The organism is Rhodoferax sp. LS1R11, assembly GCF_056521395.1.
On the sequence record NZ_JBWMAW010000004.1, the window covers coordinates 170,296 to 227,966 of the forward strand.

General features: G+C 59.2%; 51 protein-coding genes and 1 tRNA gene (2 of these 52 only partly in view). 15 read left to right on the forward strand and 37 right to left on the reverse strand.

The features are described 5' to 3' along the window. A protein-coding gene (locus AC097N_RS07435; RefSeq protein WP_479580258.1) for a response regulator crosses the window boundary here: on the reverse strand, positions 1–109 show its start. 533 nt of this gene lie to the left of the window's left edge; the window shows 109 of its 642 coding nt (coding positions 1–109); the start codon lies at positions 107–109; its stop codon lies beyond the left edge, outside the window. After that, entirely contained in the window at positions 106–1,917 is a 1,812-nt protein-coding gene (locus AC097N_RS07440; RefSeq protein WP_479580259.1) for a PAS domain-containing sensor histidine kinase, read from the reverse strand. Before AC097N_RS07440 ends, AC097N_RS07435 begins: the two co-directional genes overlap by 4 nt. Before the next feature lie 199 nt (positions 1,918–2,116). Between AC097N_RS07440 and AC097N_RS07445 the strand changes: the two genes are divergently transcribed. From AC097N_RS07445 to AC097N_RS07455, 3 genes are read left to right on the forward strand one after another with little or no spacing between them, the layout of a single operon-like run. Further along, complete coding sequence (locus AC097N_RS07445) at positions 2,117–3,307, forward strand: multidrug effflux MFS transporter (protein WP_479580260.1); 1,191 nt, start codon at positions 2,117–2,119, stop codon at positions 3,305–3,307. Continuing rightward, positions 3,297–4,313, forward strand: coding sequence for a tRNA (adenosine(37)-N6)-dimethylallyltransferase MiaA (miaA, locus tag AC097N_RS07450; RefSeq protein WP_479580261.1), 1,017 nt, complete (start codon positions 3,297–3,299; stop codon positions 4,311–4,313). The genes AC097N_RS07445 and miaA overlap by 11 nt, the downstream gene beginning before the upstream one ends. Then, positions 4,310–4,960: an ABC transporter ATP-binding protein gene (locus AC097N_RS07455; protein WP_479580262.1), complete on the forward strand. Its 651-nt coding sequence runs from the start codon at positions 4,310–4,312 to the stop codon at positions 4,958–4,960. Before miaA ends, AC097N_RS07455 begins: the two co-directional genes overlap by 4 nt. 14 nt (positions 4,961–4,974) lie before the next feature. Here the strand turns inward: AC097N_RS07455 and AC097N_RS07460 are convergent, their stop codons facing one another. From AC097N_RS07460 to AC097N_RS07470, 3 genes are read right to left on the reverse strand one after another with little or no spacing between them, the layout of a single operon-like run. Further along, complete coding sequence (locus tag AC097N_RS07460; RefSeq protein ID WP_479580263.1) at positions 4,975–5,637, reverse strand: transaldolase family protein; 663 nt, start codon at positions 5,635–5,637, stop codon at positions 4,975–4,977. Continuing rightward, positions 5,634–6,857 (reverse strand): ROK family transcriptional regulator, encoded by a 1,224-nt coding sequence (locus AC097N_RS07465; RefSeq protein ID WP_479580264.1) that lies wholly within the window; start codon positions 6,855–6,857, stop codon positions 5,634–5,636. Before AC097N_RS07465 ends, AC097N_RS07460 begins: the two co-directional genes overlap by 4 nt. Positions 6,858–6,872: 15 nt before the next feature. Next, positions 6,873–7,313, reverse strand: a complete 441-nt coding sequence (locus AC097N_RS07470; RefSeq protein WP_479580265.1) for an RbsD/FucU family protein — start codon at positions 7,311–7,313, stop codon at positions 6,873–6,875. 354 nt (positions 7,314–7,667) lie between these two features. On the opposite strand from AC097N_RS07470, the gene AC097N_RS07475 reads away from it, so the two are divergent. Next, the gene (locus AC097N_RS07475; RefSeq protein WP_479580266.1) at positions 7,668–8,588 is read left to right on the forward strand and encodes a PfkB family carbohydrate kinase; all 921 of its coding nucleotides are present in this window, start codon (positions 7,668–7,670) and stop codon (positions 8,586–8,588) included. 62 nt (positions 8,589–8,650) lie between these two features. Continuing rightward, positions 8,651–11,209 carry an ABC transporter permease gene (locus tag AC097N_RS07480; RefSeq protein ID WP_479580267.1) on the forward strand — a complete coding sequence of 853 codons (2,559 nt, stop codon included), beginning with the start codon at positions 8,651–8,653 and terminating at the stop codon, positions 11,207–11,209. 15 nt (positions 11,210–11,224) lie between these two features. Here the strand turns inward: AC097N_RS07480 and AC097N_RS07485 are convergent, their stop codons facing one another. Further along, on the reverse strand, positions 11,225–15,631 hold the full coding sequence (locus tag AC097N_RS07485; protein ID WP_479580268.1) for an EAL domain-containing protein: 4,407 nt from the start codon (positions 15,629–15,631) through the stop codon (positions 11,225–11,227). A gap of 293 nt (positions 15,632–15,924) precedes the next feature. On the opposite strand from AC097N_RS07485, the gene AC097N_RS07490 reads away from it, so the two are divergent. Both AC097N_RS07490 and AC097N_RS07495 read left to right on the forward strand, forming a co-directional pair. After that, on the forward strand, positions 15,925–16,983 hold the full coding sequence (locus tag AC097N_RS07490; RefSeq protein ID WP_479580269.1) for a PLP-dependent cysteine synthase family protein: 1,059 nt from the start codon (positions 15,925–15,927) through the stop codon (positions 16,981–16,983). Between the two features lie 7 nt (positions 16,984–16,990). Next, on the forward strand, positions 16,991–18,091 hold the full coding sequence (locus AC097N_RS07495; protein ID WP_479580270.1) for a lipocalin-like domain-containing protein: 1,101 nt from the start codon (positions 16,991–16,993) through the stop codon (positions 18,089–18,091). A gap of 19 nt (positions 18,092–18,110) precedes the next feature. On the opposite strand, the gene AC097N_RS07500 is transcribed toward AC097N_RS07495, so the two are convergent. Genes AC097N_RS07500 through AC097N_RS07515 form a run of 4 tightly spaced genes read right to left on the reverse strand, consistent with a single transcriptional unit; the run spans position 18,111 to position 22,939 of the window. Continuing rightward, positions 18,111–19,673 carry a DHA2 family efflux MFS transporter permease subunit gene (locus AC097N_RS07500; RefSeq protein WP_479580271.1) on the reverse strand — a complete coding sequence of 521 codons (1,563 nt, stop codon included), beginning with the start codon at positions 19,671–19,673 and terminating at the stop codon, positions 18,111–18,113. 11 nt (positions 19,674–19,684) lie between these two features. After that, a complete protein-coding gene (locus AC097N_RS07505) occupies positions 19,685–20,902 on the reverse strand; it encodes an EmrA/EmrK family multidrug efflux transporter periplasmic adaptor subunit (RefSeq protein WP_479580272.1) in 1,218 nt (405 codons plus the stop codon). A 29-nt stretch (positions 20,903–20,931) separates the two neighbouring features. Continuing rightward, positions 20,932–22,392 carry an efflux transporter outer membrane subunit gene (locus AC097N_RS07510; protein ID WP_479580273.1) on the reverse strand — a complete coding sequence of 487 codons (1,461 nt, stop codon included), beginning with the start codon at positions 22,390–22,392 and terminating at the stop codon, positions 20,932–20,934. After that, a complete protein-coding gene (locus AC097N_RS07515; protein ID WP_479580274.1) occupies positions 22,382–22,939 on the reverse strand; it encodes a MarR family winged helix-turn-helix transcriptional regulator in 558 nt (185 codons plus the stop codon). Before AC097N_RS07515 ends, AC097N_RS07510 begins: the two co-directional genes overlap by 11 nt. 90 nt (positions 22,940–23,029) lie before the next feature. On the opposite strand from AC097N_RS07515, the gene AC097N_RS07520 reads away from it, so the two are divergent. Together AC097N_RS07520 and AC097N_RS07525 are read left to right on the forward strand one after the other, a co-directional pair. Beyond that, positions 23,030–24,808, forward strand: coding sequence for an ABC transporter transmembrane domain-containing protein (locus AC097N_RS07520; protein ID WP_479580275.1), 1,779 nt, complete (start codon positions 23,030–23,032; stop codon positions 24,806–24,808). A 135-nt stretch (positions 24,809–24,943) separates the two neighbouring features. Then, positions 24,944–26,239, forward strand: coding sequence for a Glu/Leu/Phe/Val family dehydrogenase (locus tag AC097N_RS07525; RefSeq protein WP_479580276.1), 1,296 nt, complete (start codon positions 24,944–24,946; stop codon positions 26,237–26,239). Between the two features lie 20 nt (positions 26,240–26,259). On the opposite strand, the gene AC097N_RS07530 is transcribed toward AC097N_RS07525, so the two are convergent. The 25 genes from AC097N_RS07530 to AC097N_RS07650 form a co-directional block, all read right to left on the reverse strand. Further along, on the reverse strand, positions 26,260–26,709 hold the full coding sequence (locus AC097N_RS07530) for a DUF1178 family protein (RefSeq protein ID WP_479580277.1): 450 nt from the start codon (positions 26,707–26,709) through the stop codon (positions 26,260–26,262). A 7-nt stretch (positions 26,710–26,716) separates the two neighbouring features. Beyond that, positions 26,717–27,322: an NUDIX domain-containing protein gene (locus AC097N_RS07535; protein WP_479580278.1), complete on the reverse strand. Its 606-nt coding sequence runs from the start codon at positions 27,320–27,322 to the stop codon at positions 26,717–26,719. Between the two features lie 15 nt (positions 27,323–27,337). Further along, on the reverse strand, positions 27,338–27,640 hold the full coding sequence (locus AC097N_RS07540) for a DUF2818 family protein (protein ID WP_479580279.1): 303 nt from the start codon (positions 27,638–27,640) through the stop codon (positions 27,338–27,340). Between the two features lie 25 nt (positions 27,641–27,665). Beyond that, positions 27,666–29,153 carry an NADH-quinone oxidoreductase subunit NuoN gene (gene nuoN / locus AC097N_RS07545; protein ID WP_479580280.1) on the reverse strand — a complete coding sequence of 496 codons (1,488 nt, stop codon included), beginning with the start codon at positions 29,151–29,153 and terminating at the stop codon, positions 27,666–27,668. A gap of 38 nt (positions 29,154–29,191) precedes the next feature. Then, complete coding sequence (locus AC097N_RS07550) at positions 29,192–30,667, reverse strand: NADH-quinone oxidoreductase subunit M (protein ID WP_479580281.1); 1,476 nt, start codon at positions 30,665–30,667, stop codon at positions 29,192–29,194. A 13-nt stretch (positions 30,668–30,680) separates the two neighbouring features. Next, positions 30,681–32,696, reverse strand: a complete 2,016-nt coding sequence (gene nuoL / locus AC097N_RS07555) for an NADH-quinone oxidoreductase subunit L (RefSeq protein ID WP_479580282.1) — start codon at positions 32,694–32,696, stop codon at positions 30,681–30,683. A 5-nt stretch (positions 32,697–32,701) separates the two neighbouring features. After that, entirely contained in the window at positions 32,702–33,010 is a 309-nt protein-coding gene (gene nuoK, locus AC097N_RS07560) for an NADH-quinone oxidoreductase subunit NuoK (protein ID WP_479580283.1), read from the reverse strand. Then, positions 33,007–33,666: an NADH-quinone oxidoreductase subunit J gene (locus AC097N_RS07565; RefSeq protein ID WP_479580284.1), complete on the reverse strand. Its 660-nt coding sequence runs from the start codon at positions 33,664–33,666 to the stop codon at positions 33,007–33,009. Before AC097N_RS07565 ends, nuoK begins: the two co-directional genes overlap by 4 nt. A gap of 26 nt (positions 33,667–33,692) precedes the next feature. After that, positions 33,693–34,214, reverse strand: coding sequence for an NADH-quinone oxidoreductase subunit NuoI (nuoI, locus tag AC097N_RS07570; RefSeq protein ID WP_479580285.1), 522 nt, complete (start codon positions 34,212–34,214; stop codon positions 33,693–33,695). Between the two features lie 12 nt (positions 34,215–34,226). After that, positions 34,227–35,309 (reverse strand): NADH-quinone oxidoreductase subunit NuoH, encoded by a 1,083-nt coding sequence (nuoH, locus tag AC097N_RS07575; protein WP_479580286.1) that lies wholly within the window; start codon positions 35,307–35,309, stop codon positions 34,227–34,229. Beyond that, positions 35,306–37,441, reverse strand: coding sequence for an NADH-quinone oxidoreductase subunit NuoG (nuoG, locus tag AC097N_RS07580; protein ID WP_479580287.1), 2,136 nt, complete (start codon positions 37,439–37,441; stop codon positions 35,306–35,308). Before nuoG ends, nuoH begins: the two co-directional genes overlap by 4 nt. A gap of 12 nt (positions 37,442–37,453) precedes the next feature. After that, complete coding sequence (nuoF, locus tag AC097N_RS07585) at positions 37,454–38,806, reverse strand: NADH-quinone oxidoreductase subunit NuoF (protein ID WP_479580288.1); 1,353 nt, start codon at positions 38,804–38,806, stop codon at positions 37,454–37,456. Continuing rightward, a complete protein-coding gene (nuoE, locus tag AC097N_RS07590; RefSeq protein WP_479580289.1) occupies positions 38,803–39,306 on the reverse strand; it encodes an NADH-quinone oxidoreductase subunit NuoE in 504 nt (167 codons plus the stop codon). Before nuoE ends, nuoF begins: the two co-directional genes overlap by 4 nt. Beyond that, the gene (locus AC097N_RS07595) at positions 39,303–40,556 is read right to left on the reverse strand and encodes an NADH-quinone oxidoreductase subunit D (RefSeq protein WP_479580290.1); all 1,254 of its coding nucleotides are present in this window, start codon (positions 40,554–40,556) and stop codon (positions 39,303–39,305) included. The genes nuoE and AC097N_RS07595 overlap by 4 nt, the downstream gene beginning before the upstream one ends. A gap of 12 nt (positions 40,557–40,568) precedes the next feature. Further along, a complete protein-coding gene (locus AC097N_RS07600) occupies positions 40,569–41,177 on the reverse strand; it encodes an NADH-quinone oxidoreductase subunit C (RefSeq protein ID WP_479580291.1) in 609 nt (202 codons plus the stop codon). Positions 41,178–41,187: 10 nt separating this feature from the next. Continuing rightward, on the reverse strand, positions 41,188–41,667 hold the full coding sequence (locus AC097N_RS07605; RefSeq protein ID WP_296699902.1) for a NuoB/complex I 20 kDa subunit family protein: 480 nt from the start codon (positions 41,665–41,667) through the stop codon (positions 41,188–41,190). Positions 41,668–41,671: 4 nt separating this feature from the next. After that, positions 41,672–42,031 (reverse strand): NADH-quinone oxidoreductase subunit A, encoded by a 360-nt coding sequence (locus tag AC097N_RS07610; protein WP_479580292.1) that lies wholly within the window; start codon positions 42,029–42,031, stop codon positions 41,672–41,674. A gap of 59 nt (positions 42,032–42,090) precedes the next feature. Continuing rightward, positions 42,091–42,175 (reverse strand) — tRNA-Leu (locus AC097N_RS07615). Positions 42,176–42,304: 129 nt separating this feature from the next. Next, entirely contained in the window at positions 42,305–42,658 is a 354-nt protein-coding gene (secG, locus tag AC097N_RS07620) for a preprotein translocase subunit SecG (RefSeq protein ID WP_479580293.1), read from the reverse strand. Positions 42,659–42,695: 37 nt separating this feature from the next. Next, positions 42,696–43,439 carry a triose-phosphate isomerase gene (gene tpiA, locus AC097N_RS07625; protein WP_479580294.1) on the reverse strand — a complete coding sequence of 248 codons (744 nt, stop codon included), beginning with the start codon at positions 43,437–43,439 and terminating at the stop codon, positions 42,696–42,698. Next, positions 43,436–44,431, reverse strand: coding sequence for an NAD(P)H-quinone oxidoreductase (locus tag AC097N_RS07630; protein ID WP_479580295.1), 996 nt, complete (start codon positions 44,429–44,431; stop codon positions 43,436–43,438). The genes tpiA and AC097N_RS07630 overlap by 4 nt, the downstream gene beginning before the upstream one ends. A 70-nt stretch (positions 44,432–44,501) precedes the next feature. Beyond that, the gene (pnp, locus tag AC097N_RS07635; protein ID WP_479580296.1) at positions 44,502–46,625 is read right to left on the reverse strand and encodes a polyribonucleotide nucleotidyltransferase; all 2,124 of its coding nucleotides are present in this window, start codon (positions 46,623–46,625) and stop codon (positions 44,502–44,504) included. Positions 46,626–46,826: 201 nt separating this feature from the next. Next, on the reverse strand, positions 46,827–47,093 hold the full coding sequence (gene rpsO / locus AC097N_RS07640) for a 30S ribosomal protein S15 (protein WP_479580297.1): 267 nt from the start codon (positions 47,091–47,093) through the stop codon (positions 46,827–46,829). Between the two features lie 145 nt (positions 47,094–47,238). Continuing rightward, entirely contained in the window at positions 47,239–48,411 is a 1,173-nt protein-coding gene (locus AC097N_RS07645) for a pyridoxal phosphate-dependent aminotransferase (protein ID WP_479580298.1), read from the reverse strand. A 27-nt stretch (positions 48,412–48,438) separates the two neighbouring features. Beyond that, on the reverse strand, positions 48,439–49,743 hold the full coding sequence (locus AC097N_RS07650; protein ID WP_479580299.1) for a branched-chain amino acid ABC transporter substrate-binding protein: 1,305 nt from the start codon (positions 49,741–49,743) through the stop codon (positions 48,439–48,441). Between the two features lie 95 nt (positions 49,744–49,838). On the opposite strand from AC097N_RS07650, the gene AC097N_RS07655 reads away from it, so the two are divergent. Further along, positions 49,839–50,216 carry an Hsp20/alpha crystallin family protein gene (locus tag AC097N_RS07655; RefSeq protein WP_479580300.1) on the forward strand — a complete coding sequence of 126 codons (378 nt, stop codon included), beginning with the start codon at positions 49,839–49,841 and terminating at the stop codon, positions 50,214–50,216. Between the two features lie 55 nt (positions 50,217–50,271). Here AC097N_RS07655 and tsaD read toward each other — a convergent pair whose 3' ends face one another. Next, a complete protein-coding gene (gene tsaD / locus AC097N_RS07660) occupies positions 50,272–51,336 on the reverse strand; it encodes a tRNA (adenosine(37)-N6)-threonylcarbamoyltransferase complex transferase subunit TsaD (RefSeq protein WP_479580383.1) in 1,065 nt (354 codons plus the stop codon). A 46-nt stretch (positions 51,337–51,382) separates the two neighbouring features. Between tsaD and AC097N_RS07665 the strand changes: the two genes are divergently transcribed. The 5 genes from AC097N_RS07665 (at position 51,383) to AC097N_RS07685 (ending at position 56,789) form a co-directional block, all read left to right on the forward strand. Beyond that, positions 51,383–52,030 (forward strand): ANTAR domain-containing response regulator, encoded by a 648-nt coding sequence (locus AC097N_RS07665; RefSeq protein WP_479580301.1) that lies wholly within the window; start codon positions 51,383–51,385, stop codon positions 52,028–52,030. A 353-nt stretch (positions 52,031–52,383) separates the two neighbouring features. Next, positions 52,384–53,628 carry a CmpA/NrtA family ABC transporter substrate-binding protein gene (locus tag AC097N_RS07670; protein WP_479580302.1) on the forward strand — a complete coding sequence of 415 codons (1,245 nt, stop codon included), beginning with the start codon at positions 52,384–52,386 and terminating at the stop codon, positions 53,626–53,628. Positions 53,629–53,638: 10 nt separating this feature from the next. Then, a complete protein-coding gene (gene ntrB, locus AC097N_RS07675) occupies positions 53,639–54,583 on the forward strand; it encodes a nitrate ABC transporter permease (protein WP_479580303.1) in 945 nt (314 codons plus the stop codon). Further along, positions 54,580–55,416, forward strand: coding sequence for an ABC transporter ATP-binding protein (locus tag AC097N_RS07680; protein ID WP_479580304.1), 837 nt, complete (start codon positions 54,580–54,582; stop codon positions 55,414–55,416). The genes ntrB and AC097N_RS07680 overlap by 4 nt, the downstream gene beginning before the upstream one ends. A gap of 158 nt (positions 55,417–55,574) precedes the next feature. After that, positions 55,575–56,789: an MFS transporter gene (locus tag AC097N_RS07685; RefSeq protein WP_479580305.1), complete on the forward strand. Its 1,215-nt coding sequence runs from the start codon at positions 55,575–55,577 to the stop codon at positions 56,787–56,789. 25 nt (positions 56,790–56,814) lie between these two features. Here AC097N_RS07685 and AC097N_RS07690 read toward each other — a convergent pair whose 3' ends face one another. After that, positions 56,815–57,671 carry the 3' portion of a beta-ketoacyl-[acyl-carrier-protein] synthase family protein gene (locus tag AC097N_RS07690; protein ID WP_479580306.1) on the reverse strand. 376 nt of this gene lie beyond the right edge of the window, so 857 of the gene's 1,233 nt are visible here — the last part of the coding sequence; its start codon lies beyond the right edge, outside the window; it ends in the stop codon at positions 56,815–56,817.

The following is a 57,671-nucleotide window of genomic DNA, read 5'->3' on the forward strand; positions in this document are numbered from 1 at the left end:
GCATAGGGTCGGCTGACTCGCCAACCACCTGGTGACCTTTGGCTTCAAGCAACGCACGCAAGCCCTCGCGCATGAGCTGGTGGTCATCCACCAGGTACAAGCGGGTCATGGCGAGGACTTCCAGCGAAAGCTCACGCGGGTGCCTTTGGCATCACCGGGACTGACTGTCACAGTCGCGCCAATGGCCTGCGCCCGCTCATGCATACCGAGGATGCCCAGATGACCGGTATGAATCGGCTTGTCGGTTGCCATGCCGGCACCATCATCCGCAACGTCCAGTTGCAAGGACGATGCGTTGCCGCCCAACCGGACCGAGACCATCGCGGCGCCCGAGTGGCGAAACGTGTTTTCCACAGCCTCGCGGGCCACCATGAAGGCAGCGTATTCAACCTCCGTTGGCCAGCGCAGCAAGGCCACCGCTGGCAGCACATGAATGGAAATATCAATCCCCGGCTGCGCCAGGGAGCGGTTGCGAAGCTCGTTATCAAGCGCAGCGGCCAGGCCCTGTTCTTCCAGCAAGGGCGGGCGCAAATCCATCAGGACCTGGCGAACCTGGCGTATGGCTTGACCAATAAGCGTGCCTATTTGCCCTTGCAAACGGTCATAGACTGACGATGTTTCCTTGGGTTGCAAGTCAGCCAGTGTTTCATGGGCCATGCGAATGGCCGCGAGGGTCTGGCCCAGCTGGTCATGCAGCGACTGGGCCAGCCGCTTCACCAGTATCCGCTCCTGTGTCATCAGCCTTTGCGTCAGGTCAGACAGCCGCGCTCGCGACTCCTGAAAGGCAGCGTCGGCCCGCACTCGCGCAGAAACATCGCGTAAATTGGCAATCATCAGCTTTTTTTGACGAATCGTGACCTGAGAAATCGTGACCTCCAGATCGACCTCCAAACCATCCGACCGCAGGCCCTTGACCATACCCAGCCCCATCATCCGGCGGGAAACACCGGTTTGCGCAAACACATGGCGCTGACCCTGATGAACGGCGCGAAAGCGCTCGGGCAGCAGCAACTCCACGCTCTGGCCCAGCATGCTCTCGCGGCTGCGGCGAAAAATTCGTTCAGCCCCCGGGTTGAACATCTTGATCCGGCCGTCATGATCAACGCTGATGACGGCATCGGTGGTGGTGTTGACCACGGCGGACAGAGTCTCCTGCTCCTCCAGCAGGCGCTGATTGGCCTCATGCCGTTCGGTCACATCACGAAAATAGACCGCAAGACCCTGCACCGATGGATAGACGTCTACGGCCAGCCAGCTGCCAAAAGGCGCGTAAAACCCCTCAAAACTGGCCGTGTGCTCCTGCGTCATCGCACGCTCAGCTTCCGTCTGAAAGGCTGTTCCCAGCGCCTGCGGAAAAACCTCCCAGATATTGCACCCCAACAGGGCCTCTCTTGGATGGCGCAAGAGCTCTTCAGCGCGGGTGTTGACGTAAGTAAAACGGTAGTCCAGGTCGAGCGTGAAGAAGGCATCGCTGATGCTCTCCAGTGTGGTCGTGAGGCGAAGGGTCAGGTCACACAAGGACTGCTCGGCCCGATGCTGCTCGGTTCTGTCCGTCACGCGCACCAGGCGGGCGTGAACCCCTTCGAAGCGGATGTCCTGCGTCACCGTCTCGACTTCAATGGGCACCCCCTCGCGGTTCATATGCTGCCAAAGGCTGAGTTCAGGTTGTACCCCCAAAGGCTGCTTGACATGCGCCTGAACCTGCTCGACGTGGTCTTCATGGTAGAGGTCCAACAGGGTCAGGCCAACAAACTCATTCTTGTCATACCCGTACAGCGCCAATGCCGCCTCGTTGACGGCCAGCATGCTCAGGGTCTGAACGTCATAAACCCACATCGGCAATGGATTTTTCTCAAAAAGCAGTTGGTAACTGATCTGTAGCTTTTTTTGCGATGATGCCTCGGTGGAGTTATCCATGCGCTTGGGCTCAGCAACGACGGACGCAGAGATAGATCATCATGAACCTGATTAAATGACAAATGTACGAAGAAAATCTTACAGGAGACTACGCGCCCCGTATAGATCAAACCCCTCTTGCGACTTGTCAACTCCCGGGGGTTCGTCGGTGTTGATCTGATAACCTCGGACGGATGTCCTTTCTCCCCCCATCCGCACCATGCAGCCCGGCCTGACTGTCCTGATCCTGTCCCTGCTGCTTGGCTTGCAGCCCATCACCACCGACCTGTACCTGCCCGCCCTGCCCGCGTTGACCGAAGGCTTTGGCGCGCCCATGGCACAAGCCCAGCTGACGCTGACCGCCTTGCTCCTGGCCTTTGGCCTGTCGCAGCTCATCTGGGGACCGCTGTCAGACCGCTTTGGCCGACGCCCCATCCTGCTGGTGGGCATGTCGGCCTATGTGCTCGCGTCGGTGGCAAGCACACTGGCCCCCACCATGGACACGCTGATTTTCTGGCGCGCTGTGCAAGGTGCCGCCATGGGCGCAGGCGTCATGTGCGCGCGGGCCGTCGTGCGTGACCTGTACACCCCGGTGCAGGGGGCACGCGTCATGTCCAAGGGCTTAAGCGGTTTGGGCGTGATTGCCTGCATCAGTGCGCCACTGGGCGGGCTGCTGTCGGACCTGTACAGCTGGCGCGCCGCCCTGATGGCACCGGCCGTCTTCGGTGCGGTGAGCCTGGTGATGGTGGCACTGCGCTTTGTCGAGACCGTGCCTCAAAAGAACCTGCGGGCGCTTGAACCTGCGACGCTGGTCGGCACCTGGTGGCGCATCTTGAGCAACCCCACTTTTCTGGCGTTTTCCGCCCTGTCGGCAGCATCCTACGGCGGCCTGTTCACTTTTCTGGCCACATCCTCCTTTGTATTTATCAAGGTGCTCGGCCTGAGCAAAACACAGTATGGCCTGGTGATGCTGGCGAACTCGTTTTTCTATATTTTGGGCACTTTTTTGTGCCGGCGCCTGCTGCCGCGCTTCGGCGTTCGCCGCGCCGTGGCACTGGCGGGTGGGCTGTCGCTGGCGGGTGGCACAGCCATGGGAGTTCTGGCGCTGGCGGGGCTGCACAGCCCCTGGGCCATCATGCTGCCGCAATCGCTGTACATGCTGGCGCATGGCATTCACCAGCCGTGCGGGCAAAGCGGATCCGTCGGCCCCTTCCCCCAATCAGCAGGTGCCGCCTCGGCCTTGAACGGTTTTTTGATGATGGTCACCGCCTTCGCGATGGGCGGCTGGCTGGGTAACAACATGGACGGCACGGTGCTTCCCCTGGTGCTTGGCATCTGGTTCTGGAGCGCACTGCTTGCCCTGTCGGCCTGGACACTGGTTCAAAAGTTTGGCGCCAGCAGTGAACACTGAGAACCACGCCGCCGTGGGGCACAACACCTTTCGCTACCTGTCACTGGCCGGACCGACAGCCTCGGGCAAAACAGCCGCCGCGCTGGCCATTGCGCAGCGCTTTCCGGTGGAAATCATCAGTGTGGACTCCGCATTGGTGTACCGCGGCATGGACATTGGCACGGCCAAACCCACCGCAGCTGAACTGTCCTCGGTGCCGCACCACCTGATTGACATCCGCGACCCCTTGCAGGCCTACAGCGCCGCCGAGTTTGTGGCCGATGCCCGCGCCCTCATGGCGGACATCACCACCCGCGGCAAGCTACCCTTGCTGGTGGGCGGCACCATGTTGTATTTCAAGGCGCTGGCCAGTGGGCTGGACGCCATGCCCAAGGCCGACCCCGCCGTTCGCGCCGTGCTGGAGGAAGAAGCGCGCCACTTGGGCTGGCCGGCCATGCACGCCGCGCTGGCGCTGGTTGACCCGGTCACCGCCGCCCGCCTGAACCCGGCGGATTCGCAGCGGGTTCAGCGTGCGCTGGAAGTTTTCAGGATTTCAGGGCAGCCGCTGTCTTCTTTTCACACTACAAAAATGATAGCTACTCCCGCACAGAGTACGGGGGCTACAGGCCAAAAAGACCAAAAAACAAGTGGCGATGACACCCTGTTGATTTCCCTGGAACCGCAGGACCGGGCCTGGCTGCATGAACGCATTGCCCAGCGCTTTGACACCATGCTGGCCAGCGGCTTTCTGGATGAGGTCAAAACGCTGCGCGCACGCGGCGACCTGCATGCCGATTTGCCCGCCATGCGCTGCGTCGGCTACCGCCAGGCTTGGGAAGCGCTTGACGGGCAGTGGCCCATGAACGAACTGCGCGACAAAGGCATATTTGCCACGCGCCAGCTGGCCAAACGCCAGATCACCTGGCTGCGCTCCATGCCCCAGCGCCAGGTGGTGGCCAGCGATGACCCCAACGCGCTGGCGCAGGTCTTAACCGCCGCCCAGGCTTTTCTCGAAAGCAGCCCGTGAGCCTGGTCGTCACTGATTTGAGCAAACACTACGGCGAGGTGCCGGTGTTCAACCATGTGTCACTGACCGTGGCGCCGGGTGAGTTTGTGGCCATCGTGGGCGAATCTGGCGTGGGCAAGTCCACGTTACTCAACTGCATGGCCGGACTCGACGCTTGGGACAGCGGCACGGTTGTGCTGGACGGGTTGGACCTGGGGCAACTCAATGACGACAGCCTGGCCCGCATGCGCCGCGAAAAAACGGGCTTTGTGTTCCAGGCCTTTCACGTGCTGCCGCACCTGGACGTGGCACAAAACATAGCCCTGCCCCTGATGCTGCTGGGCCAGCACGATGATGCCCGTGTGCAAACCATGCTGGAAGCGGTGGGGCTGGCGGGCCTGGGCCAGCGCCTGCCGCAGCAACTGAGCGGCGGGCAACTCCAGCGCGTGGCGATTGCGCGTGCGCTCATTCACCGTCCCACCCTGCTGCTGGCCGACGAGCCCACTGGCAACCTCGACCCGACGACCTCGGCCAAGGTCATGGATGCGCTGATTGCGCAAACCCGCGACCATGGGGCCTCCATGGTGCTCGTCACCCACTCACAAGCCGCAGCCTCCCGGGCCGACCGCATCTTGAAGTTGTCCGCAGACGGGCTTGGCCCGGTCTGAACCCGCCAGCCTGGTCAGGCCAGGCTGGATGCGACATCCCGGTCGAACTGGGCCATGGCGGTCTGGGTCAAGGCATCTCCCGACCAGGCGATCAGGCTGGCAGGGGGCAGTGTCACCGCCGCCGCACCACAGCCGATCAGCTTGGCCAGCACATCCGGCGACTTGATGCTGGCGGCCAACAAGGCGGGGCCGTTGGCCTGCACAGCCACACAGGCGTCCATCAAGGCCCAGACATCACGGCCATCAGCCGCCAGGCGACCGACATAAGGCGCGACATAGGCGGCCTTTAGCGATTGAGCCCACAGCAGCTGCACAGGATTGGACAAGCCGGTCAACAGAATGGCCTGCCCTGCTTGCTGCACGGCCTCAATACACGGCAGCCAATCGGGATGGCAGGGCAGCTTGATGGTCAGGCGCACCTGCATGCGCTGAGCAGCCGCACGCAGGCGCTCCAGCCATTGCAGGGCTTGCACGGGGTCGCTGGATGGGAGTTGCAGCATGAGTTCGGCCAGGCCGTGGTCGCCAGCGGCCTGAATCAATCGCTCATAAGTGGCCAGGGTGACGGGCAAGCCGGCCTGAAAGACCAGACTGGGGTTGGTGGTCACGCCCTGCACGGCGGGGCAGCCAGCGGGCAATGCCCAGGTATCGACCTGGGCGGTATCGAGGTAAATTTTCACACGAGGTCCTGCTTGAGGAAGATGTCTTTGACGGGGAAAAATTGGGTATGCAGCGGCAGGAGTGAGCCGCCCATCGCCCGGGCGTGAGGACCAATCTGGCCCGCCATCACGGTGGGGGCGTTCAAACCCTCCAGGTTGTAGCAGGTGAGGTAGTCCCGCGTCGACTTGATCAGGGCTTCAATCAATGAACGGCCCAGCGAGCCATCAATCACCACCGCGTCCAGATCGACCAGGGCCGTGGCACTGATGACGGTCATGGCCAGCGCACGGCTGGCCTGCGCCAGCCAGGGAGCGGTGAAGGCCTCGTAGGCCAGGTCCATGATGCTGTCCTGGTGCACCAGCTGCGGATCGAAACCAGCTTTTTCCAGCGCCTGCTCCAGCTGCCAGCCCGAGGCCAGTTGCAGGAGCTGGGGTGGTTTGTAGCCCTTGTCGCCCAGACCGGTCGGCATGGAGCCAATGGCCCCGGCATTGCCGCGCGGCCCGGCCATGATGTGCCCGGCCAGCACCAGCCCGCCGCCCACAAAAGTGCCCACGAAGACGTAGAGAAAACTCTCCACATCGCGCCCATGCCCTTGCAGCATTTCAGCCATGCAGGCGGCCGTGGTGTCCTTGGCGAACTCAACGGGCAAATCGGTCAGCGCCTGCACGGCGCCCAGCATGTCGATATTTTCCCAGCGCAACAGCGCCTGCCCGGCCGCACCGCCCAGCAGATCGGACCACTTGTCCAAAAACAGGGGCGACGTCAGACCGATACCCACGGTACGCGCCCAGTCATCCCCCATCGTGGCCTGCATGTCGGCCAGGCCTTTTTTGATGTTGGGCAGCACCACATCCGGGTCAGGAAAGGGGTAGTGAAACTGCAGGCGGTGGCGTGGCTGGCCCAAAAAGTCAGACACCAGCACCTCCAGGCTGCGCCGCCCGACCTGCAGCCCCAGGCTGAAGGCGCCATCGGGGTTGAGCGACATGGGCACGGAGGGCTGGCCAATCTTGCCGCGGATGCGCGCCTGTTTGATCAACAGTCCGTCTTCAAACAGGCGGTTCACGATGATGGACACCGTTTGCGTGGACAGCTGGGTCAGGCGGGCCAGGTCGGCTTTGGCGATGGCGCCATGGTGGCGGATAGCCTGCAGCACGATGCGCTCGTTGAACTGGCGCATCCCGGTGTGGTTGGAGCCGCGCATCTGGCGCGGGTCACGGACGAAAGCAGGCGTGGCGTTCAAAGAAAAATCCGGGTATCAGTTAAAAATGACGCCCTTGCAAAACATGGCATTGCCAAAGGCGGTCGCTTCGCCACTCTGAATAATCAGGCTGGCACCCTTGATCTTGTCATAAAAAGCAAACCTTTCAACCGGTTCGACACCCTGTTCAGGGGTCCCCTCGGCCACAACGAGGTCCACCACGGCCTGCTGGGCGGGGGTTCGGTGGCTTTGCGGCTCGTTGCTGACGCGCATGTACGCAGCGGGCTGGGCCACGTCGACGGCCAGCGGAATCACGGACAAGACCGCCTGGCTCACCCTGGCCAGGCTATTGCCGGGCAGGCGAACGACGGGTTTGCCGTGGCTCAAAAAGTCGGCGGTGAAGTTGGCATCGACCACGGCCACCCATTCGCCATGGCCCATGGCGGACAGGTGCATCAGCAGCTCGGGCGTCAACAGGGGGTCAATACCTTTCAGCATACGGTGGTCTCTTGGTGAAAGGATCAATGAGGCCGGAGAAAGCTTTGACGCAAGCACCGTGTTGGGTCAGACCGCTGATTTGCGGCACAGAATTTGAAGTGGTCATAGCATGCCCAATGAGGAACTTGATGCGAAGCATGCCAGAAATCGATTCAAATTGCATTAGTAAAACCCCTAGGTTTATTTAATCGAGGAGTCTGCTCTAATCTGAACGAATTTGGCGCCAAAGCCTTTCTTGATGGCTCAGCCCTCAAACCGCAATAAGGAGACGACCCATAGCGCATGTTCGGCAGGTTGGCAGTCGTCTTCGCTGTGATCTGTCGTCAACGTTTACCAACAATGGGCACTTTAAATATGAGCCAATCAATCTGGGTTCTGGGTGAAGCGCTGATGGACTGCGTGGCGCAGGCCGATGGCACGCTGCGTCCCTTCATGGGCGGCAGCCCCTTCAACATGGCCCGTGCGGCTGCCCTGCGTGGCGCGCCGGTGGGGTACTTGAACCCACTGTCCACCGACAACTTTGGTGCGCAAATGCGTGAGCAACTCACCCGTGACCAGGTGGAGCTGCTCCTGCCCCCCAGCCGCTTGCCCACCTCGCTGGCCGTGGTGCAACTCACCAACGGCCAACCCAGCTACGGCTTTTACCGCGAAGGCATTGCCGACCGGGACTACACCGTTGACCAGACTCTGACCACGCTGGCCGGGGTGACGCCGGGTGTGTTGCACACCGGCTCGCTCCTGCTGGTGCCGCCGGAGCATGAAAAAGTCATTGCCGTCCTGCGCGGTGCCAAGGCGCTGGGCTGGACCATCAGTGTGGATGTGAATCTGCGTCCCAAACTGGCGGCCAACCTGCCGGAGTACATCAAGGCGGTTCAGGCGGTGGTGCCGCTGGCGGACTGGCTCAAAGCCAGTGACGAAGACCTGGAACTGCTGGGCTTTGCCGCACCGTCGCGTGCCAGGGCCCCCGAGATCGCACGCCAACTCACGGCACAAGGCGTCAACCGCGTGGCGTTGACGTTTGGCGGTGATGGCGCCTGGCTGCAGGTGGATGGCGCGCAGGCCGAACAAGACGTGCCCAAGATTACCGTGGTGGACACCGTGGGCGCGGGTGATACCTTCTGGGGCAATTGCCTGGGTGACTGGGTGTTGAATCCGGAACATGCCGCCCAGCGCGTGAGCACCACGCTGACGGAGGCCATGTTGGCCGCCGCCATCAACTGCACCCGCTCGGGCTGCCAGCCCCCGGCTTACGCGGAAGTGCAGGCCGCGCGCTAAAAACGCGCAGCGGGGTGCTCACACCCGCCCTACACTGGGCGCACACCCCCTACCGTGCGCTCATGATCGACCTGCTCAAAACCTTTTCCTGGCAAGAACTCCACCACCACCCCTGGCGCAACGCCGCCGCCGTGGTGGCCGTCATGCTCGGCGTCGCCCTGGCGTTTTCGGTGCATTTGATCAACGCCTCGGCGCTGGACGAATTCTCCAGCGCCGTGCGCTCCGTCAACGGCCAGCCGGACCTGGAGTTGCGAGGCATGCAGGGCAGTTTTGACGAAGCCCTGTTTGCCCGCGTGGCCAGACAAGCGCAAGTCGCTGTGGCCTCGCCCGTGCTGGAGGTCAGCACCTATGCCGTGACGGCCAGCGCAGAGCGGGTGCTGCTGCGTGTGGTGGGGGTTGATGCACTGGTGGTCGCCGCGGCCGCCCCGGCGCTCATGCCCCTGCCGGCCAAAGGGGCGGACCGGCTGGCGCTCTTTGCACCCAACACCGTCTTCTTGAATGCCGCGGCCCGCAAGCGGCTGGACGGTGACCGCCTGCAACTGCAAAGCGGCCAGCGACTCCAAACCGTGACCGTTGCGGGCAGCGTCAGCACTGGTGGCGCGCTCCTGGCCGTGATGGACATTGGGGCGGCCCAGGATTTGTTTGGCAAGGTGGGGCAACTCAGCCGCATCGACGTGCGCCTGCAGCCGGGCACGGACCGGGCCGCCTTCGTGCGGACCTTGCTGGGCGCGGCTGACTGGCCCGCGGGCGTGACGGCCACCGAGCCGGGTGATGCGCAGTCGCAGATCAACAACCTGTCGCGCGCCTACCGCGTGAACCTGACTGTGCTGGCGCTCATGGCCTTGTTCACCGGCGCGTTTCTGGTGTTCTCGGTGTTGTCGCTGAGTGTGGCCAAGCGGGCGCAGCAGTTTGCCCTGCTGGGCGTGCTGGGCCTGAGCGGCAGCCAACGCCTGCGACTGGTGTTGTGGGAGTCGCTGGCGCTGGGTGTGCTGGGCAGCGCGGCCGGCATTGCGCTGGGCACTGCGCTGGCGGCACTGGCCCTGCGCCTGCTGGGGGGCGACTTGGGGGGGGGCTACTTTGCGGGCGTGGCGCCCACGCTGCAATGGAACGGGCTGGCCGCCCTGGTTTACGGCCTGCTGGGCGTGGCGGCGGCTCTGGTGGGAGGCTGGTGGCCCGCGCGGCAGGCACAAAAACTGCCTCCGGCTCAAACCCTCAAAGGGCTGGGCGTGACCACCACGGGTCACACCCATCACTGGATCAGTCTCATTTTGATAGCGGTAGGTGCCCTGTTGACAAGGGCTCCAGCCCTATTTGATATTCCTCTGGCGGCCTATGCCTCGGTCGCGCTGCTGCTGGTGGGCGGCATCACCGCCCTGCCCTGGCTGATTGCCCTGCTGCTGGACCGGCTGGCTCCGCGGATATCGCGGCGCATGCTGGCGCTGCTGGCCATTGAACGGGCACGGCGCCAGCGCGACACGGCCGCGGTCGCGGTCAGTGGGGTGGTGGCCTCGCTCAGCCTGGCTGTGGCCCTGACCGTGATGGTGGCCAGCTTTCGGGATTCCGTGACGCAGTGGCTGGACCGCGTGCTGCCCGCCGACCTGTATGTGCGCAGTGCGGGCAACCTGGGCGCCAGCGACACCGTGTATTTCACCCCCGAGTTTGTGCAGGCCGCGACCCAACTCGCAGGCGTGCAGCGCGTGCAAACCCTGCGCCAGATGGCCTTGCTGCTGGACCCCGCCCGCCCGGCGGTGGCCCTGATTGCGCGGGAGCTGGACGACCCCGCGCGCAGCCTGCCGCTCATTGGCGAGCCGTTGCCCGTGCCGACTGGGCACATGGGCATCTACGTGACCGAAGCGATGGTTGATTTGCATGGGGCACGTCCGGGGCGTGTTTTTACCCCACTTTCAACATCTTTTAGGCCTCTAGCCCAGGAGGGACGTGCGCAAGCAGCTATATTTTTTGTAGCAGGCGTGTGGCGTGACTACGCCCGGCAAACCGGTGCCATTGCCATGGACCGGCGTGATTTTGAGCGCCTGACCGGCGACCGGCGTGCCAACGACCTGGCGCTCTGGCTGACCGATCAGACCGACGAAAACCAGGTGCAAGGCGCCCTGCGTGCGCTGGCCGAGCGGGCCAACCCGGGCACAGGCCAGTTGCTTGAATTTGGCACCGCCAAACAGATTCGCGCCACCTCACTCAAAATCTTTGACCGCAGTTTTGCGGTGACTTACTGGCTGCAGGCGGTCGCCATTGGCATTGGCCTGTTTGGCGTGGCCGCCAGCTTCAGCGCCCAGGTGCTGTCCCGGCGCAAGGAATTCGGCCTGCTGGCGCACTTGGGGCTCACCCGCCAGCAGATTCTGGCGGTAGTTGCTTTGGAGGGTGCGGCCTGGACCACGCTGGGCGCCATCGCGGGTCTGGTCTTGGGACTGGCGGTGGCCGTGGTGCTAGTGCATGTGGTGAACCCGCAAAGTTTCCACTGGACCATGGAGCTGATGCTGCCCTGGGCTCGCCTGCTCGCCTTGTGCCTGGCGGTGGTGGCAGCAGGCACCGTGACGGCCTGGCTGGCCGGGCGGGCTGCCGCCGGTAAAGATGCGGTGCTGGCGGTCAAGGAAGACTGGTAAGAACGGACGCAGGGGTCAAGACTGTTGCTCATGCTCAATCACCTTGAGCTGCGCCAGCAAGAGATTGGCCAAACCATGCAGTTCACCCAAACGGGTCAAGGCCCGGGCGCCTTGACCCGATTTTTTGAGTTCACAGAGTTCGGTGGCCAGTTCATGGGCTTGCCGGTGCAGACCATGAACGGCTGTGAAGGACGCATGCGCCCCGTGCCGCACCAGGCCGTCGCCTTGTAGCCAGGCGCCAAAGTGGCATTGCTCATGGTCCAGCTGGGGTGGCACCTCCCGGGCGTCGGTGAGGTAATTCACCACCGCCTTGACCCAGGTTCTGTGTTCCACGCTCGCAAACAGCAAAGGCAAGTCGGCCCGACTGACCAGCGGCACATGGCCCCAGGCCGCATCAGGCCGCCAGGTAGCCGTCCAGCCCGGCAGTTCATGCGCGGGCATGGGCCGTGCAATGCCGTAACCCTGGGCCAGTTCACAGCCCAGTTGCAGCAGCATGGCGCCGTGCTCCACGGTCTCCACCCCTTCGGCAATCACCTGCCGGCGAAAAGCGGCGGCCAGGCCGATCACGCCTTCCAGGATGGCCAGGTCATCCGGGTCGTCGAGCATGTCGCGCACAAAGCTCTGGTCGATCTTGAGCTGCGTGACCGGCAGGCGTTTCAGGTAAGTCAGCGATGAATAGCCGGTACCAAAGTCATCCAGCGCAAACATGACGCCCACCTCGCGGCAGGCCTGCATGATGTGCGAGACGTTGGCCAGGTCCTGCAGGGCGCTAGTCTCCAGCACCTCCAGGGCCAAATCGCTGGGGCTGACATCCGGGTGGGCCGCCAGGATGTCGCGCAGGCAGGTCACGAAATCAGCCTGCTGCAACTGGCGCGCGCCCACGTTGACGCTGACCGGAATGCGCAGCCCCGCTTCACGCCACTGCGACATCTGGGTCAAGGCGGTGTCAATCACCCACTGGCCCAGTTTCACCGCCAGCGGGTGGTCTTCAATGACGGGCAAAAACACGGCGGGCGGCAGCAGGCCTTTTTGCGGATGCTGCCAGCGCACCAAGGCCTCGGCGCCGATGACGGCGCCCGTGCGCATGTTCACCTTGGGCTGGTAATACAGCACAAATTCCCGCTGGGCCAACGCGCGGCGGATGTTCTCCAGACTCTCGTGGTGACCGCGCACGCTGCGGTCCTGCTCTGCATCAAACACGTGGTATCGGTTCTTGCCCGCCACCTTGGCCTGGTACATGGCCTGGTCGGCCTGGCGCAGCAGTTGCTCGGCATCCACGTCCTCGGCCTGCGGGTAAAAGGTGACGCCCAGGCTGCCGGAGACCTGCAGCAAGTCGTCGCCCATTTGCACCGGCTGCGCCGCGGCGTCGAGCAGGCGGGTCAACAGGGGCACGCTGGCGGAGACCTCTTCCAGGTCCACCAGCACGGCCACGAACTCGTCGCCGCCCATGCGCGCGAAGGTGTCGCCGTCCCGCAAGGCCTGCTTCATGCGGGTTGCCAGGGCAATCAGCAATTGGTCGCCGGTGTCATGCCCGTGGCGGTCATTGATGGCCTTGAAACCGTCCAGATCAAGAAACGCCACGGCCACGGACTGCCCACGCCGCAGCGCCTGCGTCATGCCCTGGCGCAGGCGGTCGGCCAGCAGCACCCGGTTGGGCAGCCCGGTGAGCGCATCAAAGTGGGCGATGTGTTCGAGCTGGTCCTGGTGCTCCTTCACGGTCGTGATGTCCGAGAACAAGGCCACGTAATGCTGGGTGTTTCCCGCCTCATCCCGCACGGCGCTGATGGTTTGCATCTCGGCATAGACGTCGCCGTTTTTGCGGCGGTTCCAGATCTCGCCATGCCAATGCCCGTGTTCCACCAGGCTGCTCCACATGGCGGCATAAAACTCGGGGCTCTGACGGCCAGAACTCAGGAAACGCGGGTTTCTCCCCAGTACCTCGTCGTGACTGTAGCCGGTGATGCGGGTGAAGGCGGCGTTGGTATCGATGATGCGGGCATCGGCCGTGGTGATGGTGATGCCCTCGCGGGCATGGGTGAACACGCTGGCGGCGAGCTTGAGTTGTTCCTCGGCCCGGCGGCGCTCCGTCAGGTCAATGTCCAGGCAAAACAGCTCGGGTTTTTTACCAATCGGGTGAATCAGCGCATGGCTGGAGAACACCGGCACCCGCGATCCGTCCTGGCGTTTGAGCAGCAGTTCGCCCGCGGGAATCGGCACCCCGGTTTCACTCATGTGGCGCATCGCGGCGGTAATGTCGTTCGACATCTCGGACGGAATGATCAGGTCCAGCAGGTTGGCCCCCAGGGCCTGGGTCCCCGGATAACCGTACAACAACTCGGACGCCTTGTTCCAGAACATCACCGTGCCATCCAGCGCATAGCCTTGCACCGCCACGCCCGGGATGTTTTCCATCACCGACCGAAAGCGCGACTCGCTGTCACGCAACTTCTCGGCTTCAAGACTGCGTGCAATGGCAATGCTGGCCAGGTAGGCAGCCTGCTCGATGATGGCCACATCCTTGTCTGTCGGTGTGTGAATGGCGCGGTGGTAGATGGCAAACGTGCCCAGCATCTGCCCGGAGGAAGCGCGGATGGGTTGTGACCAGCAGGCCGCCAGACCGGCCCGCGCCGCCAGGTCGCGATAAGCCACCCAGTAAGGGTGGGTGGCAATGTCGTCGACAAAGACCCGCTCGCCTGAAAACGCGACCGCCCCGCAGGAACCCGCGCCCTCGCCGATTTCAAGCCCTTCCAGCGCGGCTTTATAAAAATCAGGCAAGCTGGGCGCAACCGCCTGGCCCATGTGAAGGCCTTCGTGGTCGAGCAACAAAATGCTGCACAGCATGGCCGGGTTGAACCGCTCCACGCTGAGCACCAGCGTTTCAAGCGTCTGGACCAGCGGCCCATCGCCCATGAGCAACTCCAGCGTGTGGCTTCGAAACTCTTCGAGTTTCTTGACCTCCTTGAAGTCGGTGATGTCCAGGCAGGTTCCGATGTAACCCACCAACACGCCCTGGTCATCAAACCGGGGAACACCATGGTCCGTCACCCAACGGTAGTCGCCGTCAAAACGACGCAGGCGGTACTCCAGCGTGAAGGCCTGCCGCGCGTCAAACGCTTGGGTATAAGTGCCCAGGCAATGCCGGATGTCCTGCTCGTACACGCCTTGCGTCCAGCCCTGGCCCAACTCCTGGTCGAGCTTGCGGCCCGTGAAGTCAAGCCAGATTTTGTTCACGTAGCTTCGGCTTTGGTCGATATCGGCCGTCCACACCAGCGCCGAGGCGTTGTCGGCCAGCGCGCGAAAGCGGCTTTCACTGCCACGCAAGGCCTCTTCGCGCTGCGCCAGCGTGCTGAGCAAACGGTTGAAGCTGCCAATCAGGTCCTTCATCTCAGTGGGGCCGGCAATGGCCAGGGGCTGGGGCGGCAGGTTGGCATCGGACCACTGGCCCAGCGTGCGCGCCGCATTGACCACTGGCGAGAGTTCGCGCCGCAGCATCCACCACGTCAAGACGCCGGCCAGCAGCGTCAGGAGCAGGGTGGCGACCAGAATACGACGCTGCATCTCCTGCACGGGGGCAAACGCCTCGGCCGTTGGCAATGAAACCACCATGACCCAGTCCGCCACCGGGATGCGCTTGGCAGAGACCAGCACCTCCAGACCGAAGGTGTTGACGTAGGTGAGCGTGCCCTCATAGCCCTTGGCAAATCGGTCGACAGGGGGGCTGACGCCCGGTGCGGGCAAGGGCTGCATGATGCGACTCTTGTCACTGGAGGTCACATTCACGCGGTACTTGGGGGATGCCACAAAAAAGTTGCCGGTTTGGCCGTACCGGTTGCGGGTGACCTGGTCCAGAAAATTGGGCCACCCCAGATTGACCATGCCCACAAGAGCCCCCCTGACCCGGCCCTGCGCGTCACGAATGGGGCTGACCAGTCCAATCACCGGCTGCTTGAGAATCCGGCCCAAGGTGGGCCGGCCAATTCTGGACTGCCCGTCCTTGAACATCGCGGCAATGTCGGGGTTGTCCATGTAGTTGGTACCCAGGCGCCCGGTAGCTACGGGCATATCCGCGACCGTCGTGCCGTCCTGAGCCACGACAAAAACGCCGCCGTTGAACAGGTTTTGCAAGATCGGGTGCTGGGCGAGCACGACCTGAACGTCAGCGGGCCTTTGCAGCAGTGCCGGTGTCACACGGGCCGCCACGGTTTCCAGCGCCTTCAGCCGGCTGTTCAACTCCTGGTTGATGGAATCGGCCATCAAGGTGGCCGTTGAGAACTGCTGGGCCCCCAAAAGACGCTCCAGATCCTCCCGCAAGGTCCGGCTGGCATAAAAGGCCAGCGACCAGATACTGATCATGAAAATGACCAGCGTGAAGAGCGTCACCCGGATCTTGAGTGATTTCAACTGAAAAATATTCAAGTTCATTCAGGATTCCACAGCAAACAACAGCAGGCCAGGGACTCCATGATGTTTTACCCGCCCCTGAAAGTCAAAGGCAGCCTGTTCGCTCCAGAACCGACTCGCACTCATTTTTATACGTTTCAGGGCTGTAGCCCATATATAACGTGCACAAGCAGCTATTATTTTTATAGCGAATTTAATGCAACAGGCACAACGGACCGCAAGCGCTGGCTGGTCGCCCGTCGGCCAATGTCTGCGTACCCGGCATCACCGTGGACAGGGCGCCTTCATGGCACCAGGTCTGCTAATCTTCCCGCATGACCTCTGCAAATGCCTCCTGGCTGAACACCGCCATCGCCCTGATTGAAGCCGACTACCAGCGCAGCGCCGACACCCACCTCATCGCCCTGCCCCTGCCCGGCTTTGCCCGCCGCGGCATTGACCTGTATTTGAAAGACGAGTCCACCCATCCCACGGGCAGCCTCAAGCACCGGCTGGCGCGCTCCCTGTTTTTGTACGCGCTGTGCAACGGCTGGCTGCGTGAGGGCTCCACCGTGGTGGAGGCCTCCAGCGGCTCGACGGCGGTCAGTGAAGCCTACTTTGCGCGGCTGCTGGGCTTGCGCTTCTTTGCGGTCATGCCACGCAGCACCTCGCCGGAGAAGATCGCCCAAATCGAGTTTTATGGCGGTCAGTGCCAGTTGGTGGACAACGCCGCGCAGGTGTACGAGGTGGCCCAGTCGCTGGCGCGGCAGACCGGCGGCCATTACATGGACCAGTTCACCTACGCCGAACGCGCCACCGACTGGCGGGGCAACAACAACATTGCCGAGAGCCTGTTCACCCAGATGGCACGCGAACGCCACCCCATTCCGCGCTGGATTGTGGTCGGTGCGGGCACCGGCGGCACCAGTGCCACGGTGGGTCGTTATGTGCGCTACCAACGGCATGCCACCCAGGTGTGCGTGCCCGACCCGCAAGGCTCGGTGTTTGGCGCCTACCACCGCACAGGCGACGCCACGCTGACCGGGCCGGGGTCGCGCATCGAAGGCATTGGGCGCCCGCGGGTGGAGGCCAGCTTCATCCGCACCCTGGTTGACCGCATGCTGGAGGTCCCCAACACCGACTCCGTGGCCGCCATGCGCCTGCTGTCCACCCTGCTGGGGCGCAAGGTGGGTCCGTCCACCGGCACCAACTTCATTGGCATGCTGGCGCTGGCCGGCGAGATGCGTGCGCAAGGCCAGCAGGGCTCCATCGTCTCGCTGCTGTGTGATGCGGGGGAGCGTTACCTGCCCACCTACCATGACGCGGCCTGGGTGGCCGCGAACCTGGGCGACTGCACGGCGGCCACCGAGCGCGTTCGGAACCAGCTGGATTGACCCCGCCATGCCAGACCCCACCCACCACCTGACCCGGCGCCACCTGCTGCTGGCCAGCCTGGCGGCGCCCCTGGGCGTGACCCATGCCAATGGCGCCCAGCCTGCCCGGCGGGAGTTGAGCTTTCCACGAGACCTGGGCAGCCACCCCGACTTCACGACAGAATGGTGGTACGTGACCGGCCACCTGCGGTCCGGGTCGGGCGCCAGCGAGCGGGAGTTTGGCTTTCAGATCACGTTCTTTCGCTCACGGGTTCAGGCCACACAGGGCATGACGTCAGCCTTCGCGGCGAAACAGCTGGTCTTTGCCCACGCCGCCGTCACCGACGTGAAGGCCATGAAACTGCGGCATGACCAGCGCATTGCGCGCGAAGGGTTTGACGTGGCAAAAACCAGTGACAAAGATACCGCCATCACCCTGCGGGACTGGTCGCTGGTACGGGATGCCTCCCAGTACAAGGCCAAGGCCGTGGGCAACGGTTTTGAGTTCACCCTGGCGCTGCGGGAAACGCAGGCGCTCTTGCTGCAGGGCCATCAAGGCTTGTCACGCAAGGGGCCCGAAGAACAGCAAACCAGCTTTTATTACAGCCTGCCGCAACTGCAGGTGACGGGCTCGCTGGCACTGGATGGCCAGACCCTGCCCGTGCAAGGCACCGCCTGGCTGGACCACGAATGGAGCCAGGCCTTGATGCACCCGCAGGCGGTGGGCTGGGACTGGGTGGGCATGAACCTGTTTGACGGCAGCGCCCTCACCGCCTTTCGCTTGCGCAATCAAGCGGGGGAGGCTCTGTGGGATGGCGGCTCGTTTCGGCACCGCTCGATGGGCGCCACACCTCATGTCTTCAGCCATGGCGAGGTGCTATTCAAACCCCTGCGCAGCTGGACCAGCCCGTTGACGCAAGCCACCTACCCGGTGGAATGGATCGTGCGCACACCGGCGGACTTTTATACCGTCAAAGCCGTCATTGACAACCAGGAACTCGACAGCCGCAACTCTACCGGCGCCATTTACTGGGAAGGCTTGAGCGAGCTGTTTGACAGCAAGGGCAAACTGGTGGGGCGCGGCTACCTGGAGATGACGGGTTACGCCAGCCCGCTGCGGCTGACGTAACGGTCTCCTTCAAGTCATCTCAATGCGCGCCGGCCGCAGCATCGGCGTTGCCCGCACCGCCCAGCTTGGGGCGCGACAGCCACACCACGGGGATGAGCAGCAAAAAGATCAAGGCGGAGGCAAAAAACACGTCGTTGATGGCGAGCATGTAGGCCTGCTGGTCGATCAGCCGGTTCACCTGCGCCAGCGCCTGTTCAGGCGACAAGCCTGCGCTGTTGAGCCCGGCCAGCACCTGCGTCGCCGCGAGGTTGCCCTGGTTGATGGACTCGGCCAACTGGGCATGGTGCATGGCCGCACGGTCTTGCCACACGGTGGTGGCAATCGACGTCCCAAACGAGCCCGCCACAATGCGTACAAAACTCGACAAGCCGGAGGCCGCCGGAATCTTGTCCGGCGTGATGCCCGAGAGCAGGATGACCGACAACGGAATGAAGAAAAACGCCATGGCCACGCCCTGGATGATGGTCGGAATCATGATGGTGCCAAAGTCGGCCTGCGTGTTGAAATGCGAGCGCATGACCAGCACCAGCGAGAACACCAGAAACGCAAAGCTGGCCAGGTAACGCGGGTCAATCCTGCTCACATTCTTGCCCACCAGCGGCGACAGGAGGATGGCGAAGATACCCACCGGCGCCAGCAGCATGCCGGCGTCGGTAGACGGGTAGCCCATGAACTGCTGCAGCCACAGCGGCAGCAACACCACGTTGCCAAAGAACAGGCCGTAGCCCACCGAGATGGCCAGGGTGCCGGACCAGAAATTGCGCTGGGCAAACAGCCGCAGGTTCACCACCGGGTGCTCGTCGGTGAGTTCCCAGATCAGAAAAAAGGCAAAGCCCACCAGCGCGACCACGCCCAGGCCCACCACCTCGGGCGAGTGAAACCAGTCCAGCTCCTTGCCTTTGTCCAGCATGATCTGCAGCGCACCGACCCAGACCACCAGCAGGCCGAGACCGACCGAATCGATAGGCAGCTTGCGGATCACGCTTTCACGGGTGTGATAGATGCGCCAGACCAGGAAGGCCGACAGCAGGCCAATGGGAATGTTGATGTAAAAAATCCAGGACCAGAAAATGTTGTCGGTGATCCAGCCGCCCAGCAGCGGCCCGACCACCGGGGCCACGAGTGTGGTCATGGCCCACAAGGCCATGGCCAGACCGGCCAGTGCGGGCGGGTAGCTGGCGAGCAGCAGGCCTTGCGAGAGTGGAATCATGGGGCCGGCCACAAACCCCTGCAGCGCGCGAAAGGCGATCAGGGTGGTCATGTTGGGCGCCAGCCCGCACAGCCAGGAGGCCAGCACGAACAGCAGCACGCTGGTCACGAACAGGCGCACCTGGCCAAAGCGCTGTGACAACCAGCCGGTGAGCGGTAAGGCAATGGCATTGGCCACGCCAAAACTGGTGATGACCCAGGTGCCCTGGTTGGCACTGACGCCCAGGTCACCCGCGATGGCGGGCAGCGACACGTTGGCGATGGACGAGTCCAGCACGTTCATGAAGGTCGCCAGCGACAGGGCAATGGTGCCCCACAGGCGGGCCGAGCCTTGCAGCGGCGGCAGCGGAGTAAATTGAGGTGCGGTCGCCATGGGGGTCTCGCTCAATGGCGACCCATGTTGGCGGTGATGATTTTGCGCACCTCTTCGGCAGCGCCGCTGTCCAGCGACTCATACACGGCGGTTTGCACCAGCGCGGCGGCGCGTGGCGCGTCGGCCAGCATCTTGCCGTCTTGCTTGCTCACGTCCACCGTGGCTTCCATCGACAAGCCCACGCGTAAGGGGTTGGTGGCCACTTGCGCAGGGTCCAGCGCCACGCGCACGGGCACACGCTGCACCACCTTGATCCAGTTGCCGGTGGCGTTTTGGGCCGGCAGCAAGGCGAATGCCGCGCCGGTGCCTACACCCAGACCCGAAACCGTGCCGTTGTACTCGACCTTTTTGCCGTAGAGGTCAGCCGTCAGCTTGACGGGCTGCCCGATGCGGATGCTGCGCAACTGCACTTCCTTGAAATTGGCATCCACCCACAACTGGTTGAGCGGGATGATGGACATCAAAGGCGTACCCGCCGCCACACGCTGGCCCAATTGAACAGTGCGTTTGGCCACAAAGCCATCGACCGGGGCAGGCAAGGCGGCACGTTGGGTGGCCAGGTAAGCCTCGCGCACTTTGGCGGCCGCGGCGAGCACGCTGGGGTGCTTGTCCACGCTGGTGCCTTCGGTCATGGCCTGGTTGCTGGCCAATTGCTCTTTGGCCGCGGCCACACCAGCCTGGGCGGCACCCAGGACGCTCTTGGCATTGGCCAACTGCGTTTGGGCATGGTTGAAGTCTTCCCTGGACACGGCGCCGTTGCCGACCAGCGACTGACGGCGGTTGAAGTCATCGGTGGCGCGGGTGATCTCGGTCTGGGCCTTGGTCACGTCCACCTGACGCAGGGCAATTTGCGCATTCAAGCTGCCGTTGTTGGCATACAGCGTGCGTACCTGGCGCACGGCCTGGGCCAGGTTGGCCTCGCTCTGGTCCAGCATGACTTTGGCATCCGCCGGGTCCAGCTTGACGAGTGCCTGGCCCGCTTTGACATAGTCGTTGTCATCGGCCAGGATGGCCATCACGGTGCCGCCCATCTGGGGCGTGATCTGGATCACATTGCCTTGCACATAGGCGTTGTCGGTGGACTCGTAGTGGCTGGCCACCAGCCACTCATAGGCGGTCCAACCCACGCCCGCGACGACGACGACGCTGGCCAGCGCAATCAGGCCTCGCTTGCGCGGGGAGCTTCCGGCGGCCAATGGAGATTTGTTGGGGGTTTGGATGTCGGTCATGGTGTTCTTGTTTGAAAATGGGGTGTCAGTTATTTCTGGGCTGTGGTCGCAGACGGCTCGGCGCAATAACCGCCGCCCAGCGCGCGCATCAGCAGCACCTGGGTGTCAAGGGCGCGGGCGGCCAGGTCCACGCCCTGGCGGCGCTGGCTGAGCACAGCTGTTTCCGCGATAAGCACCTGGAGGTAGTTGCCCATGCCAGCCTCATAACGCTGCACGGCAATGGCGTAGGCGTTTTCCGTCAAGGCTTGTGCGGCCTGCTGTTCGGTTTGCTGGCGGGTGATGGCCTGCCGGGAAGCCAGCTGGTCAGCCACCTCATGCACCGCGTCGATCACGGCCGCGTTGTAGCTTTCGATGGCCACGTCCAGATCGGCACTCTTGCCACGCAAATTGGCGCGCAGGCGACCACCATCAAAAATAGGCAGCCGCAAGGCCGGGCCAACGCCCCACTGCTCACTGCCGGCGCTCACCAACCGGTCCAGGCCGATGCTCGACAAACCCGCAAAAGCGACCAGGTTGATATTGGGATAAAACTGGGCGCGCGCATTGCCAACGTCTTGCGTAGCCGCCTCCACACGCCAGCGCGCGGCGCTGATGTCGGCCCGGCGACCCAGCAGGTCAGACGGCAAAGTGTTGACGGACGCTATATTTTTAATAGCTGCTAATACACGTATATCAAGGGCTAGAGGCCTATTTGACTGTCCAACCAGTGCCTGGAGCGCATTCTGGGACAAAGTCAGCTGTTCTTGCAGGGTTTCAATCTGCAGCCGGGCGTCGGGCAAAGCGGCTTCGCTTTGGCGCAATTCAAGGCGCGTGTCGAGTCCGGCGTTGACACGGTCCTGCACCAGGCGCAGCGCCTGTTCACGCTGGGCCAGCAGACGACGCGCGACCACGATCTGGTCATTCAAACGGGCGAGCTGAAAGTAGCTGCGCGCCACATTGCTGGCCAGCAGCACGCGGGCGGCATCCGTATCGGCCTGGGCGGCACGGACATGACCCAAGGCGGCATCCAGGGCTGCGCGGTTTTTGCCAAAAAAGTCCAGCTCCCAGCTGCCGGTGAACTGCGCGGTGCCGCTATCGCGAATCGAACCCGCCAGAGGCGCAGGCACGGCGCCGTTGGCTGTGTACTTTTGATGGGTCAAGTCAAGGGCGGCATTGAGTTGTGGCCCGGTTGCTGCCGAGGTGACGTCCACGCCGGACTGCGCCCGTGCCATGCGCGCCTGCACGACTTTGAGACTGGGGTGGGTCGCCAGGGCCTCGTCGATCAGGCGGTTGAGCTGCTCGTCCCCAAACTCACGCCACCACTGCGCATCCAGCGACACCGTGGCAGCCTGTGCGGCGGGCAAGCCCAGCGAGCTGGCATCGCGCAAGGTGGCGGTGGACTGAATACCCGACAAGTCGGCACACGCGGTCAAACCGATGACGACTGCGGTCAGTAAGGCGGAGCGGTTCAGATGAGTGCGCACACCCTGTTTTTTGGGTTCAAGCCTCATGGGGGCCTCCTGTGATGGACTGCGTGGTGGGGGGAGAATCGGCCTGTGCGTTGTAGATGATGCGGCGCAAAAAACCCTTCAGGGCTTCAAACTCTTCAACGGAAAAACCCTTGAGATGCGCGTTTTGCACCCGGCTGAGCACCACGGGAATCCCCTTGGCGGCGACCAGCCCGCTGTCGGTCAACTCGATGTTGACCACGCGGCGGTCATCCACGGAGCGCACCCGCCGGACCAGGCCTTTGGCTTCCAGCCGGTCCAGCAATCGGGTCATGGCACCGGCGTCCAACTGGCACTCCCGGGCGACTTCCGCCACCGTGTTGGCTTGACCCAGGTAGAGCTTGAACAGCGGAACCCACTGGGCGTTGGTCAGGTCGCACGACTCCAGCTGGCTCTCGATTTCATGCGCAACCAGCGTCATCACACGCCGTAAAAGATAGCCAACACTCTCTGCCGCGGCATAGGACTCGGCGTTGTAGAACTCGATGGCCACCTGATCCGCTTCTGCAGATGGCGCATCTGGGGCAAGGGGTTTCTGGTTTTGATTCATAGGCTCAAATAATATATGCCTAGGCAAACACTGTCAAGGCTTTGTTTGATGGGGCAACGGTTTACAAGGTTTTTGGCTACACTGTCCACCATGACCACGCCTGCCCCCACCCCCAAAGCATCGCCCCGTTCTTTGTCAGGTCTTGTGCCCTTTCTGCGGCCCTACCGGGGCCGCATTGGCCTGGCCCTGGTGTTTCTCGTCATGGCCGCAGTAGCCACGCTGGCATTCCCGGTGGCCCTGCGCAGCCTGATTGACGGTGGCCTGGTGCAGTCCGACAAAGGGGCGCAGGTGATGGCCTTGCGCGAGCACTTTGCAGCGCTCTTTGCAGTGGCCGTGGCCCTGGGCTTGTTCTCGGCGGGCCGCTTCTATATGGTGAGCTGGCTCGGTGAACGGGTGACCGCCGATTTGCGCAATGCGGTCTACGGCCACGTGCTGCAGCAAAGCCCCGAATTCTTCGAGACCACCCAAACGGGTGAAGTGCTGTCCCGCCTGAGCGCCGACACCACCCTGGTGCAAACCGTGGTGGGCTCGTCGCTTTCCATGGGCTTGCGCAACACGGTGATGGGCATTGGCGCGCTGGGCATGCTGATCTGGACCAACCCTTATGTGATGTTCCAGGTACTCGGTGTGCTGGTGCTGATCGTGGTGCCCTCCCTGTGGTTTGGGCGGCGCGTGCGCAAGCTCTCGCGGGCCAGCCAGGACCGTATGGCCGACTCCAGCGCCATTGCCGCAGAGGTGCTGAACGCCATTCCGGTGGTGCAAAGTTATACCGCTGAAGCACGTGAATCGGCCCGATTCACGGCATCGACCGACAACGCCTTCAACACCGCCGTGCGTCGCACCCGGGCGCGCTCGGTGCTGGTGGCGTTCATCATCATCGCCACGTCGGCCGCGCTGCTGTGGGGCTTGTACCAAGGCACGCAGGCAGTGATGGCCGGGCGCATCAGCGCGGGCGACCTGGGGCAAACGGTGATGTACGTCATCATTCTGGCCAGTGCCTTTGCCATTCTGGGCGAGGTGTATGGCGACTTGCTGCGCGCCGCGGGCGCCACCGAACGGCTGATGGAGTTGCTGGGCACCCGCTCCCCTATCGAATCACCGCTGAATCCGGCCCCAGCCCCCGTCCAGCTTGCGGGAAGCGCTATTAAATTTGAAGCAATCAACTTCCATTACCCGTCACGCCCCAACCAGGCGGCCTTGAGTGATTTTTCATTGGAAGTGAAGCCGGGCCAGACCGTGGCCATCGTCGGCCCCAGTGGCGCCGGCAAAAGCACGGTATTCCAGTTGCTGCTGCGTTTTTACGACCCGGCCTCAGGCCGCATCGTGCTGGACGGCGTGGCCACCCGTGACATGGCTCTGCATGACCTGCGCCAGCGCATTGGCATCGTGCCGCAGGATGCCGTCATCTTCTCCAGCACTGCGCTGGAAAATATTCGTTATGGCAAACCGCAGGCCAGTGACGAGGAGGTCAAGGCCGCAGCCCACGCGGCCTTCGCCCACGAATTCATCAACGCGCTGCCCGAGGGCTACGACACCTTTCTAGGTGAACGTGGCGTGCGCCTGAGCGGTGGTCAGCGCCAGCGCATTGCAATCGCCCGCGCGATGCTGAAGAACCCGCCGCTGCTGCTGCTCGACGAAGCCACCAGCGCGCTGGATGCCGAAAGTGAACGCATGGTGCAAGCCGCGCTGGAAAGCGCCATGCGCGATCGCACCACCCTGGTCATTGCCCACCGCTTGGCCACGGTGCAGCAGGCGGACCTCATCGTGGTGCTGGACCACGGTCAACTGGTGGAGCAAGGGACACACGCCGAATTGGTCGCGCGTGGAGGGGTCTATGCCGGTCTGGCAGCCCTTCAGTTCAACGCCTGAGTGGCTTCATACCCAGTTTTTAGCCGCCCTCAAGGTTATTAATATTTTGCATAGATTGAAAGAAACACGGCCTTAGACAAGGCTTCGGGGCGGGAATACAGTCCGTGACTTGACTAACCCAAAAGGCTTTTACTCATGTCACAGGTTCCCGGCTTACCCAGCGCCATCCCCTCCTACCTCCAGGCCGATAACCTCGGCCCGTGGGGTATTTACCTGCAACAGGTTGACCGTGTCATTCCCTACCTGGGACACCTGGCACGCTGGTCGGACACCCTCAAGCGCCCCAAACGGGCCCTCATCGTGGACGTGCCGATTCAGATGGACAACGGCACGATCGCCCACTTTGAAGGGTACCGCGTGCAGCACAACACCTCGCGCGGCCCCGGCAAGGGAGGCGTGCGTTTTCACCAGGATGTCACACTGTCCGAAGTCATGGCGCTGTCGGCCTGGATGTCAATCAAAAATGCCGCAGTGAACGTGCCTTACGGCGGCGCCAAAGGCGGTATCCGGGTAGACCCCAAGACCCTGTCACGCGGCGAACTGGAACGCATGACCCGCCGTTACACCAGCGAGATTGGCATCATCATCGGCCCCACCAAGGACATTCCGGCACCCGATGTGAACACCAACGAACAGATCATGGCCTGGATGATGGACACCTATTCCATGAACGAGGGGGCGACTGCCACGGGCGTCGTCACCGGCAAGCCGGTGGACCTCGGCGGCTCACTCGGACGCCGCGATGCCACAGGCCGTGGCGTGTACACCGTAGGTGTGGAAGCAGCCCGGCATATCGGCTTGGACATTGCCACATCACGTGTGGCGGTTCAGGGTTTTGGCAACGTGGGCGGCGTGGCTGGCCGGTTGTTTGCGCAGGCAGGCGCCCGCGTCGTGGCCGTGCAGGACCATGGCGGCACGATCTACCGGGAGTCGGGACTGGACGTCCCCGCCCTGCTGGCCCATGTCGCTGCCGCAGGCTCCGTGGCGGGCTTTGAGCACGCCGAAGTTATGCCCGATGACAAGTTTTGGGACGTAGACTGCGACATCCTGATTCCCGCCGCGCTGGAACAACAGATCACCGCAGCCAACGCCGGGCGCATCAAGGCGCGCATGGTGATTGAAGGCGCGAACGGCCCGACCACGCCAGAAGCGGACGACATCCTGCAGGAGCGCAATGTGCTGGTGCTGCCTGACGTGATTGCCAACGCAGGCGGTGTCACGGTCAGCTATTTTGAATGGGTGCAGGATTTTTCAAGCTACTTCTGGAGCGAGGACGAGATCAACGCCCGCCTGGTGCGCATCATGAAAGATGCCTTTGCCGGTGTGTGGGAGGTTGCGCAGGATAACAAGGTCAGCCTGCGTACGGCAACGTTCATTGTGGCCTGCAAGCGCATTCTGCATGCGCGTGAACTGCGCGGTTTGTACCCTTGAACGAAAGGAAGCCATTGCAGCTATTGCAATGGCCCTTTCAGGGCTTCCGGGAGAGGCAAGGGCATCACGGCAATGCCCTCCTCCATCAGCGCCTCCGTCTCGGCGCGGGAAGCCTGTCCCCGAATACCGCGCTCCTTGACCTCTCCGTAATGGATCTTGCGCGCTTCTTCAGCAAAACGGTCACCGACATCATCGGTATTGGCCACAATCCGTCGAGCAACTTCCATCCAGGCGTCCTGAAAAGAGGAGGTCACAGGGGGTGGAGCAGAAACTTCGGGTTGGCCTGCCACTTCACCGCGTGCGGTGCCGAGGTTCAAACGGGGGGCACTCAACATCTTGCAAACCATTGAATCGCCACACACGGGGCACTCGATCAACCCACGCTCAAGCTGCGATACAAAATCATCCTCGGATGCAAACCAGCCCTCAAAGACATGCTGATGGCGACATTGAAGATCGAGAACTTTCATGGCCGAATTATTGGTCGGAACCAAGGGGCACGGCACCTTGCCAATCCAATCCCCACGAGCCCGACAACACATTCTGCAACCACAAGGCCGCCGTCAGCGTCTTGGCGTCCGTGACTCGCCCATCACGACACCATTCGAGCAACTCGGCGGGCGTTGCAGTAAAAACATCCAGAAACTCGCCCTGATCCAGATGTCGCACACCCAAAGACAAGTCACGCGCAAACCAGATATCAATGAATTCGGTCGAGTAGGAAATAACGGGATGCAAAACCCCCGCATGAGCCCACTCCTTGGCGGAATAACCCGTTTCCTCGAGCAACTCACGCTGCGCACAGACTTGCAGATCTTCTCCTGAATCGAGCTTGCCGGCAGGAAACTCAATCATGACCCGCCCGACCGGATAGCGAAACTGCCGCTCCAGCACAACGCGGACCGTGCCATCGTCATTCTGGATCAAAGGGATGATCATGACCGCACCGGGATGTACAACATATTCCCGGCTCGCCGTATTGCCATCGGGCAATCGAACCGTGTCGCGGAACGCGTGAAGAAACTGCCCCTTGAGCAACTCGATGCTCGAGAGCTTGAGCTCGGTCAGATGAAGATCATCCATGAGCAATACCCCGCATCAATCGCGATGTTTGAACAAATAGCGGAAAACAAAGCCCGGAAACGCAAAGGTCACAAACAAAGTCGCCGTGATTGCATAAAACTCCCAAGTCTGGGGCGCAATCTGACCGGCCTTGTTTTCAAGCAGGAGCGCGAGCCCGCCTGCCAGAAAATAGAAAGTAACAAGCTCCCCCAAGCGCATCGCCAGTGTCTTGGGCACGCGCGTGACGACAACCCCAAAAAGCCGATGACTGATGAAAGGAAAGTTGGCCGCTGACAATGCGAACAACACAACAAACCAAACGGCGAATGTCTGAGACACGTAAAACAATCCTGACCTTGTGGGGTCAGGTACCCAGCATCTGCAGAATGGCTTTGGCACACAAGGTCATCAGACCACCAGGAACCAGACCGAGAATCAGCACCAAAGCACCGTTCAATGACAACACCGCGCGCACATCCAGAGGAGCCGAAACGGTTGTCGCAGTGATCGGTTGGTCAAAGTACATGACCTTGACCACGCGAAGGTAATAGAAAGCGCCAATGAGCGACATCATCACAGCAAACACAGCCAGCCCAATGTGAATAGCCTGACCCGAAGCAACAAGTGCCTGCAACACGGACAATTTGGCATAAAAGCCGACCATGGGCGGAATACCAGCCAAAGAGAAAAGGCAAATCGCCATCACGGCGGCATACAGGGGACTGCGCTCGTTCAAACCAGCGAAATCAGCAATCTCTTCGCTCTCGAAACCATCTCGTGCCAACAACAAAATCACACCGAAACTCGCCAGTGTGGTGAGTACGTAGGTAATGACATAAAACATCGATGAGCTGTAGGCATTGGCTGCTGAATGGATATTGCCATTCACCACGCCAGACATCAGTCCCAGCAAAACAAAACCCATTTGGGAAATGGTGGAGAACGCCAACATACGTTTCAGGTTGGTCTGTGCAATCGCCGCCAAGTTGCCAATGAGCAGGGAACCGATGGACAAGACCATCAACATCTGTTGCCAGTCAATCGCCAAAGGCAGCATGCCTTCGACCAGCAGACGGATAAAGATGGCAAAGGCCGCGAGCTTCGGCGCGCCACCAATGAGCAGGGTCACAGCCGTAGGCGCGCCCTGGTAAACATCCGGAATCCACATGTGAAAGGGAACCACGCCCAGCTTGAAAGACAAACCCGCGACGACGAAGACCAAGCCAAAAACCAGTACCTGATGTTTGATCTGCCCCGAATTGATGGCCTTGAACACCGCATTCACGTCCAGTGACCCTGTGGCACCGTACATCATTGACAACCCATACAACAAGAAGCCGGAAGCCAGAGCGCCCAACACAAAATACTTCATGGCAGCCTCAGTCGCTGTGGCATTGTCACGGCGCAGGGCAACCAATGCGTAGCTGGCCAAGGTCAGCAATTCCAGACCCATGTAGATGACCAGGAAATTGTTGCCCGAGATCATGACGAACATACCGAGCAAGGCAAAGATGCTCAAAGTGAACATCTCACCGCCACGCATCATGTCCCGGTCGGCGGCATAAGGTCGGCCATAAACGAGTGTCACCATCACAGCGATGGTGGCGAAGCATTTCAACCAGTTGCCCATCTGGTCGCTGACAACCATATTGCCAAAGCCATAAATGGTCATGCCACCGACGGCATAAGTCGCCTGAAACGCGGCCACAACGCCAAGCGTCAACAGTGTGAGCACATAGGTCTGGGTACGACGAGGAGATTTCACCCCCAAGTCGGCCAATGCAATGACGCAGGCCATCGCAAGCAGGATGATTTCGGGGTAAACCGCGATCCAACTGAGTTTATCGATCATTTTCTATCTCTTAATTCAACTAGGTCAATTCAGACTGATCAATTCAGTTTGGATAGCGCAACGTGCTTGAGTAACTCCGCAACGGACGTGTCCATTACGTCAGTAAACGGCTTTGGATAAATACCCATGTACAAAACAGCAATAGCCAAGAGCGCCAACATCAGGAACTCGCGGCTGTTGATGTCAACGAGCGCTTTGACATCGTCATTGGCAACGGGACCCAGGTACACACGCTTGAACATCCACAACGTGTAGGCCGCACCGAAAATAAGCGCACTGGCTGCTGCAAAGCCCAACCAGAAGTTGGCTTTGACAGCACCCAAAATCACCATCCACTCGCCGACAAAACCAGCTGTCCCGGGCAGTCCGCAATTAGCCATTGAAAACAACAAAGCAAATGCCGCGAACTTGGGCATGGTATTCACAACCCCCCCATAGCTGGCGATTTCGCGAGAATGCACGCGATCGTAAAGCACACCGATGGACAGGAACATGGCAGCCGAGACAAAACCGTGCGCAATCATTTGCACGATGCCTCCAGACACACCCAAGTCATTGAAAATGAAGAAACCCAGGGTGACAAAACCCATGTGCGCCACCGAAGAATAGGCCACGAGCTTTTTCATATCCTTCTGAACCAACGCCACCAGACCCACATACACCACCGCAATCACCGACAAAGTGATCATCAGCCAAGCCCATTCACGTGCGGCATCTGGCGCAATCGGCAAGGAGAACCGTAGAAAACCGTACGCACCCAGCTTCAGCATGATGGCAGCCAGCACCGCTGATCCGCCTGTAGGCGCCTCGACGTGAACATCAGGCAGCCATGTGTGTACAGGCCACATCGGCACCTTGACAGCGAAAGCCGCCAAGAACGCGAAGAAAAGCAGCGTCTGCGTGGTGCCACCCAACGGCAATGTGTGCCACAGCGCAATATCGAAACTACCACCCGACTTGGTATACAGAAAAATCAATGCAATCAGCATGAACAGTGAACCGAGCAGTGTGTACAAGAAAAACTTGAACGCCGCGTAGATCTTGTTCGGACCGCCCCAGATGCCGATGATCAAATACATCGGAATAAGTGTCGCCTCAAAGAACACATAGAAAAGCATCCCATCGATGGCGCAAAACACACCAATCATCAAGCCGCTCAAAATCAGGAACGCGCCCATGTATTGGTTCACTCGCCGGGTAATCACTTCCCAACCAGCGATCACAACCACCACATTGATGAAAGCGGTCAGTAAAACAAACCACAATGAAATACCGTCCACGCCCAAGTGGTAATTCACATTGAATCGTTCAATCCAAGGTGACTTCTCGACAAACTGCATGGCGGCAGTGCCGACTTTGAAACCGCTGTACAACGGCAAGGTCACCAGAAAGCTGGCGATAGCACCGATCAGGGCGACCCAACGCACCGCACGCGCTTGATCGTCACGACCCAATGCCAGCAGCACAACACCAAAAACAATTGGTGTCCAAATAGCCAGGCTCAACAAACCCATTTTTCTTCTTCTCCTACTTGAGCCAGACGAAATACGTCATCAGCACGAAAACACCCAAGATCATTGCGAGCGCATAGTGGTACAGATAGCCCGACTGAACCCGACGAACCAGACCCGAACACCAAGCGACGACTTTCCACGATCCATTGACCAACATGCCGTCAATCAAGAACTGATCACCACCCTTCCACAGACCAGTTCCCAAGGCGCGGGCACCACGGGCAAGAATGTTCTCGTTGATCCAGTCCAGGTAGTACTTATTCTCCAGCAACGTGTAGATCGGCTGGACACGTGACTTGATGGCAGCAGGCAGAGCGGGATTGATCATGTACATGTAGTACGAAGTGGCCACACCTGCCAACGCCAACCAGAACGGCATGGTGGTCAAGGAATGCCACGCCATTTGAACCGGTCCGTGGAACGCCTTGCCCAACTCTTCCATCGCAGCGTGTTTCTCGGCATCAATGAAGATTGCGCCCTTAAAGAACTCACCAAACAACATGGGCTGGATCGTCATGAAACCAATCACAACAGAAGGGATTGCAAGCAATATCAACGGCACCGTCACAACCCATGGCGACTCATGAGGCTCGTGGTGAGCATCATGGTGTCCATGGTGGTCGTCATGGTGTGCATTGGGATTCTGGTCAAAGCGCTCTTTCCCGTGGAACACGAGAAAGTACATGCGAAACGAATAGAAAGCCGTTACAAAGACACCCGCCAAAACGGCAAAAGAGGCAAATCCGGCACCTGGCAGGTGACTCTCAAGCACGGCCTCGATGATGCTGTCCTTGGAATAAAAACCGGCAAACAAGGGGGTTCCAATGAGAGCGAGAGAACCGAGAAGAGAGGTAATCCAGGTAATCGGCATGTACTTGCGCAACCCACCCATCCAGCGAATGTCCTGATTGTGGTGCACCCCCATGATCACCGAACCTGCTGCCAAAAACAGCAGCGCCTTGAAAAAGGCATGCGTCATCAGATGGAACACCGCGACAGAGTAGGCGGACGCACCCAAAGCCACAGTCATGTATCCCAACTGAGAGAGTGTGGAATAAGCGACAACACGTTTGATATCGTTTTGAATAATGCCCAGGAACCCCATGAACAAAGCCGTGATCGCACCAATAACCATGATGAAATTCAATGCAGTTTCGCTGAGCTCAAACAAGGGCGACATGCGAGCCACCATGAAAATACCGGCGGTCACCATGGTCGCAGCATGAATCAATGCCGAGATGGGTGTGGGGCCTTCCATGGAATCTGGCAACCAAACGTGAAGAGGGAACTGGGCTGACTTGCCCATCGCGCCAATGAACAAACATATGCAGATCACGGTGATCAACATCCAGTCAGTTCCGGGGAAACTCAGCTTCGCCAAATCACCGGCTTTTGCAAACGCCTCGGTGTAATTCAGCGTGCCAGAAAAGGCAACAATCAAACCAATGCCAAGAATAAACCCGAAATCACCGACACGATTGACCAAAAAGGCCTTCATGTTCGCGAAGATAGCCGTTGGCTTGTTGAACCAGAAACCAATCAACAAGTAAGACACCAGTCCCACCGCCTCCCAGCCGAAGAACAGCTGCAGCATGTTGTTGCTCATGACCAGCATCAACATCGAAAAGGTGAACAGCGAGATGTAGGCGAAGAACCGATTGTAGCCTTCGTCTTCTTCCATATAACCGATGGTGTAGACGTGAACCATCAAGGATACGAAGGTAACCACGCACATCATCATGGCGGTCAACCCATCAACAAGGAATCCAATCTCCATCTTGAGGCCACCCACGACCATCCAGGTGTAGAGCGTTTCATTGAAGCGAGCGCCGTCAAAAGCAACACTCTTCAGCGTCATGGCCGAAAGCACGAAGGAAACCAGTACACCCAAAATCGTCAGGGTATGCGACATCCTGCGACCAATCCAGTTTCCACCGAATTTAGTTCCAAGAATACCCGCCAGCACGGCGCCCAACAGCGGAGCCATTGGAACGATCAAAAGCGTTGAAGCAGAAAGGGTTTGACTCATCTTTTTTAACCCTTGAGCGTATTGAGTTCGTCGACATTGATACTGGACTTGTTACGGAACAAAAGCACCAGAATCGCCAGACCAATAGCTGACTCTGCGGCCGCCACGGTCAGGATAAAAAACACAAAGATCTGGCCGTGCAAGTCACCCAGATAGTAGGAGAAAGCGACAAAATTGGTATTGACAGCGAGCAGCATCAATTCGATGGCCATCAACAAGACAATGAGATTCTTGCGATTCAGGAAAATCCCGATAACAGACATCGCAAACAGCATCGCACCCAGCGACAAAAAGTGGCCCAGAGAGACGGTCATACTTTACTTTCAGCAGTCGTTGCAGCAACAGCATCAGCTGGCACCTCCACTTGCGTGGCGGACATCTTGAGCACTGTCATGCGGTCTTTGGACTTCACCCGGACCTGATCAGCCGGGCTTACATATTTACTGTCCTTGCGTTGACGCAAGGTGAGCGCGATAGCCGCAATCATGGCCACCAAAAGAATGGCTGCGGCAACCTCAAGCGGGTAAAGGTACTGCGAGTACAAGATCTTTCCCAACTCTCGGGTGTTGGAGATTTGGGTCGTCGCATTCCCGATTGCGGCACTGGCGCGAGGCTCTTCACTGACGCGAAAGCCGCCCATCAAAACACCAGCCATCTCAAGAGCGATGACAACGCCCACAACGGCTGCCAACGGGAAATGCCGCCAAAAGCCGACCCTGACGCTGTCAATATTGATGTCCATCATCATCACAACGAACAAGAACAAGACCATCACAGCACCGACATAGACGAGCACTAGAGTAATTGAAAGAAACTCAGCTTTCAAAAGCATCCAGACCAAAGCCGCCTGAAAGAAGGCCAACACCAGGAACAGTACAGCATGAACAGGATTGCGGGCTGTTATGACCCGAAAAGCGGCAAACAGCAACACCGCGGAAAAAACGTAAAACAAACCAGTTTTGACATCCATACGAATGATTTCTTTCTTGCGACAGGTCAGCGGTACTTGGCATCAGCCGACTTGCTGGCTGCGATTTCGTTTTCATAACGATCGCCTACAGCCAACAGCATTTCTTTGGTGAAATACAAGTCACCTCGCTTTTCGCCGTGGTACTCCAGAATGTGGGTCTCCACAATCGAATCGACAGGACAACTTTCTTCACAAAACCCGCAAAATATACACTTGGTCAAGTCAATGTCGTAGCGGCTGGTGCGGCGAGAACCATCAGCTCTCACTTCCGACTCAATCGTGATCGCCATGGCGGGGCAGACTGCTTCGCAGAGCTTGCAGGCAATACAACGCTCTTCGCCATTTTCATAGCGCCGCAAGGCGTGCAGACCCCGAAACCGGGGAGACAGCGGTGTTTTCTCTTCAGGAAACTGAATGGTGACCTTGCGTCTGAACGCATACCGCCCAGTCAAAGCCAGTCCCTTGAACAACTCCAGCAATAGAAAACTGGAGAGGAAGTCCTTAAGCGAAAAAGCTGAAGGTTTTGAAATTTGTGTAATTGTGGACATCGTCAATTCCAGTTATTTCCAGATATTGAAAGAAGTCTGCATCCATCCGCCTACGACCACCAGCCATACAAGTGTCACTGGAATGAATACCTTCCAACCCAAACGCATGATCTGGTCATAACGAAAGCGTGGAAACGTCGCCCGTACCCAGATGAACAGACTGACAACCATGAAGGTCTTAATCCCGAGCCAGATCCAGCCTGGAATCCAATTGAACAACACACTGTCAATAGGGGAAATCCAGCCACCCAAGAACATGATCGACGCCAGAATCGAAATCAGCCACATGTTCGCGTATTCAGCCAGATAGAACATCGCGTAGGACATGCCCGAATACTCGACCATATGCCCAGCAACAATTTCAGCCTCACCCTCGACCACATCGAACGGGTGGCGGTTTGTCTCGGCCAAACCGGAGATGATGTAAACCACAAAAATGGGCAGCAGCGGCAACCAGTTCCAGGAGAGGAAGTTCAGTCCCATGTGCGCGAAGTAACCTTTGCCCTGGCCAGTGACGATATCCGTCATGTTCATGCTCGCCGACACCATGAGCACAATCACCAGACAGAAACCCATCGCAATTTCGTAACTCACCATTTGCGCAGAGGCTCGCAATGCACCCAAGAAGGAGTACTTTGAGTTGGAGGCCCAGCCAGAGATGACGACGCCATACACCTCCATGGAGGTGATCGCCATAACAAACAGCAGTCCAGCATTCACGTTGGCCAATGCCACATCAGGGCCAAACGGGATGACGGCCCATGCCGCCATGGCGGGCATGATCGTCAAAATAGGACCAATCAGAAACAACCCTTTGCTTGCCGCCGTCGGAATCAGAATCTCCTTGGTCAGCAGTTTCAGCGCGTCAGCAATCGGTTGAAGCAGACCCAATGGACCCACGCGATTGGGGCCAACCCGAACCTGTATCCACCCCAGGAACTTGCGCTCCCAAAGCGTCAGGTACGCGACAGCGCCCATCAGTGGCAAGACGACCACGACAATTTTCATCAAGGTCCAGATCACAGGCCATACCACGGCAGTCCACCACGAGGCGGCCAGCAAGCCCTGCCCAAAAGAAAAAATGGCGTCGATCATGCTGCAATCTCCTGCGCCAACAGGCTTTTCCGAGCGTCGGCTGTCAACTGCAAACCAGCCGCACGCCTCACGGTTCCGTCGAGTGTGTAAATACCGGCCACCACCGGATCTTTACCTGCAGGGTAAAGATCGACAATGGCATTGGTCACATTGCTCATCAGGTGGGCAGCTACAAAGCTTCCATCCGCAGAGTCGAGTCCTGGCACTTGCTTCAATACATCTTGTGATGACTCAAATGCAAAATCCGGAACACCGAGCATGTTCGCCAGAACGCGTAAGACCTTCCACGCCGGACGCGTCTCACCCAGTGGCTTGACGACCGCATGAAAGCTTTGCACACGCCCTTCTGCGTTCACAAAAGTGCCCGAAGTTTCTGTGAACGGTGCAATGGGCAACACCACGTCGCAGAACGACATATTTGCCTTGAAAGGACTCAGGGACACAACCATTTGAGCCTGCATCAATGCAGCCCGGACAGCTCCACCGGCAGCTGAGTCAAACTCAGGTTCCGTATTGAGCAGCAGGACGGCCTTCAACCCGCCTTCGAGCATTTGACTGGCATTCAGGCCGCCGGGGCCTGGCAACGCGCCAACAACTTGTGCGCCAACCGTATTGGCTGCTTCAGTCAGGTAACCCACGGTCGCGCCAGTTTGCGCGCCAATCCAGTTGGCGAGCGACAGCAGACTCGAAGCCTTCGCGTGATGTGCAGCTGCATTTCCCAGCAAGATCGCCTTGCGTTCGCCCCCCATCAAAGAGCGAGCGATCGCAGTCGCAGATTCTGTCGTCGAACCGACAACCGGTGAAGCAACGCCAAGCTCGGCAGCTACCGCTGCAGCGATGTCTGCCAACACTTGCACCCAACCGCTTGCGTCAGCCATCAACACATTTGCTACCGGAAGTGCCCAATCTTCATGAACCGCGCAGATTGCGTTCACTAAACAGCCTTTGCGGGCCGCCTGACGAATTCTCTGTGCGAACAAGGGGTGATCCTTGCGCAAGCTGGAACCAACCACCAAGACACGTTGCAAATCGGTCAGCGAGGCGATAGAGGTACCTAGCGTACGAACTCCCTCCGCAACCGGAAACTCAGCATTGCGCAAACGGTAGTCGATGTTCTGGCTACCCAGACCACGCATCAAGGATGCAGCGAGTGACAGCTCTTCAAGCGTGCTGTGCGGGCTGACCAAGGCGCCCAGACTTGAGGCGCCGTGATCCGACTTGATCTGCTTCAGTCCATTGGCAACATACTCGAGAGCAGTCTGCCAGTCAACGACCTTCCATGCACCGCCTTGTTTCAGCATGGGTGTGGTCAGGCGTTCGTCGCTGTTCAAGGCTTCATACGAGAAACGGTCACGATCTGCAATCCAGCACTCGTTGACTTCTTCGTTCTCAAGTGGGACCACACGCATGACTCTGTTGTTCTTCACCTGAACAATCAAATTAGAACCGGTTGAATCATGGGGACTGATCGACTTGCGGCGTGACAACTCCCACGTACGCGCACTATAGCGAAACGGCTTGCTGGTCAATGCACCCACCGGACAAATATCAATCATGTTCCCAGAGAGCTCAGAGTCCACTGAGTTGCCTACAAAGGTCTCGATCTCGGCGTGTTCGCCGCGATGTGACATGCCCAACTCCATGACCCCCGCCACTTCTTGACCAAAGCGGATGCAGCGCGTGCAATGGATGCATCGACTCATTTCCTGCATTGAGATCAGCGGCCCCACATCTTTGACTGCAACGACCCGCTTTTCTTCTTCGTAACGAGAAGCAGATCCGCCATAGCCCACAGCGAGATCTTGCAACTGGCACTCGCCGCCCTGGTCACAAATCGGACAATCCAATGGGTGATTGATCAGCAGGAATTCCATCACAGACTGCTGCGCCTTGATCGCCTTGTCACTCTTGGTGCGGACAATCATCCCCTGCGTCACTGGTGTCGCACAGGCTGGCATCGGCTTCGGCATCTTCTCCACATCAACCAGGCACATTCGACAGTTCGCTGCAATGCTGAGCTTCTTGTGATAACAAAAATGCGGAATATAGGTACCAGCCTTGTCAGCGGCATGCATGATCATGCTGCCTTCAACAATGTCTACCTTCTTGCCGTCAAGTTCAATTTCAATCATCGTAGGGCTCGGTCAGACGTAGGCAGGGACCATGCAGGTCTTATGCTCAACGTGATATTCAAATTCATGACGGAAATGCTTGATCATTGCCCTGACAGGCATAGCGGCGGCATCTCCCAAAGCACAGATAGTGCGCCCCTGGATGTTGTCCGCAACAGAGTTCAGCAAATCCATGTCAGCGGGTCGTCCATGACCATTTTCAATTCGGTCCACCATGCGTGAAAGCCAACCTGTGCCTTCACGACACGGTGTGCACTGGCCGCAAGATTCATGCATGTAAAAATAACTGAGTCGTTGCAGGCTCTTGACCATGCAACGACTGTCATCCAGCACAATGACTGCGCCCGAACCAAGCATCGAACCAGCTTTGGCAATGGAGTCGTAGTCCATCGTACAGTCCATCATGATGTTGGCCGGCAAGATGGGCGACGACGACCCGCCAGGGATAACCGCTTTCAATTGACGGCCATTGCGCACACCACCGGCAATTTCGAGCAACTTCGAGAACGGAGTTCCCATGGGAATTTCGTAATTCCCCGGCATCTCAACGTCACCACTGATGGAGTAAATCTTGGTGCCGCCGTTGTTGGGCTTGCCACACTCCAGGTAAGCTTGGCCACCATTGCGAATGATCCAGGGGACTGCCGCAAAAGTCTCGGTGTTATTGATCGTCGTAGGCTTCCCGTAGAGACCAAAACTGGCTGGGAACGGCGGCTTGAAACGAGGTTGCCCCTTCTTGCCTTCCAGCGATTCCAGCAATGCGGTTTCTTCGCCGCATATATAGGCACCAAAACCATGAGCCGCGTGCAATTGAAAGGTAAATGGGCTTTCCAGAATATTATTGCCCAGCAGCCCTGCTGCACGTGCTTCTTCCAAAGCCTCTTCGAAGCGATCGTAACTTTTGAAAATTTCGCCGTGAATATAGTTGTACCCAACCGATATTCCCATTGCATAGGCAGCAATGATCATGCCCTCAATGACAATATGTGGATTGAACTGAAGGATGTCTCGGTCCTTGCAGGTCCCCGGCTCGCCTTCATCCGAGTTGCACACCAGATACTTCTGTCCAGGGAACTGACGTGGCATGAAACTCCACTTCAATCCAGTAGGAAACCCAGCACCACCCCGCCCCCTCAAGGCCGACTCTTTAACCGTCGCAATCACTTGATCTTGCGACAGGCCCTCACCGCCATCTTTTGCAAGGATCTTACGAAGCGCTTGATATCCGCCGCGCGCTTCATAGTCTTTCAGTCGCCAATTTGTACCATTCAAGTCCGCATAAATCTGCGGGTTGATATGCCGACCATGGAAACAGGTTTGCACACCTGTCGCCTGAAACTGAGCCAGGATTTTTTCAGCCATCATGCCGCGTCTCCCGCTGTACGAAGGCCATCCACCAACTGATCAAGTTTGTCATTGCTCATAAAACTGCACATTGTTCTGTCATTGACAAGCAACACAGGTGAGTCAGCGCAAGCGCCGAGGCATTCGGCCTGCTGCAGCGTGAACAGGCCATCCGACGTGGTCTCGCCCATGACAATGCCGAGCTTTTGCTCAAGATGCTTCAACGCTTTTCCACCATCGCGCAACTGGCAAGGCAGGTTCGTGCAAACATTGAGCTTGTACTTGCCACAGGGATGCTGGTTGTACATGTTGTAGAAGGTCGTGACCTCGTGCACCGCGATGGGCGCCATGTCGAGATAGGTGGCAATCACAGCTTCGCTGTCAGTTGTGACGCAACCCAATTCCTGCTGAACAATCGCGAGACATGCCATCACAGCAGACTGCTTTTGATCAGCGGGGTATTTCGCAACTTCTTTTGCAAAACGGGCCTTCGTCGCCTCGGAAATAACTTCTGAGATCATCGATCAATCTCTCCAAACACAATATCCATGGTGCCGATCACGGCGACTGCATCAGCGATCATGTGACCACCAGCCATCTCGTTCAGAGCAGCCAAATGCGCAAAACCTGGCGGACGAATTTTCAACCGGTAAGGCTTGTTCGCACCATCGCTCACGATGTAAATACCAAACTCACCTTTTGGATGCTCCACAGCCGCATAGGCCTCGCCTTCGGGCACGTGAAAGCCTTCGGTAAACAGTTTGAAGTGATGGATCAACTCTTCCATATTGGACTTCATTGACTCCCGGTCAGGCGCCGCTACCTTGTGGTTATCCGTGATCACCGGGCCAGGATTAACGCGCAACCAATCCACACACTGCCTGATAATGCGATTGGACTGCTTCATCTCTTCCATGCGAACCAGATAGCGGTCGTAGCAATCCCCGGTTTTTCCAACAGGAATATCAAAGTCCATCTGGTCATAGACATCGTAGGGTTGCTTCTTGCGCAAATCCCAGGCAACGCCTGAACCACGAAGCATCGGACCCGAAAAGCCCATGTTCATGGCGCGCTCAGCAGTCACGATACCAATGTCAACCGTGCGCTGCTTCCAAATGCGGTTCTCAGTGAGCAGCGTATGGTACTCACCAAGATAGGTTGGAAAACGCTGGGTAAAGTCGTCAATGAAGTCGAGCAAGGATCCCTGCCGATTGTTATTGAGTTGAGCAATACCTTTTGCATTCCGAATTTTGTTGGCCTTGTACTGCGGCATGCTGTCGGGCAAATCACGGTACACACCGCCGGGACGAAAGTAAGCGGCATGCATGCGCGCGCCACTGACGGCCTCATACATGTCAAACAAGTCTTCACGCTCGCGAAAGGTGTAGATCAAAATCGTCGAACTGCCACAATCATTGCCGTGCGAACCCAGCCACATCAAATGATTCAACAAACGGGTGATCTCGGCAAACATCACGCGGATGTATTGCGCGCGGACGGGTACATCAATGCCCAACAGCTTCTCGATGGCCAGGCAATAAGCATGCTCATTGCACATCATTGACACGTAGTCAAGACGATCCATGTAGGGCAATGCCTGAATATAGGTCTTGCTCTCAGCCAGCTTCTCAGTCGCCCGATGCAGCAAACCAATATGAGGATCCGCGCGTTGAATCACCTCACCGTCGAGCTCAAGCACCAAACGGAGAACGCCATGCGCAGCAGGGTGCTGCGGTCCAAAATTGAGGGTGTAGTTTTTTATTTCAGCCATGACACAAACCGCTTAGTGCAGGCCTCCATAGTTATTTTCCCGAATGATACGCGGCGTGATCTCACGCGGCTCAATCGTCACAGGCTGATACACAACGCGCTTGCTCTCGGCGTCATAACGCATCTCAACATGGCCTGTTGTCGGAAAATCCTTGCGAAATGGATGACCAATAAATCCATAATCCGTCAAGATTCGGCGCAAATCATTGTGCCCCTCAAAGACGATACCAAAAAGATCAAACGCCTCGCGCTCAAACCAATTGGCTGAATTCCAAATCTCGACGACCGACGGCAACACAGGGAAATCATCATCCGGCGCAAACACCTTCAAACGCACGCGCTGATTGAGACTGACCGAGAGAAGATGCAAGACGACACAATAACGCAAACCCTCACGCACCTCGTCCTTGTACTCAGAGTAATCAACCCCGCACAAATCCATCATCTGCTCAAAGCCACAACCAGGCGCGTCCCGCAATGCCTTGGCAGCATCGAAATAGTCTGCAGCAGCAACTAACACCGTCACCTCACCCAAAGCCACACCAATGTGCTTGATCTTCTCACCCAACGCATTGGAAATTACTTCTTTGAGGGACTCGGGATTTACAGCAAAAACAGTCATCAAAAGTCCTTCAGGCTCGGGCGATGGTTTGCGTGCGCCGGATTTTTTGTTGCAACTGCATGATGCCGTACAACAAGGCCTCAGCAGTCGGAGGGCAACCAGGAACGTAGACATCAACCGGCACAATCCGATCGCAACCACGCACGACCGAATAGCTGTAGTGATAGTACCCACCACCATTGGCACAAGAACCCATACTAATCACCCAACGCGGCTCAGACATCTGGTCATAGACCTTGCGCAAGGCTGGCGCCATCTTGTTGCACAAGGTACCCGCCACAATCATCAAATCCGACTGACGCGGACTTGCGCGAAAGACCTCTGCACCAAAACGGCTGATGTCATAACGCGCCGCAGCAGCATGCATCATCTCGACAGCACAACAAGCCAAGCCAAACGTCATAGGCCAGACAGAACCCGTCTTCGCCCAATTCATCACGGAGTCGTAACTGGTCGTGACAAAGCCCTCTTTTAATACGCCTTCGATCATTGTCTTACTCCCAGTCAAGGGCCCCTTTTTTCCACATGTAGACAAAGCCTATGACCAAAATCACAACAAACTCAATCATTGCAAAGAAGCCAAGCAGCCCAATATCTTTGATGGACACAGCCCAAGGAAACATAAAGGCAATTTCAAGATCAAACAAAATAAAAAGAATCGCCACAAGGTAATAGCGAACATCAAATTTCATCCGAGCATCTTCAAATGCCTCGAAACCACATTCATAAGGGGAGTTTTTTGCCGGGTCAGGCCGATTGGGACCCAGAATATAACCAAGCACTTGCGGGACAACACCCACAGCAATGCCAACCAGGATAAACATAAGAACTGGCAGGTACTGATCGAGGCTCATCTTGGGATTCTGATCAAAGTCTGTGTTAACTGCAGGCATCTGCAGTTAACACGTTTATCTGGTGCCGTCGGCGAGACTCGAACTCGCACAGCTTTCGCCACTACCACCTCAAGATAGCGTGTCTACCAATTTCACCACGACGGCGGCTTTCAGATGCTCGAATTGCGTGAGGAACCTTGCGGCTTTTGCTTTCCGAACAGAGCTAGAGTTTACCCTGAAATCACCCTATTTCCTGGAAGGATTCAGGCAATTTCACAAGCAAATTACGTTCGGTTATTTGACGGGTATTTGAGCCGCGCCAGACGCAGGCAACACGGGCACGACCGCCGCAGGAGCGGGCACATTGACCACAGCACCCTCCAGCACGCTTCCAGAACTGGCCGCAGGCCGCGCTGTACCAAAGTAGGCGAGCAACAGCGTGCAAACAAAGAACACGGTGGCCAGGACGGCCGTTGTGCGGGACAGAAAATTTGCACTGCCACTGGCCCCAAAAAGACTGCCCGAGCCGCCACTGCCAAAAGCGGCTCCCATGTCGGCGCCCTTGCCGTGCTGGACCAGAATAAGACCAATCATGGCCACTGCAGAAATCATCTGGACAGCGAGAAGAAGGGTTAAGAAAATGCTCATTGAATACTCCTGAATTTATAGCTAATACCGCACGCCATTACTGGGCTGCAGCAATAATTGACAAGAAATCGACCGCCTTGAGGGAGGCCCCGCCAACGAGACCGCCGTCGATGTCGGGCTGTGCCAGAAGTTGGGCAGCGTTGGCCGCATTCATGCTGCCGCCGTAAAGAATATGGACACGGTCAGCCTGAGGTGTCGCCGCCTTCAGTTGCGCCCGCAGCACGGCATGCACTTGCTGCGCCTGCTCGGTGGTTGCGGTCTTGCCCGTCCCGATCGCCCAAACAGGCTCGTAAGCCACCACAATTTCACTGATGCAATGCCCGTTGGCATGGATCACAGCTGCCAGTTGGCGCTTGACGACTTCTTCAGTCTTGCCAGCCTCCCGTTCAGCGAGGGTCTCGCCCACGCAAACAATGGGCGTGATCCCACTGGCCAGGGCAAATTGAGCCTTGGCAGCCACAACTGCATCGGATTCCGCGTGGTACTGACGTCGTTCCGAGTGGCCGACGATGCAATAACGCACACCAAACTCCTTGAGCATGACGCCAGAAGTCTCACCCGTGAACGCGCCAGAGGCGTGCTCGGACACATCCTGCGCACCCAAATCAATGGCCGTACCCTGCGTCAGTACCTGCATCTGCGCCAGATAGGCGGCAGGCACACACAATGCCACATCACATGCAGGCACTGGCATGCCGGCCAATATGGCGTTGACCAATGCTTCATTGGCAGCCAGACAGCCATTCATTTTCCAGTTGCCTGCGATCAGCTTTTTTTTCATGCCTTATCCCAAGTCAAAACAATTTTTCCAACATGCTGGTTGGATTCCATCAAAGCATGTGCTTTGGCCGCATCCTGCGCAGCAAACGTGCTGTGAATCACCGGCTTGATAAGCCCACCCTCAATCAGGGGCCAAATATTTTTCAAACAGGCTTTCGCGATGGCCTCCTTGAAGGCCACCGAGCGCGCCCGCAAGGTCGATCCCGTCACCGTGAGTCGGCGACGCAACACCAAACCGGCGTTAATTTCACTCTTGACACCGCCCTGCACAGCGATGATCACCAAACGGCCCTCTTCACTCAGGCACTCAATCTCTTTGGCCACGTAGCTGCCAGCGACCATGTCCAAAATAACATTGACACCCTGCCCGCTTGTCAGCCGTTTGACCTCATCCTGAAAATCACGTGTCTTGTAGTTGATGGCATGGTCAGCCCCCAAGGCGACACAGGCAGCACATTTTTCATCACTGCCCGCCGTGACGATCACACGCGCCCCCATGGCCTTGGCCATCTGGATGGCTGTGACGCCGATGCCACTGGAGCCACCCTGAATTAACAAGGTTTCACCTGATTGCAGCTGCCCACGATCAAACACATTGCTCCACACCGTGAAAATGGTCTCTGGCAAGGATGCAGCTTCGACATCACTGAGCCCGGCCGGAACCGGCAGGCACTGCGCGATCGGCGCCACGCAAAACTCGGCGTAGCCGCCACCCGCCACCAAAGCACAGACCCGGTCACCGAGCTTGAAACCCGCGCGGGACAATGCCTGCGCATCACCTTGCTCGATCACACCCGCCACCTCCAGCCCCGGAATATCCGACGCCCCGGGCGGCACCGGGTAGTTCCCCGTGCGTTGCAGGACATCAGGCCGGTTCACCCCGCTGGCAGAGACGCGAATAAGCAGCTCACCCGCAGTAAACACCGGCATGGGTCGCTCACCCAGACGAAGAACGTCGGGTGCGCCAAAGGAGGTAATTTCAACCGTTTTCATGGTCATTCAGGTGATGGCCCCCGCACTGCATACGCGGGGCGCTATCAATTTCATAACAGACTGAAGTCAATCAAGCGTGGTGATCGGAACCATTCTGGGCCGGACGGTCCAGCAACGCCTTCATCGACAGCTTGATGCGGCCTTTTTCGTCCGTTTCCATAACCTTGACCTTGACGATCTGGCCTTCGGTGAGGTAATCGGACACCTTCTCGACACGTTCATGCGCGATCTGACTGATGTGCAGCAGGCCGTCTTTACCGGGCAACAGATTGATCAACGCGCCGAAGTCCAGAATCTTGGTGATCGGGCCTTCGTAGATCTTGCCGATTTCCACTTCAGCGGTGATTTGCTGGATGCGACGCTTGGCTTCTTCGGCCTTGGCCGGATCGCTTGAGGCGATGGTGATGGTGCCATCTTCATCGATGTTGATCTGGGTGCCGGTCTCTTCGGTCAACGCACGAATCACGGAGCCGCCCTTGCCAATCACGTCACGGATCTTCTCGGGATTGATCTTCATGGTGAACAAGCGAGGCGCGAAGTTGGACACTTCGGTCTTGGCTTCGGCCATGGCTTCCTGCATCTTGCCCAGGATGTGCATGCGTGCTTCCTTGGCCTGAGCCAGCGCGACCTGCATGATCTCCTTGGTGATGCCCTGGATCTTGATGTCCATCTGCAATGCAGTGATACCGTTGGTGGTACCGGCGACCTTGAAGTCCATGTCGCCCAGGTGATCTTCATCACCCAGAATGTCAGTCAACACGGCGAAGCGACCTTCGTCCTTGATCAGACCCATGGCGATACCGGCCACGTGAGCCTTCATCGGCACGCCGGCGTCCATCAAAGACAGACAGCCGCCGCAGACCGAGGCCATGGATGAAGAACCGTTGGATTCCGTGATTTCAGAAACGACGCGCATGGTGTAAGGAAACTCTTCCTTGCTTGGCAACACCGCCATCAAAGCGCGCTTTGCCAAACGGCCGTGACCGATTTCACGACGCTTGGGCGTGCCCACGCGACCGGTTTCGCCGGTGGCGAACGGAGGCATGTTGTAGTGCAGCATGAAGCGGTCTTCAAACTCGCCAGCCAAGGCGTCAATGCGCTGGGCATCGCGCTCGGTACCGAGGGTGGTCACCACCAGCGCCTGGGTTTCACCACGGGTGAACAGGGCTGAACCATGGGTACGGGGCAGCACACTGTTGCGGATTTCAATGGCGCGCACAGTACGGGTGTCGCGGCCATCGATACGGGGTTCGCCGGCCAGAATCTGGCTGCGCACGATGCGAGCTTCGATGTCGAACAACATGCCTTCAACCGCGACTGAGTCGAACTCAACGCCTTCGGCTTTCAGACCCATCTTCACCCAGGTGTAAGTCTCGCGCGTGGCATGCGTACGTGCCTGTTTGTTGCGGAGCTGGTAGGCTGCAGCGAGCTTCTCTTCGGCCAGTGCGGCCACTTTGGCAATCAGCACTTCGTTCTTGGCGGGCGCCTTCCAGTCCCACACGGGCTTGCCAGCATCGCGAACCAGTTCGTGAATCGCATTGATGGCGATGTTGCCCTGCTCATGGCCAAACACCACGGCGCCGAGCATGATTTCTTCTGACAACTGCTGGGCTTCAGATTCCACCATCAGCACAGCGGCTTCGGTGCCCGCCACGACCAGATCAAGGATCGAATCCTTGCGGGCGGTCTGACCAGGGTTCAACACGTATTCACCGTTGACATAACCCACGCGGGCCGCACCGATGGGGCCGCTGAACGGGATGCCACTGACGGACAAGGCGGCGCTGACTGCGATCAAGGCCGCAATATCAGCATCGACTTCGGGGTTCAATGACAGGGTGTGAACGACGACATGCACCTCGTTGAAGAAGCCTTCCGGGAACAGAGGACGGATGGGGCGGTCGATCAGGCGGCTGGTCAGCGTCTCGAACTCGCTGGGGCGGCCTTCGCGCTTGAAGAAGCTGCCGGGAATCTTGCCCGCAGCGTAAGTCTTCTCAAGGTAATCAACTGTCAACGGGAAAAAGTCTTGACCGGCTTTGCCTTCAGACTTGGCAACCACGGTGGCCAGCACAACGGTGCCGTCCATGTCCAGCAGCACAGCACCTGTGGATTGACGGGCGATTTCGCCGGTTTCCATGGTGACGGTGTTTTGACCCCATTGGAAGGTCTTGGTGACTTTATTGAAAATGCTCATTTTTATCTCCTGGTCATTACGGGAAGTGCAGGCCACTTCACCCAAGCCCGGATTCAGCAACACAAAACACGATGCCATTCCAGAGAGATTTGCTGCAAACTTCTCTGGAATGACACAGCTTCGCTTCGTTTTTGCCTTCTCCGAAGTAAAAAACGCCTGAGCTAGGAACCTAACTCAGGCGTTCATCATTCAATGGAACGATTACTTACGCAGACCCAACTTGGCGATCAGTGCGGTGTAACGCTCAGCATTTTTGGTCTTCAAGTAGTCCAAGAGCTTACGACGACGGCTCACCATGCGCAGCAGACCGCGGCGACCGTGGTGGTCTTTGGCGTGGGTCTTGAAGTGGGGAGTGAGTTCGTTGATACGGGCGGTCAGCAGTGCAACTTGCACTTCTGGGCTGCCTGTGTCGCCGGCTTGACGTGCGTTGTCTTTGACGACAGCGGCTTTGATACTGGATGCGATCATATTTTTTCCTGTTTGGTATTTGAACTTGCGTCAAGCGCTGGAACTGCGCCTGACGTGTGCGTGTGCGATATGCAAAGCCATTCGATTATAGCCAATCCTGGGATTTGACCTTCTGCCCGATTGCGGGACTCCTCAAGCGAAGCGTTCAGGCGCCTGTCGGCGGTTGCGCAGACAGCCAGCGCTGCAGGCGGTTGACGCCCTCCACCAGCCGCTGCGGGTCTTTCGATGCAAAACACCAGCGCAACCAACCCTTCGCTTCCGGCGCGAACGCATCGCCAGGCGCCAGGCCCAAACCGGCCTCCACCACCAGCCGTTTGGCGGTCGCGAGGGAATCGTCAAAACCGGCCAAACGGAAAAAGGCATACATGCCGCCGCGTGCTGGGGCGACCTGCACCCCGGGGATGGCTTGCAGCAGCGGGATCAAGGTGTCCCGGCAGGTTTTCAGGTGCGCCACCAACTGCGGCGTGACCTCGTCCGTGCCCCGCAGTGCCGCCATGCCGGCTCGCTGGACGAATACGCTGGCGCAAGAGGTGTTGAATTCAATCAGCTTGCCCATGTGGTGCGTCATGCTGGGGGGCATCACCAGCCAGCCCAGCCGCCAGCCCGTCATGAGAAAACTCTTGGAGAAACTGTGCACCACCACGAGGCGGTCCTCCGGTCTGGCGACATCGAGAAAACTGGGCGCACAGCCGTTGGGTGAAGGCTCGTAGTACAGGCGCTCGTAGACCTCGTCGGCCAGAATCCAGGTGCCGGTGACGCGGCAATGGTCCAGGATGCGCTGCTGCTCGTCGCGGGTCAGGGTCCAGCCAGTCGGGTTGTTGGGCGCATTGAGGATCAGGACCTTGATTGAGGCGGTCACCGCGGCGAGCAAAACCGCCATGTCCAAAGTCCACACACCCGCCACCGGCTTCAGCGCCACGCACGTGACGCGGGCACCCATGATGGCAGGCTGCGCCGTCAGGTTGGGCCACACGGGCGTCACCGCCACCACCTCGTCGCCCGCATCCACCAGTTGCTGCATGGCGAGCATCAAGGCATTAACGCCACCGCTGGTGACGGCCACCCGGTCCGCCCCGATGACGCCGTGGCGGGCACTCATGTAGCTGGCAATCTCTTCGCGCAACTCGGGCAGGCCAAGGTTGTGGGAATAAAAAGTTTCCCCCAGTTGCAGCGACTCGATGGCCGCCTGGCGAATGAAGTCCGGCGTGACTTCGTCACTCTCGCCAAACCAGAAGGCCAGCACATCGCTGCGCCCCATGCCAGCATTGGCCACTTCGCGGATTCTGGATTCTTCAAGGTTCAGGATGACTTGGCGCATGGCAGACTCGGGTGGTTGTCGGGTGAATTACGGGGCAGGACGCTGCATTTTGCAACTGGTCGGCTGCTCGGCACTGGCAGCGGTGATGGTTTTGATCACGCGAAAACCATAGCCCGAACCTTCTACATCAAACTTCACGCCGGGGGCGCCCTGCTTGTCCATCAGGCCCACAACCAAGGGTTGCTGGAACTGATGGTCCGACGCGCGCATGACCCCGGTTTGTGAAGAAAAAGTGACCCTGGCCCGCTCCAGCTGTGCGGCAACAGCTATCGAATTGGTAGTACCCGCCTTCTCGATGGCCTGCGCCAGCGACTCCACCATCAGCTGCATGCGCATATGAACGTAGTCGTCGACCGGCTTGGGGTAACGCTGGCGGAAGGACTGGTAGAAGGCCTCGCTCTGGGCATTCTGCACATTGGGCAGCCAATCGGCCACCGCCACGACCTTGCCGATACCCGCCTCACCAATGGCCGCAGGCGCGCCCAGCGCATTGCCGTAGAAGGTGTAGAACTTGCCCTCAAACCCCACCTCTTTGGCGGCCTTGACCAGCAAGGTCAGGTCGTTGCCAAAGTTACCGGTGATCACGGCCTGCGCACCGCTGGCCTTGATCTTGGCGGCGTAGGGCAAAAAGTCCTTCACGCGTCCCATCGGGTGCAGCTCCTCGCCCACCACCTGGATGTCGGGGCGCAACGCACCGAGCTGGCGCTTGGCTTCGCGCGCCACGGCGTGGCCAAAGCTGTAGTCCTGGCCCAGGATGTAGACGCTCTTGAGCGCCTTGTCGTCCTTGAGCACGTCCATGAGCGCGGTCATGCGCATGTCGGCGTGGGCATCAAACCGAAAGTGCCAGTAGCTGCATTTTTCGTTGGTCAGAATCGGATCGACCGCCGCGTAGTTGAGGAACACCACGCGCCGTTCGGGCTCGCGCTCGTTGTGCTTGTTGATGGCGTCGATCAGCGCGGCAGCCGTGGCTGACGAGTTGCCCTGCATGATGAACTGGGCGCCGTCGTCAATGGCCGACTTGAGGGCGGACAGCGCCTCTTCGGTCTGGCCCTTGCTGTCGTAGCGCTCCAGTGCCAGCGGGTGGTTGCCCGCGACCACGCCAGGAGCCGCCACCAGCTTCACGCCACCGCGCGCATTGACACGCTCCATGGCCCAGATCAGGTTGCGAAAAACAGCCTCACCGGTGTTGCCAAACGGGCCGCTCAGGCCTTCGATCATCGCCACTTTGATGGGGCTCAGGGCAGGCGCAGGAGCGGCCTGGGCGAAGGCAAACGCGGGGGCACATAGCGCCAGAGCCAGCAATTTCAAGGCTTTGGGAGGAAGAATAAACATGTGGGTATTTCTCTTGAAAACGGCGGCATCACTCACAGATTCGATGCATGCGGAGGTTCATGTTGAACGCCGCGCAGTGTACTAGGAGTCAATTCATGTTTTTTGCTACCGCCCCCGCCCCACTTCGCCGCTCCGTCTATGCGCCCGTGGGCCGTTCACTGGAGCGCTTCCTTGACGAAACACGCCTGGCAAGCGGCCAACAACCCGGCACTGTGGCACAGGACGAGAAGTCTTACACGTTGACGTTTGACGTGCCCGGCATTGCCAAGGAGCAGTTGAACATCGGCATTGAAGGCAGCATCGTGCGCATCGAATCCAAAGAAGGCGCGCCGCGTCAGTACAAGCAGGCTTACGAGCTGCCGCAAGACATCGACGTGGCCACCAGCGAAGCCAAACTGGAGCACGGTGTGTTGACGCTCAAACTGGGCAAACTGGTGCCCGTGAGCCGCGTGACCGAGCTGACCATCAACTAAATTGCTATCAATTAAATAGCTCCTAGCGCACGATCCACGTGCGCTAGCAGCCTATTTAAAGAGAATCCAGCGGCCAGCGCGGTTTGACGTCAAAAGCGTACACCTCGCTGGCCGTTTGCTGTCCGGACTGCAGGCGCATGGCCGCGGCCATGGCGATCATGGCGCCGTTGTCGGTGCACAAATGCAGCTCGGGGTAGTGCACGCGCACGCGGCGCTTGGCGCATTCGGCATTCAGTTGCTCGCGCAGCTTGCGGTTGGCGCCCACGCCGCCCGCCACCACGAGCCGGGTGAGCCCGGTTTCCTTCAATGCAATGATCGACTTCTTGACCAGCACCTCCACAATCGCCGCCTGGGTCGAGGCGGCAAGGTCAGCCAACACAGCGACAGGCAAAGCCTCCACTGCACAATCCTGCGCCATGGCCAGTTTTTTGGCCTGCACCATGACGGCCGTTTTCAGGCCCGCAAACGAAAAATCGAGGTTGTTGCTTTTGAGCAGCGGCCGGGGAAACTTGAAAGCAGCCGCATCGCCCTGCTCCGCGAGCCGCGACAAGGCCGGACCACCGGGGTAGCCCAGGCCCAGCAGCTTGGCGGACTTGTCAAACGCCTCGCCCGCCGCGTCGTCAATAGTTTCACCCAGCAACTGGTAGCGCCCTACCCCATCAACCCGCATCAACTGGGTGTGGCCACCAGACACCAGCAGGGCCACAAAAGGAAACTCGGGCGGGTCCGCACTTAAAAAGGGCGACAGCAGGTGGCCTTCAAGATGGTGCACGCCCAACACTGGCTTGTTCAACGCCGCCCCCAGCGCACAGGCCACGCCCGCGCCGACCAGCAAGGCGCCCGCCAAACCGGGGCCGCGGGTGAAGGCCACCACGTCAACGTCGGCAAGGGTCTTGCCCGACGTTGCCAGCACCTGCTCGGTCAGCGGCAACACACGGCGAATGTGGTCGCGGCTGGCCAGTTCGGGCACCACACCGCCGTAGGCCTGGTGCATCTCGATCTGGCTGTACAGCGCGTCACCCAGCAACACCGGCACGCCCACGCCCTGCACCTCGACCAGGGCTACGCCTGTTTCGTCACACGAGGACTCGATCCCCAATACCCGTAAAGTTTTCTCCATAGCCATGGAGTTTAGGGGATGGCTCGATTCTTGCACCGATGCACCCATGAATGAAACCCTGCGCATCGTCGTCATTTCCCCCGATCTGGTTATCAATGACCAGAATGACGCCTACGCGGTCACCCAGGCTGAGCGCTCGCGCAGCCTGCGCATCGGCCTGCTGGAAAACGGCTTCAACCTGGTCGCCAGCCTGCCGGCGGACGTGTTTCTGACCGAGCGCCTGGCCCAGCTGCAGCCCGACATGATCATCGTGGACGCGGAAAGTGAAGCCCGCGACGCACTGGAGCATGTGGTGATGGCCACGCGGGATGCGCGCCGCCCGATTGTCATGTTCACCAACGACAACGACACCAGCCACGTCAAGGACGCGGTCGCGGCGGGCGTGTCGGCCTATATCGTGGCCGGTCTGTCCAGCGAACGCATCCGCCCCATTCTGGATGTGGCCATGGCCCGCTTCCAGCATGAGCAGGCGCTGCGCCAGGAGCTGAACGCCACCAAGACGGAGCTGGGCGAACTCAACGCCGAACTCAAGGACCGCAAGGTCATTGACCGCGCCAAAGGCCTGTTGATGCAGCGCCAGGGCCTGAGCGAGCAGGCGGCCTACGAGAAGCTGCGCAAGGCCGCCATGGACAAAAGCCTGAAGCTGGCCGAAGTGGCGCAGCGCATGCTCGACATGATGGACTTGCTCGGCTGAGCCTGGCGTGCATGCACGGTCCATCCGCACCCAACCCGAATTGGTGCACCGCACAACAACAGTGCCTTATACAAAAATTTATACAAATAATGGCTGTAGCCCAGGTAAATACTCCACATACAGCTATCAAATAAGTAGCAAAAAAGCTCTGGAAATAGTTGGCACAGTCATTGCATAGATAGATCCAAGGTCCGAAAGGATCATGCGAAATTTCCGGTTCAACGGCGGACCGGGAACTTCGCTAAAGGACAAAGGCGTCCCCCACTGGTATGAAACGTATCGACTCGTTTTGCACTTCGTGAGGACGCCTTTTTTGTTTTCTTTTTTCTGTTTTGCCTCAAAGGAGTTTTGCCATGACCGACCTTCTCAAAACCAGCCTCAGCCGACGCACTGTCCTCCAGACTGCCGCCATCGGTGCCATCGGCATCAACCCCGCATTGCGTGCGGCCGTGTATGCCGGCGGCTCCGATGCGCCTGAAAAAACCGAAGTCAAAATCGGCTTCATTCCGCTAACCGACTGCGCCAGCGTCGTGATGGCCTCGGTGCTGGGCATTGACAAAAAATACGGCGTCAAGATCATCCCCACCAAGGAAGCCAGCTGGGCCGGTGTGCGCGACAAGCTGGTCACCGGCGAACTCGACTTTGCCCACGTGCTGTACGGCCTGATTTACGGCGTGCACCTGGGTGTGGGCGGTGCCAAAAAAGACATGGCCGTGCTGATGAATCTCAACCAGAACGGTCAGGCCATCACTCTGTCCAAGAAGCTGGCCGACAAGGGTGCCGTGGACGGCGCCGGTCTGGCCAAACTGATGGCGGCCGAAAAACGTGAATACACCTTCGCCCAGACCTTCCCCACCGGCACGCACGCCATGTGGCTGTACTACTGGATGGCGGCCAACGGCATCAACCCGATCAAGGACGCGAAGGTGATCACCGTGCCGCCACCCCAAATGGTGGCAAACATGCGCGTCGGCAACATGGACGGCTACTGCGTGGGCGAGCCCTGGAACCACCGCGCCATCATTGACGGCATCGGCGTCACCGCCGCCACCACACAGGACATCTGGAAAGACCACCCCGAGAAGGTGCTGGGCACCACGGGCGAGTTCGTCAAGAAGTACCCCAACACTGCCCGCGCCGTGACGGCTGCGATTCTGGAAGCCGGCAAATGGATCGACGCGGGTCTGGCCAACAAAAACAAGATGGCCGAGACGATTGCCGACAAGAGCTACGTCAACACCAGCGTGGACGCCATCAACCAGCGCATTCTGGGCCGCTACCAGAACGGCATGGGCAAGACCTGGGACGACCCCAACTACATGAAGTTTTACAACGAAGGCACGGTGAACTTCCCTTACCTGTCGGACGGCATGTGGTTCCTGACGCAGCAAAAACGTTGGGGCCTGCTGAAGGATCACCCGGACTACCTGGCGGTGGCCAAGCAGATCAACCAGATCGACATCTACAAGCAAGCAGCCACGGCGAGCAACACGCCAGTGCCCAAAGACGTCATGCGCACGTCCAAGCTGATGGACGGCGTGGTGTGGGACGGCAAGGATCCGAAGAAGTACGCCGACGGTTTCAAAGTTCACGCTTAAGGAGCACACCATGGTTAGCGCAGTTTTTCACTCCCCCCTTGAGACCCGGGCGGCGCCAACTGCGCCAACCCTCGGGTCCGCTCCTAAAAACATAGCTACTCCCGCAGATGGTGCGGGGGCTACAGCCCAGAAACATGTGGAAGTGGTGGCCAAACCTGCCAAAACACCGTATGACTGGCGTGGCCTCTGGCTTGCTGTGTTGCCGCCCGTGTTGGGCCTGGGTCTGCTGATCGGTGTGTGGGCGCTGGTGTCCATCACCACCGCCAGCAGCATCCCATCCCCCACCGAGACATTCAAGCAAGCGGTTGATATTTTCTCGGACCCGTTCTACCGCAAGGGTCCCAATGACCAGGGCGTGGGCTGGAACATCCTGGCTTCCCTGGAACGGGTCGCCGTGGGCTTTGGACTGGCCGCCGTGGTGGGCATTCCGGTGGGGTTCATGGTCGGACGGTTTGAGTTTTTGAGCCGCATGTTCAACCCGCTCATCAGCCTGCTGCGTCCGGTGTCACCGCTGGCCTGGTTGCCGATTGGCCTGCTGGTGTTCAAGGGCGCCAACCCGGCGGCCATCTGGACCATCTTCATCTGCTCGATCTGGCCCATGATCATCAACACCGCGGTGGGCGTACAGCGCGTGCCGCAGGACTACATGAACGTGGCCCGCGTGCTGAACCTCTCGGAGTGGAAGATCGTCACCAAGATCCTGTTCCCCTCGGTGCTGCCCTACATGCTGACCGGCGTGCGTCTGGCGGTGGGCACGGCGTGGCTCGTTATCGTGGCGGCCGAGATGCTGACGGGCGGCGTGGGCATCGGCTTCTGGGTGTGGGACGAGTGGAACAACCTGAATGTCAAGAACATCATCATCGCCATCTTCGTGATCGGCATCGTCGGGCTGATTCTGGAATACGCCCTGATCAAAATCGCAACCGCATTTACGTTTGAAGAGGTGAAATCATGAACGACAACCTGACGAGTAAATTCATTGAAGTCTCCGGTGTTGAACAAGTCTTCAAAACCCGTAAAGGTCCGTTCTGCGCCCTGCAAAACGTCAACCTGAATGTGGCCAAAGGCGAGTTCGTGGCCCTGATCGGCCACTCCGGTTGCGGCAAGTCCACCCTGCTCAACCTGATTGCCGGACTGACCATGCCCACGCAAGGCCACCTGCTGTGCGCCAACCGCGAGATTGCAGGCCCCGGCCCCGAGCGTGCTGTGGTGTTCCAGAACCACTCACTGCTGCCGTGGCTGACGTGTTTCGAGAACGTTTACCTGGGTGTGGAGCGCGTGTTCGGCGCCGCCAACCGCACCACGGGCGCGGCGTCCGAGACCAAGGCACAACTCAAAGCCCGCACGGACGCGGCCCTGGCGTTGGTGGGACTCACCCCGGCAGCCCAGAAGCGCCCCGGTGAAATTTCGGGCGGCATGAAGCAGCGCGTGGGTATTGCCCGCGCCCTGGCCATGGAGCCCAAAGTCCTGCTGATGGACGAGCCTTTTGGCGCGCTGGACGCGCTGACCCGCGCCAAGCTGCAGGACGAACTGCTGCAAATCGTGGCCAAGACACAAAGCACCGTGGTGATGGTGACACACGATGTGGATGAAGCGGTGCTGCTGTCCGACAAGATCGTGATGATGACCAACGGGCCCTCCGCCACCATCGGCGAGGTGCTGAGCGTGGACCTGCCCCGCCCGCGCAACCGTGTGGAGCTGGCCGATAGCGCGCAGTACCTGCACTACCGCAAGGCCGTGATCGACTTTCTCTACACCCGTCAAGGGCACGTCGAGAAAGCCGCTTGACCTGAAAAAACCAAGATGGTGCGCACGCTTTTTGTGCGGCGCACCATATTCGGTTGACGCATGCACAACTGGCGATCAATTTGAGCTCAAAAGCGCCCTGAAAACTGGCACGAGTTTCGCTTTAGTGCATGGATCAATGTAAATAAGGGACATGCACCATGGCGGGATTTCGTAGTTTTTTGAAGAGTGGCCATTCGCCGACGCTCTTCGCAGCCTTTTTGTATTTTGCGTTTTCATGCTGCATCTGGGTGCTGAACGGGGCCATGGCGCCCTTCATCTCCGAGACATTCAACCTGAGTCCCGCGCAAAAGGGATTGATGCTGTCGATTCCCATTCTGGCGGGCGCGCTGATGCGCTTTCCATTGGGCATCCTGGCGCAGTACATCGGACGCAAAAAGGCCACGCTGGTTGAGATGGGTCTGATCGCCGTGGCGATGCTGTTTGGCTTTTTCTTCGTCAAAAGCTTCAATGACCTGCTGGCCATGGGGGTGTTGCTGGGCATTGCCGGTGCCAGTTTTGGGGTGGCCTTGTCGCTGGGTTCGGGCTCCTTCCCGGCAAAGCACAAGGGTTTGGCCATGGGTCTGGTGGGCGCGGGCAATGTAGGCACGGCGGTATCGGTGCTGATCGCCCCGCCGCTGGCACAGGCCTTTGGCTGGGTCACGGTGTACGGCATTGCCGCCGTGGCCATCCTGATTCCCATGGTGGTCATGATCATCTTTGCCAAGGAGCCAGACGATCTGGACGCCCACGCCACATTCAAGGAACACATTGCCTGTCTGTTTGAGAAAGACGGGTGGGCCTTCAGCCTGATTTACGCCATCACCTTTGGCGGCTTCATCGGCCTGGCCACGTTCCTGCCCACGTACTACTACGACCAGTTTGCCGTGAGCAAGGTGCAAGCCGGTCAACTGACCATGCTGGCCGCTTTCATGGGCGCGGCGCTTCGGGTGTTTGGCGGCTGGATTTCTGACCGCTGGGGCGGTATCAACACACTGAGCGTCGTGCTGGTCACCGTGGCCGTGACGCTGGTGCTGTGCGGCCTGTCCGGCGGCTCTCTGGTGGCAACCACTCTGCTGGTGATGCTGTGCTTCTCCGCACTCGGCGCAGGCAACGGGGCTTTGTTCCAGTTGGTACCTCTGCGTTGGCCCTTGTCCACCGCCGTGGCGGGTTCGATGATTGGCGAGTTTGGTGCCTTGGGGGGCGGCCTGGTGCCTTACGCCATGGGTCTCTCCAAACAATACGCTGGCAGCTACGCCTGGGGCTTCATTATTTTTGCGGTGCTGGCCGTTGCAATGCTGCTGATGCTGCGCCTCATGCAGATCCGCTGGACGCGGACCTGGGCCGAAAAAGGTGGCCGGGCGCGCAGCGCCTGACCGATGTGTTTTGGGTGAGGTCGCTTCAAGACGCGGCGCGCAGCACCAGTACGGCCTGGGTGCCGCCAAACGCAAACGAGTTTGACAGCATGGTGCGCACGGCCTTGCCATTGCGGGCGGTGTGGGGGACATAGTCCAGATCACAGTCCGGATCCGGTGTTTGAAGGTGCATGGTCGGCAGCAACGCGGCCTGATGCATGGCCATCAAAGACAAGATGGCTTCCAATCCCCCGGCAGCGCCCAGCAGATGACCGTGCACGCTTTTGGTCGCACTGACCGGAATGTCATGGGCTCGTTGGCCGAAAACGGCCTTGATGGCCGCCGTCTCCACCACGTCGTTGGCCTGTGTGCCTGTGCCATGGGCGTTGATGGCGTCAATGTCGGCGCTATCCAGACCCGCTGATTGCAGTGCCGCGCGCATCGCTGCGGCCTGCCCGTCCACACTGGGTCGCGTGATGTGCCCCGTGTCTGTGGTCAGGCCGTATCCCAGAATCTCACCATAAATCGTGGCGCCACGTGCCACGGCTTGCGCCCAAGGCTCCAGCACGACCATGGCAGCTCCTTCGCCCAGCACCATGCCGCTGCGGTTTTTTGAAAAAGGCTTGCAGGACGCCGCAGGGTCCGATTCATCAATCGACGCCAAGGTGTGCAAGGCCTCCCACGCCTTCATGGAGCCAAACGACAACGGGGCCTCAGCACCACCCGCCACGGCCAGGTCGACCGCGCCACTGGCCAGGCGCAACCAGGCCTCTCCCAAGGCCACGGCAGAAGACGAACAAGCCGTCGAATAAGTGAGGTTTGGCCCAACCAGGCCGTGTTCGATGCCAATCCACGCCGCGGGCGCGTTGTGCATGCCCAGCAGGACCGTGAAAGGTTTGATGC

Bases quoted from the DNA above. Each gene is read 5' to 3' on its own strand.
- AC097N_RS07440 (WP_479580259.1), bottom strand. From the start codon at position 1,917: ATGGATAACTCCACCGAGGCATCATCGCAAAAAAAGCTACAGATCAGT.
- AC097N_RS07445 (WP_479580260.1), top strand. From the start codon at position 2,117: ATGCAGCCCGGCCTGACTGTCCTGATCCTGTCCCTGCTGCTTGGCTTG.
- AC097N_RS07470 (WP_479580265.1), bottom strand. From the start codon at position 7,313: ATGCTGAAAGGTATTGACCCCCTGTTGACGCCCGAGCTGCTGATGCAC.
- AC097N_RS07475 (WP_479580266.1), top strand. From the start codon at position 7,668: ATGAGCCAATCAATCTGGGTTCTGGGTGAAGCGCTGATGGACTGCGTG.
- AC097N_RS07480 (WP_479580267.1), top strand. From the start codon at position 8,651: ATGATCGACCTGCTCAAAACCTTTTCCTGGCAAGAACTCCACCACCAC.
- AC097N_RS07485 (WP_479580268.1), bottom strand. From the start codon at position 15,631: ATGAACTTGAATATTTTTCAGTTGAAATCACTCAAGATCCGGGTGACG.
- AC097N_RS07490 (WP_479580269.1), top strand. From the start codon at position 15,925: ATGACCTCTGCAAATGCCTCCTGGCTGAACACCGCCATCGCCCTGATT.
- AC097N_RS07495 (WP_479580270.1), top strand. From the start codon at position 16,991: ATGCCAGACCCCACCCACCACCTGACCCGGCGCCACCTGCTGCTGGCC.
- AC097N_RS07500 (WP_479580271.1), bottom strand. From the start codon at position 19,673: ATGGCGACCGCACCTCAATTTACTCCGCTGCCGCCGCTGCAAGGCTCG.
- AC097N_RS07505 (WP_479580272.1), bottom strand. From the start codon at position 20,902: ATGACCGACATCCAAACCCCCAACAAATCTCCATTGGCCGCCGGAAGC.
- AC097N_RS07510 (WP_479580273.1), bottom strand. From the start codon at position 22,392: ATGAGGCTTGAACCCAAAAAACAGGGTGTGCGCACTCATCTGAACCGC.
- AC097N_RS07515 (WP_479580274.1), bottom strand. From the start codon at position 22,939: ATGAATCAAAACCAGAAACCCCTTGCCCCAGATGCGCCATCTGCAGAA.
- AC097N_RS07520 (WP_479580275.1), top strand. From the start codon at position 23,030: ATGACCACGCCTGCCCCCACCCCCAAAGCATCGCCCCGTTCTTTGTCA.
- AC097N_RS07525 (WP_479580276.1), top strand. From the start codon at position 24,944: ATGTCACAGGTTCCCGGCTTACCCAGCGCCATCCCCTCCTACCTCCAG.
- AC097N_RS07530 (WP_479580277.1), bottom strand. From the start codon at position 26,709: ATGAAAGTTCTCGATCTTCAATGTCGCCATCAGCATGTCTTTGAGGGC.
- AC097N_RS07535 (WP_479580278.1), bottom strand. From the start codon at position 27,322: ATGGATGATCTTCATCTGACCGAGCTCAAGCTCTCGAGCATCGAGTTG.
- nuoN (WP_479580280.1), bottom strand. From the start codon at position 29,153: ATGATCGATAAACTCAGTTGGATCGCGGTTTACCCCGAAATCATCCTG.
- AC097N_RS07550 (WP_479580281.1), bottom strand. From the start codon at position 30,667: ATGGGTTTGTTGAGCCTGGCTATTTGGACACCAATTGTTTTTGGTGTT.
- nuoL (WP_479580282.1), bottom strand. From the start codon at position 32,696: ATGAGTCAAACCCTTTCTGCTTCAACGCTTTTGATCGTTCCAATGGCT.
- nuoK (WP_479580283.1), bottom strand. From the start codon at position 33,010: ATGACCGTCTCTCTGGGCCACTTTTTGTCGCTGGGTGCGATGCTGTTT.
- AC097N_RS07565 (WP_479580284.1), bottom strand. From the start codon at position 33,666: ATGGATGTCAAAACTGGTTTGTTTTACGTTTTTTCCGCGGTGTTGCTG.
- nuoI (WP_479580285.1), bottom strand. From the start codon at position 34,214: ATGTCCACAATTACACAAATTTCAAAACCTTCAGCTTTTTCGCTTAAG.
- nuoH (WP_479580286.1), bottom strand. From the start codon at position 35,309: ATGATCGACGCCATTTTTTCTTTTGGGCAGGGCTTGCTGGCCGCCTCG.
- nuoG (WP_479580287.1), bottom strand. From the start codon at position 37,441: ATGATTGAAATTGAACTTGACGGCAAGAAGGTAGACATTGTTGAAGGC.
- nuoF (WP_479580288.1), bottom strand. From the start codon at position 38,806: ATGATGGCTGAAAAAATCCTGGCTCAGTTTCAGGCGACAGGTGTGCAA.
- nuoE (WP_479580289.1), bottom strand. From the start codon at position 39,306: ATGATCTCAGAAGTTATTTCCGAGGCGACGAAGGCCCGTTTTGCAAAA.
- AC097N_RS07595 (WP_479580290.1), bottom strand. From the start codon at position 40,556: ATGGCTGAAATAAAAAACTACACCCTCAATTTTGGACCGCAGCACCCT.
- AC097N_RS07600 (WP_479580291.1), bottom strand. From the start codon at position 41,177: ATGACTGTTTTTGCTGTAAATCCCGAGTCCCTCAAAGAAGTAATTTCC.
- AC097N_RS07605 (WP_296699902.1), bottom strand. From the start codon at position 41,667: ATGATCGAAGGCGTATTAAAAGAGGGCTTTGTCACGACCAGTTACGAC.
- AC097N_RS07610 (WP_479580292.1), bottom strand. From the start codon at position 42,031: ATGAGCCTCGATCAGTACCTGCCAGTTCTTATGTTTATCCTGGTTGGC.
- secG (WP_479580293.1), bottom strand. From the start codon at position 42,658: ATGAGCATTTTCTTAACCCTTCTTCTCGCTGTCCAGATGATTTCTGCA.
- tpiA (WP_479580294.1), bottom strand. From the start codon at position 43,439: ATGAAAAAAAAGCTGATCGCAGGCAACTGGAAAATGAATGGCTGTCTG.
- AC097N_RS07630 (WP_479580295.1), bottom strand. From the start codon at position 44,431: ATGAAAACGGTTGAAATTACCTCCTTTGGCGCACCCGACGTTCTTCGT.
- pnp (WP_479580296.1), bottom strand. From the start codon at position 46,625: ATGAGCATTTTCAATAAAGTCACCAAGACCTTCCAATGGGGTCAAAAC.
- rpsO (WP_479580297.1), bottom strand. From the start codon at position 47,093: ATGATCGCATCCAGTATCAAAGCCGCTGTCGTCAAAGACAACGCACGT.
- AC097N_RS07645 (WP_479580298.1), bottom strand. From the start codon at position 48,411: ATGCGCCAAGTCATCCTGAACCTTGAAGAATCCAGAATCCGCGAAGTG.
- AC097N_RS07650 (WP_479580299.1), bottom strand. From the start codon at position 49,743: ATGTTTATTCTTCCTCCCAAAGCCTTGAAATTGCTGGCTCTGGCGCTA.
- AC097N_RS07655 (WP_479580300.1), top strand. From the start codon at position 49,839: ATGTTTTTTGCTACCGCCCCCGCCCCACTTCGCCGCTCCGTCTATGCG.
- tsaD (WP_479580383.1), bottom strand. From the start codon at position 51,336: ATGGAGAAAACTTTACGGGTATTGGGGATCGAGTCCTCGTGTGACGAA.
- AC097N_RS07665 (WP_479580301.1), top strand. From the start codon at position 51,383: ATGAATGAAACCCTGCGCATCGTCGTCATTTCCCCCGATCTGGTTATC.
- AC097N_RS07670 (WP_479580302.1), top strand. From the start codon at position 52,384: ATGACCGACCTTCTCAAAACCAGCCTCAGCCGACGCACTGTCCTCCAG.
- ntrB (WP_479580303.1), top strand. From the start codon at position 53,639: ATGGTTAGCGCAGTTTTTCACTCCCCCCTTGAGACCCGGGCGGCGCCA.
- AC097N_RS07680 (WP_479580304.1), top strand. From the start codon at position 54,580: ATGAACGACAACCTGACGAGTAAATTCATTGAAGTCTCCGGTGTTGAA.
- AC097N_RS07685 (WP_479580305.1), top strand. From the start codon at position 55,575: ATGGCGGGATTTCGTAGTTTTTTGAAGAGTGGCCATTCGCCGACGCTC.